The sequence below is a fragment of the Streptomyces sp. NPDC002958 genome (genome assembly GCF_055563255.1).
Genome location: NZ_JBVHDS010000001.1, coordinates 305,789 through 362,494 on the forward strand (window position 1 = coordinate 305,789; position 56,706 = coordinate 362,494).

General features: G+C 69.7%; 51 protein-coding genes, 1 tRNA gene, 4 pseudogenes and 1 riboswitch (1 of these 57 running past the window's edge). Of the genes and pseudogenes, 41 read left to right on the forward strand and 15 right to left on the reverse strand.

Translation table 11 applies throughout. The annotated features are described in order from the left end of the window. Positions 1–394 carry the 3' end of a transcription-repair coupling factor gene (mfd, locus tag ACZ3IC_RS01485; RefSeq protein WP_467411468.1) on the forward strand. Its footprint begins 3,137 nt before the window's first position, so only the last 394 of its 3,531 coding nucleotides appear in the window; the start codon falls outside the window, past its left edge; it ends in the stop codon at positions 392–394. 60 nt (positions 395–454) lie between these two features. Here the strand turns inward: mfd and ACZ3IC_RS01490 are convergent. Continuing rightward, positions 455–854: pseudogene (locus tag ACZ3IC_RS01490) on the reverse strand (ATP-binding protein). A 152-nt stretch (positions 855–1,006) separates the two neighbouring features. Between ACZ3IC_RS01490 and ACZ3IC_RS01495 the strand changes: the two are divergent. Beyond that, positions 1,007–1,549 (forward strand): GntR family transcriptional regulator, encoded by a 543-nt coding sequence (locus ACZ3IC_RS01495; RefSeq protein WP_467411471.1) that lies wholly within the window; start codon positions 1,007–1,009, stop codon positions 1,547–1,549. Then, positions 1,546–2,325, forward strand: a complete 780-nt coding sequence (locus ACZ3IC_RS01500; RefSeq protein ID WP_467411472.1) for a GntR family transcriptional regulator — start codon at positions 1,546–1,548, stop codon at positions 2,323–2,325. Before ACZ3IC_RS01495 ends, ACZ3IC_RS01500 begins: the two co-directional genes overlap by 4 nt. A gap of 30 nt (positions 2,326–2,355) precedes the next feature. Here the strand turns inward: ACZ3IC_RS01500 and ACZ3IC_RS01505 are convergent, their stop codons facing one another. Further along, positions 2,356–2,817: an NUDIX hydrolase gene (locus ACZ3IC_RS01505; RefSeq protein WP_467411475.1), complete on the reverse strand. Its 462-nt coding sequence runs from the start codon at positions 2,815–2,817 to the stop codon at positions 2,356–2,358. A 182-nt stretch (positions 2,818–2,999) separates the two neighbouring features. Then, positions 3,000–3,707 carry an HNH endonuclease family protein gene (locus ACZ3IC_RS01510; RefSeq protein ID WP_467412084.1) on the reverse strand — a complete coding sequence of 236 codons (708 nt, stop codon included), beginning with the start codon at positions 3,705–3,707 and terminating at the stop codon, positions 3,000–3,002. 551 nt (positions 3,708–4,258) lie between these two features. On the opposite strand from ACZ3IC_RS01510, the gene ACZ3IC_RS01515 reads away from it, so the two are divergent. Next, entirely contained in the window at positions 4,259–4,873 is a 615-nt protein-coding gene (locus tag ACZ3IC_RS01515; RefSeq protein WP_467411477.1) for an ArsR/SmtB family transcription factor, read from the forward strand. Next, entirely contained in the window at positions 4,870–6,186 is a 1,317-nt protein-coding gene (locus tag ACZ3IC_RS01520; protein ID WP_467411479.1) for an MFS transporter, read from the forward strand. The genes ACZ3IC_RS01515 and ACZ3IC_RS01520 overlap by 4 nt, the downstream gene beginning before the upstream one ends. Positions 6,187–6,245: 59 nt before the next feature. On the opposite strand, the gene ACZ3IC_RS01525 is transcribed toward ACZ3IC_RS01520, so the two are convergent. The 4 genes and pseudogenes from ACZ3IC_RS01525 to ACZ3IC_RS01540 all read right to left on the reverse strand — a co-directional run bounded on the left by ACZ3IC_RS01525 (position 6,246) and on the right by ACZ3IC_RS01540 (position 11,783). After that, positions 6,246–7,685 (reverse strand): ATP-binding protein, encoded by a 1,440-nt coding sequence (locus ACZ3IC_RS01525; protein WP_467411481.1) that lies wholly within the window; start codon positions 7,683–7,685, stop codon positions 6,246–6,248. Positions 7,686–7,970: 285 nt separating this feature from the next. After that, a pseudogene (locus ACZ3IC_RS01530) lies at positions 7,971–8,747 on the reverse strand (DUF4190 domain-containing protein). Next, positions 8,743–8,910 (reverse strand): annotated as a pseudogene (locus tag ACZ3IC_RS01535) (transposase); the annotation flags it as partial. The pseudogenes ACZ3IC_RS01530 and ACZ3IC_RS01535, both read right to left, overlap by 5 nt. 386 nt (positions 8,911–9,296) lie before the next feature. Beyond that, positions 9,297–11,783, reverse strand: coding sequence for a YfhO family protein (locus ACZ3IC_RS01540; protein WP_467411482.1), 2,487 nt, complete (start codon positions 11,781–11,783; stop codon positions 9,297–9,299). A gap of 123 nt (positions 11,784–11,906) precedes the next feature. On the opposite strand from ACZ3IC_RS01540, the gene ACZ3IC_RS01545 reads away from it, so the two are divergent. From ACZ3IC_RS01545 to ACZ3IC_RS01605, 13 genes are all read left to right on the forward strand, one after another. After that, positions 11,907–12,872 carry a glycosyltransferase family 2 protein gene (locus tag ACZ3IC_RS01545; protein ID WP_467411484.1) on the forward strand — a complete coding sequence of 322 codons (966 nt, stop codon included), beginning with the start codon at positions 11,907–11,909 and terminating at the stop codon, positions 12,870–12,872. After that, entirely contained in the window at positions 12,869–13,270 is a 402-nt protein-coding gene (locus tag ACZ3IC_RS01550) for a GtrA family protein (RefSeq protein ID WP_467411487.1), read from the forward strand. Before ACZ3IC_RS01545 ends, ACZ3IC_RS01550 begins: the two co-directional genes overlap by 4 nt. Positions 13,271–13,418: 148 nt before the next feature. Beyond that, complete coding sequence (locus ACZ3IC_RS01555) at positions 13,419–14,075, forward strand: SurA N-terminal domain-containing protein (RefSeq protein ID WP_467411488.1); 657 nt, start codon at positions 13,419–13,421, stop codon at positions 14,073–14,075. A gap of 40 nt (positions 14,076–14,115) precedes the next feature. Continuing rightward, positions 14,116–15,090 carry a nucleoside triphosphate pyrophosphohydrolase gene (locus tag ACZ3IC_RS01560; RefSeq protein WP_467411490.1) on the forward strand — a complete coding sequence of 325 codons (975 nt, stop codon included), beginning with the start codon at positions 14,116–14,118 and terminating at the stop codon, positions 15,088–15,090. Between the two features lie 138 nt (positions 15,091–15,228). Then, positions 15,229–16,545, forward strand: a complete 1,317-nt coding sequence (locus ACZ3IC_RS01565; protein ID WP_467412087.1) for a cytochrome P450 family protein — start codon at positions 15,229–15,231, stop codon at positions 16,543–16,545. Positions 16,546–16,650: 105 nt separating this feature from the next. After that, positions 16,651–17,601 carry a LysM peptidoglycan-binding domain-containing protein gene (locus ACZ3IC_RS01570; RefSeq protein ID WP_467411492.1) on the forward strand — a complete coding sequence of 317 codons (951 nt, stop codon included), beginning with the start codon at positions 16,651–16,653 and terminating at the stop codon, positions 17,599–17,601. Positions 17,602–17,899: 298 nt separating this feature from the next. After that, positions 17,900–18,071, forward strand: a riboswitch (cyclic di-AMP (ydaO/yuaA leader). A 3-nt stretch (positions 18,072–18,074) separates the two neighbouring features. Further along, positions 18,075–18,845: a transglycosylase family protein gene (locus tag ACZ3IC_RS01575; protein WP_467411493.1), complete on the forward strand. Its 771-nt coding sequence runs from the start codon at positions 18,075–18,077 to the stop codon at positions 18,843–18,845. A gap of 380 nt (positions 18,846–19,225) precedes the next feature. After that, positions 19,226–20,515 (forward strand): phosphopyruvate hydratase, encoded by a 1,290-nt coding sequence (eno, locus tag ACZ3IC_RS01580; RefSeq protein WP_467411495.1) that lies wholly within the window; start codon positions 19,226–19,228, stop codon positions 20,513–20,515. A gap of 119 nt (positions 20,516–20,634) precedes the next feature. Beyond that, entirely contained in the window at positions 20,635–21,105 is a 471-nt protein-coding gene (locus ACZ3IC_RS01585) for an FtsB family cell division protein (protein WP_467411497.1), read from the forward strand. Between the two features lie 59 nt (positions 21,106–21,164). Beyond that, positions 21,165–21,707 (forward strand): DUF501 domain-containing protein, encoded by a 543-nt coding sequence (locus ACZ3IC_RS01590; RefSeq protein WP_402000592.1) that lies wholly within the window; start codon positions 21,165–21,167, stop codon positions 21,705–21,707. A 97-nt stretch (positions 21,708–21,804) separates the two neighbouring features. Then, positions 21,805–22,746 carry a Ppx/GppA phosphatase family protein gene (locus ACZ3IC_RS01595; RefSeq protein ID WP_467411498.1) on the forward strand — a complete coding sequence of 314 codons (942 nt, stop codon included), beginning with the start codon at positions 21,805–21,807 and terminating at the stop codon, positions 22,744–22,746. Between the two features lie 460 nt (positions 22,747–23,206). After that, positions 23,207–24,592 (forward strand): NAD(P)/FAD-dependent oxidoreductase, encoded by a 1,386-nt coding sequence (locus ACZ3IC_RS01600; protein ID WP_467411500.1) that lies wholly within the window; start codon positions 23,207–23,209, stop codon positions 24,590–24,592. A gap of 344 nt (positions 24,593–24,936) precedes the next feature. Then, a complete protein-coding gene (locus ACZ3IC_RS01605; RefSeq protein ID WP_467411501.1) occupies positions 24,937–26,241 on the forward strand; it encodes a class I SAM-dependent methyltransferase in 1,305 nt (434 codons plus the stop codon). A gap of 171 nt (positions 26,242–26,412) precedes the next feature. Here ACZ3IC_RS01605 and ACZ3IC_RS01610 read toward each other — a convergent pair whose 3' ends face one another. Together ACZ3IC_RS01610 and ACZ3IC_RS01615 are read right to left on the reverse strand one after the other, a co-directional pair. Then, complete coding sequence (locus tag ACZ3IC_RS01610) at positions 26,413–28,944, reverse strand: ABC transporter permease (protein WP_467411503.1); 2,532 nt, start codon at positions 28,942–28,944, stop codon at positions 26,413–26,415. 58 nt (positions 28,945–29,002) lie between these two features. After that, entirely contained in the window at positions 29,003–29,773 is a 771-nt protein-coding gene (locus tag ACZ3IC_RS01615; protein ID WP_467411504.1) for an ABC transporter ATP-binding protein, read from the reverse strand. A 640-nt stretch (positions 29,774–30,413) separates the two neighbouring features. Here ACZ3IC_RS01615 and ACZ3IC_RS01620 point away from each other — a divergent pair. The 9 genes from ACZ3IC_RS01620 to ACZ3IC_RS01660 all read left to right on the forward strand — a co-directional run bounded on the left by ACZ3IC_RS01620 (position 30,414) and on the right by ACZ3IC_RS01660 (position 38,629). Continuing rightward, positions 30,414–30,499: transfer RNA gene (locus ACZ3IC_RS01620), tRNA-Leu, on the forward strand. Positions 30,500–30,858: 359 nt separating this feature from the next. Beyond that, positions 30,859–32,706 (forward strand): glutamine--fructose-6-phosphate transaminase (isomerizing), encoded by a 1,848-nt coding sequence (glmS, locus tag ACZ3IC_RS01625; protein ID WP_467411506.1) that lies wholly within the window; start codon positions 30,859–30,861, stop codon positions 32,704–32,706. 20 nt (positions 32,707–32,726) lie between these two features. Further along, positions 32,727–33,095, forward strand: coding sequence for a holo-ACP synthase (locus ACZ3IC_RS01630; protein WP_467411507.1), 369 nt, complete (start codon positions 32,727–32,729; stop codon positions 33,093–33,095). Between the two features lie 4 nt (positions 33,096–33,099). After that, positions 33,100–34,560, forward strand: coding sequence for an NAD(P)H-hydrate dehydratase (locus ACZ3IC_RS01635; RefSeq protein ID WP_467411510.1), 1,461 nt, complete (start codon positions 33,100–33,102; stop codon positions 34,558–34,560). Positions 34,561–34,658: 98 nt separating this feature from the next. Beyond that, positions 34,659–35,045 carry a DUF488 domain-containing protein gene (locus ACZ3IC_RS01640; protein WP_467412088.1) on the forward strand — a complete coding sequence of 129 codons (387 nt, stop codon included), beginning with the start codon at positions 34,659–34,661 and terminating at the stop codon, positions 35,043–35,045. Between the two features lie 99 nt (positions 35,046–35,144). Continuing rightward, positions 35,145–36,299, forward strand: coding sequence for an alanine racemase (alr, locus tag ACZ3IC_RS01645; protein ID WP_467411511.1), 1,155 nt, complete (start codon positions 35,145–35,147; stop codon positions 36,297–36,299). A gap of 93 nt (positions 36,300–36,392) precedes the next feature. Continuing rightward, positions 36,393–37,667: an alpha/beta fold hydrolase gene (locus tag ACZ3IC_RS01650; protein WP_467411513.1), complete on the forward strand. Its 1,275-nt coding sequence runs from the start codon at positions 36,393–36,395 to the stop codon at positions 37,665–37,667. Beyond that, positions 37,636–38,199 (forward strand): tRNA (adenosine(37)-N6)-threonylcarbamoyltransferase complex ATPase subunit type 1 TsaE, encoded by a 564-nt coding sequence (gene tsaE, locus ACZ3IC_RS01655; RefSeq protein WP_467411514.1) that lies wholly within the window; start codon positions 37,636–37,638, stop codon positions 38,197–38,199. The genes ACZ3IC_RS01650 and tsaE overlap by 32 nt, the downstream gene beginning before the upstream one ends. Before the next feature lie 232 nt (positions 38,200–38,431). Beyond that, positions 38,432–38,629 carry a hypothetical protein gene (locus ACZ3IC_RS01660; RefSeq protein WP_467411515.1) on the forward strand — a complete coding sequence of 66 codons (198 nt, stop codon included), beginning with the start codon at positions 38,432–38,434 and terminating at the stop codon, positions 38,627–38,629. 58 nt (positions 38,630–38,687) lie between these two features. Here ACZ3IC_RS01660 and ACZ3IC_RS01665 read toward each other — a convergent pair whose 3' ends face one another. Further along, a complete protein-coding gene (locus tag ACZ3IC_RS01665; protein WP_467411517.1) occupies positions 38,688–39,251 on the reverse strand; it encodes a hypothetical protein in 564 nt (187 codons plus the stop codon). A gap of 145 nt (positions 39,252–39,396) precedes the next feature. Between ACZ3IC_RS01665 and tsaB the strand changes: the two genes are divergently transcribed. The 5 genes from tsaB to ACZ3IC_RS01690 all read left to right on the forward strand — a co-directional run bounded on the left by tsaB (position 39,397) and on the right by ACZ3IC_RS01690 (position 42,744). Then, positions 39,397–40,059: a tRNA (adenosine(37)-N6)-threonylcarbamoyltransferase complex dimerization subunit type 1 TsaB gene (gene tsaB / locus ACZ3IC_RS01670; RefSeq protein ID WP_467411518.1), complete on the forward strand. Its 663-nt coding sequence runs from the start codon at positions 39,397–39,399 to the stop codon at positions 40,057–40,059. Then, entirely contained in the window at positions 40,056–40,607 is a 552-nt protein-coding gene (gene rimI / locus ACZ3IC_RS01675; protein ID WP_467411520.1) for a ribosomal protein S18-alanine N-acetyltransferase, read from the forward strand. Before tsaB ends, rimI begins: the two co-directional genes overlap by 4 nt. Continuing rightward, positions 40,607–41,707 carry a tRNA (adenosine(37)-N6)-threonylcarbamoyltransferase complex transferase subunit TsaD gene (gene tsaD, locus ACZ3IC_RS01680; protein WP_467411521.1) on the forward strand — a complete coding sequence of 367 codons (1,101 nt, stop codon included), beginning with the start codon at positions 40,607–40,609 and terminating at the stop codon, positions 41,705–41,707. Before rimI ends, tsaD begins: the two co-directional genes overlap by 1 nt. Beyond that, a complete protein-coding gene (locus ACZ3IC_RS01685) occupies positions 41,704–41,979 on the forward strand; it encodes a hypothetical protein (RefSeq protein WP_467411522.1) in 276 nt (91 codons plus the stop codon). Before tsaD ends, ACZ3IC_RS01685 begins: the two co-directional genes overlap by 4 nt. A gap of 99 nt (positions 41,980–42,078) precedes the next feature. After that, entirely contained in the window at positions 42,079–42,744 is a 666-nt protein-coding gene (locus tag ACZ3IC_RS01690) for a hypothetical protein (RefSeq protein WP_467411524.1), read from the forward strand. A 34-nt stretch (positions 42,745–42,778) separates the two neighbouring features. Here ACZ3IC_RS01690 and ACZ3IC_RS01695 read toward each other — a convergent pair whose 3' ends face one another. Further along, positions 42,779–44,053, reverse strand: coding sequence for a THUMP-like domain-containing protein (locus ACZ3IC_RS01695; RefSeq protein WP_467411525.1), 1,275 nt, complete (start codon positions 44,051–44,053; stop codon positions 42,779–42,781). Positions 44,054–44,168: 115 nt separating this feature from the next. Between ACZ3IC_RS01695 and ACZ3IC_RS01700 the strand changes: the two genes are divergently transcribed. From ACZ3IC_RS01700 to groL, 3 genes are all read left to right on the forward strand, one after another. Then, complete coding sequence (locus tag ACZ3IC_RS01700) at positions 44,169–45,149, forward strand: polysaccharide deacetylase family protein (RefSeq protein ID WP_467411526.1); 981 nt, start codon at positions 44,169–44,171, stop codon at positions 45,147–45,149. Between the two features lie 769 nt (positions 45,150–45,918). Next, a complete protein-coding gene (groES, locus tag ACZ3IC_RS01705; RefSeq protein ID WP_124716902.1) occupies positions 45,919–46,227 on the forward strand; it encodes a co-chaperone GroES in 309 nt (102 codons plus the stop codon). Positions 46,228–46,325: 98 nt separating this feature from the next. After that, entirely contained in the window at positions 46,326–47,948 is a 1,623-nt protein-coding gene (gene groL / locus ACZ3IC_RS01710; RefSeq protein ID WP_467411528.1) for a chaperonin GroEL, read from the forward strand. Positions 47,949–48,305: 357 nt separating this feature from the next. Here the strand turns inward: groL and ACZ3IC_RS01715 are convergent, their stop codons facing one another. Then, positions 48,306–49,079, reverse strand: coding sequence for an SDR family NAD(P)-dependent oxidoreductase (locus ACZ3IC_RS01715; RefSeq protein WP_467411530.1), 774 nt, complete (start codon positions 49,077–49,079; stop codon positions 48,306–48,308). A 70-nt stretch (positions 49,080–49,149) separates the two neighbouring features. After that, positions 49,150–49,824 carry an MOSC domain-containing protein gene (locus ACZ3IC_RS01720; RefSeq protein ID WP_467412090.1) on the reverse strand — a complete coding sequence of 225 codons (675 nt, stop codon included), beginning with the start codon at positions 49,822–49,824 and terminating at the stop codon, positions 49,150–49,152. Positions 49,825–49,950: 126 nt separating this feature from the next. Here ACZ3IC_RS01720 and ACZ3IC_RS01725 point away from each other — a divergent pair, with 126 nt between their 5' ends. Then, positions 49,951–50,841, forward strand: coding sequence for a LysR family transcriptional regulator (locus ACZ3IC_RS01725; RefSeq protein ID WP_467411531.1), 891 nt, complete (start codon positions 49,951–49,953; stop codon positions 50,839–50,841). 85 nt (positions 50,842–50,926) lie between these two features. Here the strand turns inward: ACZ3IC_RS01725 and ACZ3IC_RS01730 are convergent, their stop codons facing one another. Beyond that, on the reverse strand, positions 50,927–51,262 hold the full coding sequence (locus ACZ3IC_RS01730; protein WP_467411533.1) for a WhiB family transcriptional regulator: 336 nt from the start codon (positions 51,260–51,262) through the stop codon (positions 50,927–50,929). 412 nt (positions 51,263–51,674) lie between these two features. Between ACZ3IC_RS01730 and ACZ3IC_RS01735 the strand changes: the two genes are divergently transcribed. From ACZ3IC_RS01735 to ACZ3IC_RS01750, 4 genes are all read left to right on the forward strand, one after another. Continuing rightward, positions 51,675–52,286, forward strand: a complete 612-nt coding sequence (locus tag ACZ3IC_RS01735; RefSeq protein ID WP_003948568.1) for a response regulator transcription factor — start codon at positions 51,675–51,677, stop codon at positions 52,284–52,286. 297 nt (positions 52,287–52,583) lie between these two features. After that, positions 52,584–53,159, forward strand: a complete 576-nt coding sequence (locus ACZ3IC_RS01740) for a sigma-70 family RNA polymerase sigma factor (RefSeq protein WP_093893485.1) — start codon at positions 52,584–52,586, stop codon at positions 53,157–53,159. A gap of 139 nt (positions 53,160–53,298) precedes the next feature. Continuing rightward, positions 53,299–54,801: an IMP dehydrogenase gene (gene guaB, locus ACZ3IC_RS01745; RefSeq protein WP_467411534.1), complete on the forward strand. Its 1,503-nt coding sequence runs from the start codon at positions 53,299–53,301 to the stop codon at positions 54,799–54,801. A 105-nt stretch (positions 54,802–54,906) separates the two neighbouring features. After that, positions 54,907–56,031, forward strand: coding sequence for a GuaB3 family IMP dehydrogenase-related protein (locus ACZ3IC_RS01750; RefSeq protein WP_072486665.1), 1,125 nt, complete (start codon positions 54,907–54,909; stop codon positions 56,029–56,031). Positions 56,032–56,097: 66 nt separating this feature from the next. Here the strand turns inward: ACZ3IC_RS01750 and ACZ3IC_RS01755 are convergent, their stop codons facing one another. Continuing rightward, complete coding sequence (locus ACZ3IC_RS01755) at positions 56,098–56,388, reverse strand: hypothetical protein (protein WP_467411536.1); 291 nt, start codon at positions 56,386–56,388, stop codon at positions 56,098–56,100. 38 nt (positions 56,389–56,426) lie between these two features. Here ACZ3IC_RS01755 and ACZ3IC_RS01760 point away from each other — a divergent pair. Further along, a pseudogene (locus tag ACZ3IC_RS01760) lies at positions 56,427–56,675 on the forward strand (hypothetical protein); the annotation flags it as partial. Positions 56,676–56,706 lie beyond the last annotated feature (31 nt).

The following is a 56,706-nucleotide window of genomic DNA, read 5'->3' on the forward strand; positions in this document are numbered from 1 at the left end:
GCGGCTGCGCCTCCAGGCGTACCGCGCCATCGCCTCCGCCAACACGGAAGACGACATCAGGGCGGTCCGCGAGGAGCTCACCGACCGCTACGGCAAGCTCCCCGAGCCGGTGGAGAACCTGCTCCTGGTCGCGGGCCTGCGCATGCTGGCCCGTGCCTGCGGCGTGGGCGAGATCGTGCTCCAGGGCTCGAACATCCGGTTCGCCCCGGTCGAGCTGCGCGAATCGCAGGAGCTCCGCCTGAAGCGCCTCTACCCGAAGACGGTCATCAAACCGGCCGTCCACCAGATCCTGGTCCCACGCCCCACCACCGGCAGGATCGGCGGCAAGCCGGTCGTCGGCCGCGAACTGCTGGCGTGGACGGGGGAGTTCCTGACGACGATTCTGGGGTCGTGACCCCGGAACGCCTCGTGTCCCCTCCCCGGCCCCGTCGCGCGTGCGGCGGGGTCGGGTTCTTCACGGCGTGAGGGTGGCGACGGGCGTCTTGAAAACGAGCCACACGGTCTTGCCGACGACGTGATCATCGACTCCGAAGTCGTCGGCGAGCTCGTTCACGAGGTGTAACCCGCGCCCCGAGCACGCGTCGTGGTCGGGACGCCGGACCACCGGCTGTCCGGGCCCGCTGTCACGGACTTCCAGCCGCACGAGTTCCTCACCCCGGTGAAGGCCGACGCAGAACTCGCGCCCTGGTGGTACGCCGTGCAGCAACGCGTTGGTGGCGAGCTCCGAGACGCACAGCTTTATGTCTTCGATCAGAGAGTGAAGCTCCCACTCGACGAGGACGGGTGACGAAGTCGCGTGAGGCCCCAACTGACGTGCGTCTGCGGGGGAAACGTCGCTGTTCCAACAGGTACACGGTGATTCACCGCCTTGCTCACGGGCTGTAACGTGACGGTGACTGTACTGCTATTCGCGAAAAGCGGCAAGGCTTAGTCTGTGAAGGTGAGCGTGACTCGCCTACGGTGTGTTGCGACAGACCGGTGCAGGGGCGGCGAAGGGAGAGGCGGTATGGGCGGCGGTGAATGGGTCGGCACCTCGGTGCCGTACCTCGCGGGGTCTGCCGGTGCCGGCGGCGACGCGTGGGCCGCGGAGGCCGCGGCGGAAGGCCGCCGGGGGAGCCAGCGGATCGTCCGGGCGGGCGAGGTGGAGCCGCCGGAAACGGTCGCGGAGCTGCTGGGGACTCCAGTCGGGCAGTGCGTCATCGCCCGGCGCAGGATCATGTACCTCGATGACGAACCCTGCGAGTTGACGGACACGTACTACCCGCTGGACATCGCGGCCGGTACCGGCCTCGCAGGGACCGCCAAGATCCGTGGCGGGGCGATCCGGCTGCTGGCGGACCTGGGGTATGTAGGTGTTCGCGTGCGCGAGGACGTGACCGCGCGGTCGGCGACCGATCGCGAGTGCGAGCAACTGGGGCTGACGGCCGGTGAACCCGTGCTGCAACTCACCCGCCTCACCCTCGACGGGGCGGACCGGCCCATTCAGGTCGATGTGATGGCGATGCCGCCACGACGTCAGAAACTGCGATACGAGATCAGGATCGGATGACCGTGCCCAGACCCGAAGCGGATGCCGCCGACCGTCGTTCACTGCACGAACGGATCGCCGCCGATCTCAGAGACCAGATCATGGGCGGGGATCTCGCGCCCGGTGCGGCTCTGCCGTCCACGGCGCACCTCAAGGAACGCTTCAACGCCTCGAACGCGACCGTGCAGAAGGCGCTGCAACTGCTCAAAGAGGAACAGTTGGTGATCGGCAGGGCGGGCGCCGCCGTGACGGTCCGCGAACACAGGCAGCGGACCATCCGCCCAGCCTCGTACATGGCCCCGGCAGGACCGGGCGAGCCGTATCGCTGGATGACCGAGATCGCGAAAGACGGCTCCCGAGCGCACAGCACACTCCTTGAGGTCACGGAGGGCCGACCGCCCGCGGACGTCGCCGAGGTTCTCGGGCTCCCTGAGTCCGGCACCGCGCTGCTGCGGCGGCAACTCCTCACGATCGACGGCGAACCGGCCGAACTCGTCGCGTCGTACTACCCGTTGGAGATCACCCGGGGCACGGCGATGGAGGCACGTCGGAAGATCCCCGGCGGCACGCCGACGCTCCTCGCCGAACTGGGCTACCCGCCACGGCTCAGCGTGGACCGGGTCTCCGCCCGGATCCCGACGCAGGAGCAGTACCAGGCCCTGCGGTTGCCCGGTGACCTTCCGGTGCTTCGGACGCTGCGCGTCGTCTATAGCGACGACGAGCGGCCCATCGAGGCGACCGTCATGGTCAAGGCGGGGCATTTGTACGAGCTGCAATACGAGTTCACGGCCGAGTGAGCGGCGCCCCGGGACCCGGGCGGTGTGGCCTCAGTGCTGGATCAGGCCGCCGACCGGGACGGGGGCGACGTGGCCGGTTGCCGGAACGGTCCGGGCCAGGGCGAGGCCGATGTCGACCAGTGACGACCGGCGCAGGCCGGTGACGTCGGGGATCGGGGTCCAGACCGACTCGACGGTGTCGCCGTTCGGTTCGGGACGGAGCCGGCCGCCGGTGATGCGGACCCGGTAGAAGACGCCGACGTTCTGGTGCTCGGGGCCGCCGGGGACTGCGCGTTCGGCGGCGGGGATCACCCTGGAGTCCACACCCAGCAGCCGCTCGACCACCGCGTCGCAACCGGTCTCCTCGGCAACCTCCCGGATCACCGCGTCGAACGGGTCCTCCCCGTGCTCGACCCTGCCGCCCGGAAGGGTCCAGTTCTGCGAGACGTGATGGGCGAGCAGTACCCGCCCGTCCTCGACGCACACGGCGTACGCCGCCAGCCGGAAACTCATCCCGTACCTCCCGTTGGGCATTGGCCCGGTGCGGGCCGCCGGGCGTCACGCGTCCGAGGGTACGTCCAGGCGCTGCGTGCCGACGACCGACAGCAGCCGCAGCGCCTCAGATCAGAGCGGCACCGAGGAGTGCGACAGGCCGCTTGTGCCACGGTGGAGGCTGCGCTCCGGGAACGGCAGAGTCAAGCACCGCACTGCCGCAGCATCATGCTCTTGTCCGGGCCTGTGACCGGCAGTTCGTACTTCAGAGCCACCTGCGCGAACCGCACCGCGTACGAACAGCGGATCGTCTTGTTCGGCGGGAGCCAGGACGCCGGACCGGAGTCGCGCTTGGCGGAGTTCGTGGAACCCGAGACCGGTAGAAGATTCAGTACGTCGTTGGCCAGGCGCTGCCGCTTCTCCTTGCTCCAGCGGGCGGCGCCCATCTGCCAGGCGTACGACAACGGCACCACATGGTCTATCTGCACCTCGGTGGCCTTTGCCTTCTTCCAGGCGATGTCCTTGCCGGTGTACGGGTCGTACAGATCCATCGACACGACCACGCAGTCGGAACCGTCTCGGAACCGCACGTTCTGCCCGTGCAGCTTCAGCAAGTCGTTCCGTGTGTCGCAGCCGTTGCGCGCCAGCGGTACACCGTCCGCCGTGTCCATCCACGCGTAGCCGAACTCGTCGCGGTCGTACCCCGTCTTCGGCCCCCGCCCCTTGGGCGGCAGCTTGGAGATCAGCTCACGCGCTGACGTCTCGTCCTTCTCCGCCGAGATGGGGGCCAACCCCGGCTTGGTTCCGGCAGAGTCGGCCAGGGGACTCGTCCCGTACTTCCCCGACGAGCCGCCGCTTGCTGAGCCGTCCTCGTCAGAGAGTCCGCCCTTCGTACAGCCCGCCAGGATCATCCCGACAACCAGCACAGCCCCGACAGAAGGGATGCCGCGCGTGAGACACCGCCCGGACACGCGGCCACCCCGCCCGGACACGCGACCATCCCGCCCCCGAGACACATCACCGTGAGACATCTACGCCGCCAACACAAGGTCGGGGACTGTCCCCGGCATCGCACCCGGTCAGCGTGAGCAAGCCCGACAGCAGCAAGGGGGTGAGCGGAAGCAGGCGGCGGGAGGCACGCGGGGCGTGGTGAGGTATCACAACCGACCACAATATTGAGCGGGCCTAGCTCGTGGCTCGGAGGGGGCAGAACTCTCCAGTCCAGCGTCACCGCGGCCGATACTGCCTGCGTCTGCCCACCGTGCGAGGCCAGTTCTCCGGTCTCTACGATGCTCGCCCCGCGATCGGATGACTTGCCGCCGCCAGTTGAGTGCGACGACCGCAGCTGTCGCCGGTCCGAGCGCTGGATCCAGGCGCCAACGAGATGCCACTGACCAAGAGCGCCGCCCGCTACATACGTGAGAGTTGACTCTCATAAAGTGTGAGAGGAGACTCTCACGTCATGGACTCCACTAATCGCCTGGGTGATATCGAGATCACCGACCCGCAAGCCATGCGGGCGTTGGCACATCCGGTTCGGCTGGCGATCCTTGACCGCCTCCAGCGGTACGGACCGGCGACAGCGACGCAACTCGCGCCCGACGTGGGAGCCACGCCGTCGGTTACCAGCTGGCATATGCGCCACTTGGCGAGCTTTGGGCTGGTCCGCGACAGTGAGCCCGGCCCGGACCGACGCCAGCGACGGTGGGAGGCAGCGGCACGCGGCTTCCGATTCGAGGCACCGCAGAACCCGGCCGACGAAGAAGGCCGGTCAGCCGCGCGGGTGCTGTCGCAGCAGATGTTCCGGCGCTACGCAGACCTCCCGAGCCGATGGGCGGCCGAGGTCGAGCCCGAACTCGATCCGGCATGGCGCAGGTTGGCCGGGCTGGCCAACACCCGCGTCGTCGTTTCCGCTGAGGAACTCGCCGCCATCGAGGACGGGATCGAGCGCATTCTCGCGCCGTACGTGACTCGTGACCCGGCCGAGCGGCCTGTCGGCGGCCGTGGCGTCACGCTGATGCGTTACGCCCTGCCGGAAGGTGCCGAGGCCGAGCAGCAGACCGGGCAGACGCCGTGAACAGCCCGGACCGGACCGCTGCGATATCACTGTGGCGGGATCGACGGTTCCGCCGCTTCTGGGCTGGTCAGTCGGTCTCACAGTTCGGCGACCGGATCACCGAACTGGCCCTGCCCCTGATCGCCATCAGCGCCCTGAACGCTTCGGCCAACCAGGTGGCGTGGCTGACCGCACTGATCTGGACCCCGAACCTGCTCGCAATCTTCCTGGGGGCATGGGTCGACCACCGCGCCCACAAACGCCGTCTGATGATCCTTGCCGACCTGGTGCGCGCCGCAGTGCTGCTCAGTGTCCCGGTGACCTACCTGTTAGGGGCGGTGACGCTCGGACAGTTGTATGCAGTGGCGTTACTGATGGGCGCAGCCGGGGTGCTGTTCAACACCGCCTATCCGCCCTTCTTCGTGCGCCTCGTACCGCGCGCGTCCTACGTCGACGCGAACAGCAAGCTCAGCGCCAGTCGGTCGGCCTCGTATGTCGCCGGCCCGGCCATCGGTGGCTTTCTGGTCCAGGCACTGACCGCACCCGTCACCGTGGTCCTGGATGCCCTGACCTTCCTGGTGTCAGCGGTCCTGGTCGGTCGGGTTTCGGTCGACGAACCACCTGCCGCTTCCGGCAACGCAGCGACGCCCTCGCTGTTGCAACGTGCCCAAGAAGGACTCTCGTTCGTCATCCGTCACCCAGTGCTGCGGGCGACTCTCGGATGCGCGGCGACCGTCAACTTCTTCACCTTTGTCGCGGGCAGCGGACTGATCGTGCTGTTCGCCAACCGGAGCCTCGGATTGTCGGCGGCCGCGATTGGCCTCGCGTTCGGGATCGGCGCGACCGGTTCCCTTCTCGGCGCAGTATTCGCCCCGAAAATCTCGCGACGGTTCGGCGTGGGGCGCAGCATCGTCGTGGGCGCGGTTCTGTTCCCGGCGCCGATCGCCATTGCTGCTGCCGCAGACGGCCCGCTCTGGCTCCGTGCCGGAGCCTTGTCCGCGGCCGAGTTCCTTTCCGGCTTCGGCGTCATGCTGTTCGACGTCAACCTCAACTCCCTCCAGGCCTCGGTGATCCCCGACGGCATGCGCAGCCGTGTGGCCGGCGCGTACAGCACGATCAATTACGGCATACGCCCCGTCGGCGCCATCGTCGGAGGGCTGCTCGCTACCCTCATCGGCCTGAGGGCGACCCTCCTCATCGCCGCTGTCGGCGGAGCCCTGTCGCTGCTCTGGCTGCTGCCCTCACCGATACCCCGTATCCGTTCCCTGGCACCGAACAGCGCTGGGGGTGCAACTGCTGACGCGGACGACGACAATCGGCCAGTGCCGCGTTGACCCGACGCTGGCTGTCGGGTGTGCGGAACGTGACTGTGCCACCTCGGAGGAGAAACTCCTCATGCGCGCCAGGCAGCCAGCAGATCCTCAGGAGTGAGCGTCAGATCCGGGTGTACGCCGTCCTCGACCCCTGCCGGGCACACCGCCAGCAGAGGGGCCGCCGACGCGCCCGGTACGGCGGATCGGGCCTCGGCGAGGCGGGAGAGTTCGCGGTCGCTGAAACGCTTGGTCTCACGCCACTTGACCGAGCCGAGGAGGAGCATGCGCTTCCCCGAGGCGGCGGGGACGACGATGTCGTACTCCTGACTGTTGTCACGGTTCCACCAACTCCCCACCTGCCCGGCGTCCTCCAGCCCCGGTAGTTCCGGGCTGAGCCGGTACACCGCCTCCTGGACGAGTGGCTCGACAGCGCGGCCCCGCCAGCTCGGCCAGCCCCGGTCGAAGGCTGTGCGGGCGATGTCCGCTCGGCCGCGGGCGATGTGGGCCTGTTGTTCCTCGACGAAACGGAACCAGAAGCGCAGGTACGGGTCGTCGATGCGGTAGCGCCGCAGCCTGCTGTTGGCGGGCGCGCCCACCGGTACGTCGACGCTGACCACGCCCTTGTCGGCGAGCACCTTTATGGCCCTGGTGACCGCTGTGTGCGCGGTGCTCCCTTCCTCGGGAAGCTTTCCGACGACCTGGGTGAAGGTGCTGACTCCGATCTCGGCGCCCCCCATCGCCGACAGGACGCGCCGAGCCTGCTGTGCGTCGGGGAACTCGGCGTCGAGGGACCGCTGCCCCATCACGGCCAGATCGCTGTTCTCGTCACCGAGTTGTTCGTGCACGAAAGCCCGGGTGCTGCGCGCGCGTGCCCGGTCCAGCACGAGGCGCGGGTAACCCCCGGTGATGAGCGCGGTGTCGAAAGCGGCCAGCGGGTCCCCTCCACTGCCCAGGGCCTCGGCGCATTCGGCCGGGTCGAAGGGGGCGACGGTGGTGCTCCTGGCCCGGCCGTAGAGCGGTCTGTCGTGCTCGGTCAGCCGCTCCATCATTCCGACGTCGGAGCCGATCAGCACAAAGAGAACGGGGGTGCTCTCCAGCTGGCGGTCCCAGGCGTTCTGGAGCTGCCCCTCCAGGGTCGGATCCGCCGCGGCGGCCCACGGGAACTCATCGATGACGACGACGGAGGGGGTGCTGCGGCATGCGACGGCGATCCTGCCCAGTGCGTCCCGCCAGTCGATGGGGGGAGCGGAGAAGAGGGAATCGGCATCGGCGAGCGGGGTCGTCGAGGTGTGCAGCTCGGCTGTGAGCGTCTGGAGCTGGGTGGCGGGCGGTGCGTTCTTCACCGCGGAGAAGTAGAGGTACGGCAGTCCCGACTGCTCGACGAAGCGTGTGAAGAGCCGGGATTTCCCCACCTGCCGGCGGCCGCGTACGGCGAGCAGCTGTCCCGTTCCCGACTCCCGGATGCGCAGTGTGCGGCGTTCCAGATCGGCGAGCGTGCGTTGACGGCCGTAGAAGCCCATGCGTCTGCCTTCCCGGCCTGGAGGGAGCGTGTATGGGAGAATCATACATCGAAGTAACGTACATGGATGTATGTTGTTGCCTTCCAGGGGTGTGGCGGCGGTGCGGGCCCTGGCGGGCCACGACCCAGAGCGCGTCCTGCGGGACCGGACGGCAGGGCAGGGGCGGCGGGATTCCGTGCCGACCCTGCACCTGCTCACTCGCCTCGCCATCCGCCGGGCGGTTTCGGGAAACGACCGGCGCCCATGCCGGGGCGCATGATGGTCGGCTCCGGTCGGGAGGGAAGGTCAGAGCTTCAGGTCCCACTGAGAGGCGTCGTACGTAAAGCCGGGGGTTGACCTCGACCGTCAGGTTCTTGGCGTCCGCCGGGGCGTCGAAGGCGAACTGCCCGTGACCTTCTTACCCGGCAGGACCGTGCCGCTGAAGCCCTCGCCGACCTTCCCGTCGGGGATCTGCTCGGCATCCACACCGTCCTGGCCGGCCCGCGCCGCGACGCTGACGAGCGACGAATCGAACTTCTCCTTGCCCGCGTTCTCGACGACGACGGCGACCCGGTAGGCCTTGTTGCCCTTGGTGTGCCCGGCGGCGTAGGCGTCCGGGGTGTACGAGGTGGCGTCGCCGACCGTGACCGTCAGATCGTCGTCGTACACGGCCGAGTCACCGGCCTCCAGCGCCTCGCCGGTGTCCTTCTTCTCGTCCGCGCCCCCGTCCTTCGCGGGGTCGCCGCCGGGCTTCGGCTTCGCGGAGGCCGTGGTGTCCGACACCGCCTTGTTGAGGTCGTGCACGGCGTCGTCCACGGCCTTGAACGTGATCACCGCACCCACCACCGCGAGGATCAGCGAGATCAGGCCGAGCGCGGCGCCGAAGGTGGTCACCCCCTTGTTGGTGGCCTCGCCGCGCTTCGCGCGGCCCCGGCCGGCCAGGCCCAGGATCAGGGCGATGACGCCGAGGATGCCCGCCAGCCAGAACAGGAACGGGATCAGGCCCGACACGGCCCCGATGACGCCCAGGACGAGAGCGGCGATGCCCAGTCCGTTGCGGGCAGGGCGCGCACCCGGGCCCATACCGTTCCGGCAGGTCACGCCAGGGGGCACCCGTCCGCAACCGCCACAACACCCCGTTGATCACCTGCCGGTGATCCCGCCACGGACGGCCCCGCCCGTCAACGCCCGGCAACAGCGGCGCTATCCGCTCCCATGCCGCATCCGACAGATCACCACGACCCATCACAAGATCAATGATCAGGCTGGCCGCGGCTGGGATCGCACGCCGGGTCGGGCACGAACAGACTCAACCTGTAAGTGGTCGCCTGCGCCAGACGTCCACAGAGGATGTCAATCCGAGTCATCGCCCAGTCGATCCGCACCGGCTTGGCACGCAGATGACGCAGGTGAGCATGCCACTCCGACTCGTCCTGGGTCTCCAACATCACCTGCCAGCGACCCGCGCCCGGACTGGTGCGAGTTGCAGCCCGTTGCTTCGCGTCCTGCTGCTGACGTTTCCTCTTCCGTTGTCCTGGCACCGGCCCAGCATCGCTGGCGCGGCGCCACCGCAGCAAGGCCATTGACCAGGGTCACGGGACTACCCAATGGTGATCATTTGTCAGACAGAACCTAGCTACCGCGGGCCGGGTCGCGTCGCCGCCGTGCTCCCCACACTCCCGTCGCCAGCAGGGCGATCACCGCGCCCGCCCCCACAGTCGCGCCTGCCCGCAGGCCGGGTGGCCGGAACGTGCAGTCGACGGCGGTGCCGTGAGCAGGCACCGGGGTGGAGACCAGACCCAGATAGCTGTCGGCGGGCCGGCCCTGGCAGGTCCAGCCCGCGATCCGGGGCGCGGCGATCACGACCGTTCCGGTGCTGCCGGGCGGCAGGTCGGCCCGTATGCCGTCGGCGGTGACCTGGACGGCGGTCGCGCCGGTGCGCTTCAGCCCGGCGACCGCCGACGCGAGCCGGGCCCGGTCCAGGCAGCCGATCGCCTCATGCGGCACGGTTCCTTCGCGTACGGAGGTGAGCGTGACCACGACCGGCGTGCTTCCGCCCGGCGTTCCCAGGCGCTCCATCGGGGCGCGGCGGGCCGGGAGCTGTCCCTTGAGCTCGACCTCCGGGCCCGTGCCGAGCCGCGCCGAGCCGAACAGGTCGGGCGTCCACAGATACGCCTCCGAGGCCGCCGGACACCGGGCGGTCAGCGTGTACGTCCCGCGCCCCACCCGGTAGTCGTCCGCGCCCCGGTCCGTCACCGTGCCACCGTCCGCCCCGCGCAGCACCGTCGGAGGAACCGTGTAGACGGCCGTACCGAGCAGCGCCTCCTGGTTCCGGAACGGCGACCGGCCATACGCCACCGGCCCGCCCGGCGGCCGTACCGTCACCAGCGGCGGCGCCTCCGCACGGCTCACCGTCACCGGCCGGTCGTCCGGGGCGTTCCACTCCTGATGCGGATCGCGCGGCCCGCGCACCCGCGCACCGACCGAGAAGATCGCGTCCGTGACGGGGTTGTCGAGGCTCTGCACGGCCCGGCCGTTCGATGTCCATCCGCCGCCCAGCGCCCGCAGCGTGCGGGTCAGCACGGCCGGCGTATGGCTGCTGTAGTACGCGGCGCCCTGCCCGCCCACCAGCAGCGGATCGTTCGCGGTGGTCTGCTCCCGGCCGGGGTCGGTGCGATAGCGCGGCCAGCCGTCGGCGCCCGCGACCGCGGCCGCCTGGGTCCGCTGCCGTTCGCCCCACGGCGCGTAGTGGTCGAGCCGGTCCAGCTTCCGCCGGTCGGCGTACGCGGTGGTCGCGGCGGCCTGCCCGGCCTGTGCGCCGATCAGCAGAACGGCGGCCAGCACCGCGTACCTCCGGCCGCGCCCGACCAGCAGCAGCGCGACCGCCGCCGCCACCAGACCTGCCGCGAACAGCGGATACGTCCACCGTGTGACCAGGTCGCTGAAGCCGGCCCCGGCCGCGATCAGCACCAGCAGCGCACCCCCGCCGAGTAGTGCCCGCCACCCCGGCCAGTCGTACGAGACCGAGATCCAGGCGGCGATCACCACCAGCCCGGCCAGCACGAACGTCTGCCGGTACGGACTGCCGTTGGGTGTGGCGAACGCATGCCAGAGCAGATGCGTCGGCCCCCACTGCAACGACAGCGCGGCCCCCGCCACCAGCCCCGTCCACGCCCACCGCTCGCGCTGCGGCACGGACCGCTGGAAGGCCAGCGCGCAGGCCAGGAGCAGGGTGCCCGTGCCGAGGAAGAGGGCCGGGGTGAAGAAGCTGTACGTGGCGGGCAGCAGCCGGGCGAGAACGTCGGGCCAGGCGGCGGGCGCGAACGTCCGGTCCCAGCCCGGATAGGCGTGCTTCGTCCCCAGGTAGACGGGGATCAGGACGGGCGCCGAGAGACCGACACCCACCCCGACCGTGCAGACCGCCCGCACCAGCCCCCGGACCGCGGTCCGCCGGTCGTCCCGCTCCGTGAAGAGTCGGACCCCGAGCACCAGAGCGGCCCCGAGCGTCGCCATGTAGGCGGTGTAGAAGTTGGCCGCCCACGCCACCGCGACGAGCAACGGCGCGGCAATGCGATGCCGTCCCGTCCGGGCCCACTCACCGGCCAGGCAGAGCAGCGGCAGCGCGACCAGACCGTCCAGCCACATCGGGTTGTACGACGCCTCGACGACCGACCAGCCGCACAGCGCGTACGAACCGCCGAGCACCCCCGCCGCCCACCAGCGACCGCCGCGCAGCGTCAGTAGCAACAGGGCCATGAGCGCTGCCGCCGACGCCATCTTCAGGACCGTCAGCACATAGACGGCGAGGTCCGTTCGGTCGCGTGGGAAGACCCCGACGAGCAGGGCGAACGGGCTGGTCAGATAGGTACCGAGATCCGGCAGAAAGCTTGTCCCGTACCCGGACGACCAGTTGAGGAGCAGACCGCCGTCGGCGTTCCCGTGCAGCAGGTCCCACAGCCGGGTGTGGAACGGCACGAACTGATTGCCCAGGTCGTTGACGCTCCGGGTGCGCGGCCCGAACGGAAAGCTGCGTGCCCAGGCGTCACCCGCACAGACGGCGGCGACGGTGAACAGCGCAGCGAGCGCGGCCGCACACAGGCGGGGACGGGAAGTCGGCATACGCAGGAATATGCCAGCCTCGAACGCATAAACCCCCGCAGAAATAGGCCAGTTCACTTGATGGACGCCCATCGGTCATATGGAGCGCCGCATTCCGACATGTGGACAGGCTGATGTACATCCGTGCTGATCTCGCTGGTGGTGCCTTGTTTCAACGAGGAAGAGATCCTCGAACGCTTCCATGAACGCGTCACGGACGAAATGACCCGGCTGGGACATGAATTCCAACTGGTGTACGTCGACGACGGCAGCGCGGACCGTACCCTGACCATCCTTCAGGAGCTGGCCGCCGCCGACCCGCGGGCCCGCTATGTCTCCTTCAGCCGCAACTTCGGCAAGGAGGCAGCCATGCTGGCCGGCCTCCAGCACGCCGAGGGTGACGCGGTCGTCATCATGGACGCCGACCTCCAGCACCCGCCGGAGCTCGTGGGCCGGATGCTCGAGGAGCACGCCCAGGGCTACGACCAGGTGATCGCCCGCCGCACCCGCAAGGGCGACCGCGTCACCCGTACCGTCAGCGCCCGCGCCTACTATTGGCTGATCAACCGCCTGGTGGATGTGGAACTGGTCGACGGTGTGGGCGACTTCAGGATGCTGTCCCGCCGCACCGTCGACGCGGTACTGGAACTCACCGAATACAACCGGTTCTCCAAGGGCCTTTTCGCTTGGGTGGGATTCCGCACCACGACGTTCAGTTACGAGAATGCCGTCCGTGAACAGGGCCGTTCCGCCTGGACTTTCGGAAAGCTCCTCAATTACGGTCTCGACGGGCTCCTGTCCTTCAACAACAAACCGCTGCGTGCCGCGCTCTACCTGGGCATGCTGCTGCTGTCCGTCGCCTTCGCCTATGCCGCGTGGATCGTCGGCTTCGCGCTGGTGAGAGGGGTCGACACCCCCGGCTATGTCACCCTTCTCGTCGTGGTCACCGCTCTCGCCGGGGTCCAGATGGTGATGGTCGGGGTGGTCGGTGAGTACGTCGGCCGTATCTACTACGAGGTGAAGCGGCGCCCCCACTTCCTGGTGAAGGCCACGAACACCACAGCCGCGCCGCAGTCGATACGGGAAACCCAGGAGTTCGTACGCCGATGACGGTCACCGCACAGATGGCCCGGTTCGCCCTCGTGGGAGTCGTGAACACCGGTACGTACTACGGCTGTTACCTCGTCCTGCTGACCTGGCTGCCGTACATCGCCGCCCATGTGGTCGCCTTCGTGCTGAGCATGACCGGCTCCTTCTTCCTGAACTCCTTCTTCACGTACCGGACTCGGCCCACCTGGCGGAAGTTCCTGCTCTTCCCGCTCACCAACGCCGCCAACTTCGTCATCACGACCGGCGGTGTCTATCTGCTGGTCGACCTCGCCGGGTTCAGCAGCCGGTACGCGCCGCTGGTCGCGGCCGCGGCGGCCATCCCGATCACTTTCGTCGTCTCGCGCACGATCATGCTGCGCCCGGACAGCAAGGTCCCGGTGGCCGAACGTGTGTCCTGAGCGCCGTCGGGCACCCCTGAGCGGGCCCACATCCCCAACTCCTTCCGAATCGTTGGTCGAATCAGTGGCCCCAACCACATCCACTGCCTAACATCGATCACCGCAAGGTCTTGTGCACTGATGCACAAACTCTCCCCGGGAGGTTCCTTTGCACCGCCGCCGTCGCACCGCGCTCACCGTTTCCGCCGCCCTGCTCGCCGGCGCCCCACTTCTGGCCGCCTGCGGCAACGAGGCCCACCCGGGCGCCGCGGCCGTCGTCGGCGGGGACCGGATCGAGGTGTCCACACTGCAGGGCCAGGTGGCGGCGGTACGCGAGGCCCAGCGCGATTCGAGGGACGCCTCCCAGCTCATCGACAAGTCCGGGCAGCTCAGCCGGGCCAAGCTGCACGGCCTGATCTTCGACCGGGTCCTGGACCGGGCCGCGCGGGACGCGGGCGTGACCGTCAGCCGCAACGAGATTCAGCAGCTGCGGAAGGCGGCGGCCGCCCAGTCCGGGGGAGAGGCACAGCTGCGTACGGCGATGCTCCAGCAGAGCTGGGTCGCCCCCGAGCAGATCGATGCCGTCCTGCGCGAGCAGGTCCAGCTGACGAAGCTGGCCGAGGCGCTCGGCGCCGACCTGCAGCAGCCCGACGGGCAGAAGGCCGTCGGTGATGCGCTCAGCAAGGCGTCGAAGGCACTGAAGATCGACGTCAATCCGCGCTACGGCGCCTGGGACAACAAGCAGACCCAGCTCGCCAACTACAAGGCCCCCTGGATCACCCAGGTGACGAAGCCCGCCGAGGCGGGTGCCGAGGCCGGAGTCTAGGGCAGGACGGCGACCCGGCCCACCGAGGTAGATTCGAACGGTGAACGCTGAAGACCCCGGCCGTATCGTCCTGCTCACCGCCAGCCACCGCGTCGCGCCCGGACTCCTGTCCTGGCCCGCCTGGCAGGCGCTGCATGCCGCCGACCGGGTTCTCTGCGCCGAGCAGGACCACCCGCAGCTGCCATATCTGCGCGAGGCGGGCGTCGGCGTCGAGCACTCCGCGCCCACCGCGCAGGAACTCGTCGACATCTGCGCGGGTGGACGGAGTGTCGTCGTCGTCACGGGCGGCGAGGGCAACCAGCCGCTGACCGACGGGCTTGCGCGGCTCGCCGGTTCGGGGCGGGTGCGGATGCCGAATCTGGAGCTGCTGCCCGGCTCGTACGATCTGCCGGGCGCTCGGCTCCTCGATCTGGTCCAGGTCATGGACCGGATCCGGATCGAATGCCCCTGGACCGCGCAGAAGACCCACAAGGGCCTCGCCAAGTACGCCATCGAGGAGGCGTACGAACTCGTCGAGGCGATCGAGGACGGCGACCGCGACGAGCTGCGCGAGGAACTCGGGGACGTACTCCTCCAGGTCGTCTTCCACGCCCGGATCGCCGAGGAGGGCCGCCCCGAGGACGGGGAGGAGCCGTTCTCCGTCGACGACGTGGCCGCGACCCTCGTCGAGAAGCTGATCCACCGCCACCCGCACGTCTTCGGGGACGAGACCGCCGAGACCCCGGAGGACGTGCACGCGCACTGGCTGCGGACCAAGGCCGTCGAGAAGCAGCGTGACTCGGTCACCGATGGAGTACCACTCGGCCAGCCCGGGCTGGCGCTCGCGGCGAAACTGGCCGGCCGGGTCCGTACCGCGGGGCTCGATGTGGCACTCCCCACGGGCGACGGCATCGGTTACGAGCTCCTCGCCCTCGCCGTACGCGCCGAGCAGGACGGCGTCGACCCGGAGGCCGCACTGAGGGCCGCGGGCCGTGCCTACCGGGACGCCATCCGGGCGGCGGAGGGCAACGGATAACGTCGGGGGGTGAACCACAGCCCCGCCGACCCGCCCGCCGACAGCCCCGAGGACCAGCCCGCCGGCCGACCCGCCGACCTGCCCGTCGACAGCCCCGAGGACCAGCCCGCCGGCCCGCCCGTCGACAGCCTCGCCGACCTGCCCGCCAGCCCGTCCGCCGACAGCCCCGCGGACCAGCCCGCCGCCTGCCCCGCCGGCGCACCCGAGCTCTTCACCTGGGAGTTCGCCACCGACCCGTACCCGGCCTACGCCTGGCTGCGCGAGCACAGCCCCGTGCACCGGACCGCGCTGCCCAGCGGCGTCGAGGCCTGGCTCGTGACCCGGTACGCGGACGCCCGGCAGGCGCTCGCCGACGCCCGGCTCTCCAAGAACCCGGCACATCACGCCGAGCCGGCGCACGCCAAGGGGAAGACGGGTATCCCGGGTGAACGCAAGGCGGAGCTGATGACGCATCTGCTGAACATCGACCCGCCCGACCACACCCGCCTTCGCCGCCTCGTATCCAAGGCGTTCACCCCGCGCCGGGTCGCCGAGTTCGCGCCGCGCGTGCAGGAGCTGACGGACCGCCTCATCGACCGCTTCGTCGCGGAGGGGAAGGCGGACCTCATCCATGACTTCGCGTTCCCGCTCCCCATCTATGCGATCTGCGATCTCCTCGGCGTCCCGCCGGAGGACCAGGACGACTTCCGGGACTGGGCGGGCATGATGATCCGCCACGGCGGCGGCCCGCGCGGCGGGGTGGCCAGGTCGGTGAAGAAAATGCGCGGCTATCTCGCCGAACTGATCCACCGCAAGCGGGAGAACCCGGGGGACGACCTGATCTCGGGGCTGATCCGGGCCAGCGACCACGGCGAGCACCTCACCGAGAACGAGGCCGCGGCCATGGCCTTCATCCTGCTCTTCGCAGGGTTCGAGACGACGGTCAACCTCATCGGCAACGGGGTGTATGCCCTGCTGCGCAACCCCGGACAGCGTGAGCGGCTGCAGCGCTCCCTCGACGCGGGGGAGAGCGAGCTGCTGGAGACCGGGATCGAGGAACTGCTGCGGTACGACGGTCCGGTGGAGCTGGCGACCTGGCGCTTCGCCACCGAGCCGATGACGCTCGGCGGACAGGACATCGCGGCCGGCGATCCCGTGCTCGTCGTGCTGGCCGCCGCCGACCGTGACCCGGAACGCTTCGAGGACCCCGACACGCTCGACCTCGCACGGCGTGACAATCAGCACCTCGGATACGGGCACGGCATCCACTACTGCCTGGGAGCACCGCTCGCCCGGCTGGAGGGACAGACCGCGCTCACCACGCTTCTGAGGCGCCTTCCGGACCTGCGACTTGCGGTGAAACCTACCGATTTGCGGTGGCGTGGCGGGCTCATCATGCGTGGACTGCGCACGCTCCCTGTGGAGTTCACGCCGGGGCTCGCCCCGACGTCACCTGACGCATCGTCAACTCTGTGACTTTCACGTGATCTGTGCTGCATCGACTTGTGACACGCGTTCGAGTCCCGCTAGGTTCACCGTTCGACTCACCAGTCACTCGTCAGTCACACGGAAGGCAACCCCATGGGCTCCGCGAACGGCAGACACCGTCGCCCTCGTCAGGCACCCGCCATCGTCGTCGCCGCGGGCGTGACCGGATCGGCCATCGCCATCCCGCTGCTCGGCGCGACAGGTGCGTACGCGGCCGACGCCACGACCTGGGACCAGGTGGCCGAGTGCGAGAGCGGTGGCATGTGGAGCGCCGACCTCGGTAACGGCTTCTACGGCGGCCTGCAGTTCTCGCAGGAGACCTGGAAGGCGTACGGCGGCGAGTCCTACGCCCCGCGTGCCGACCTCGCCAGCCGCTCGCAGCAAATCGCCGTGGCCGAGAAGGTTCTGGACGACCAGGGACCGCGGGCGTGGCCCAGTTGTGCGGTCATCTCCGGCCTCGCGAAGGACGGGGCGTTGCCCGGTGTCGACCCGGGGTCCGTGCCCTCCAACGAGCCGACGCGGAGCGCGGAGTCGTCCGATGGTGCCACGTCGTCGGACGGCGCATCGGACACCGTGGACGGCTCCAAGGGCTCCAAGGGCTCGGACGTGACCGACGAGCCGGCCGGCAAGGCCAAGCCCTCCGCGAAGCCGTCGACCACCACGTCGACCGCCCCGTCCTCCGAAGCGCCCGATTCGTCCAACTCGTCAAGTACATCTGATTCATCCGATTCGTCCAGCGGTGTGGGTGGCAAGCACCGTGGCGCGCCGGCCCCCGAGGGGAGTCGGAACGCGAACGGCGGTGATGGGCGCGAGTCGGGTCGTCATGCCTCCCGCGGTGCCGGTGACGCGCGCGACGCGGGTGCGGCGGCCGCCGACGGCGCGTACACCGTCCGTCCCGGCGACAACCTCTGGGCGATTGCTGATGCACAGAAGGTTCCTGGTGGGTGGTCGGCGCTCTACGAGGCCAACAGGGGGGCCGTCGGCTCCGACCCGGACCTCATCCTCCCTGGCCAGAGCCTCGATCTCGCCTTGAAGGCCGAGTGAGGGCAGTCTGAAAATCGGTTAAAAGGGCCGCAAAAGCCGGGTAGTTAAGAGACCTATGTCCGTTTATGTGCATGTGAGACATGGGTCTCTTTGCGTCAACTGGCGTGTCGCGCCTGGGGAACCCTTCCATGCCGCCCTCACCTGCGAAAACGGTGATTCCTTGGGCGCGAGTAAGGGCTGATTGTCCGATGTGTGCGTCTTTGAATGTGAGAGTTGCGTATGTTTACGTTCGAAATCGCTCGCACCGCGGGCCCCGTCGACCGTCACGCCGAATCCTGCCGTCGGTCGAAGGGAACAGACGCGTAAAGCGCCGTAGGCAGGAGCGGGGGACCCAGGTAAGCGCCGGGCCCGATCGTCGAAAGACGCGTCAGGACCGGCTTGGGGTGAAGTCGCGCGCTAGGACGTGCGACCGGGCAACTCACTTGGCCCGAACCCGACAGCTCACCTCGTAGGCGTCGGTGAGGGGAAGTTCCATGCTGTTTTCCAGCAAGGGCAAGCATCGCCGCCCGTCCAAGGCCGTCCGTATCGCCACGCTCGCCGGCGTCGCCGGTACCGCTGTGGCCGTTCCGCTGATGGGTGCGACCAGCGCCTCGGCCGCCTCTGTCGCCACCTGGGACGCCGTCGCCCAGTGCGAGTCCGGCGGCAACTGGTCCATCAACACCGGCAACGGCTACTACGGCGGTCTGCAGTTCTCGCAGTCCAGCTGGGCCGCCGCCGGCGGTACGCAGTACGCCCCCCGTGCCGACCTGGCCACCAAGGCCCAGCAGATCGCCACCGCCGAAAAGCTCCTCGACATCCAGGGCCCGGGTGCCTGGAGCTGTGCCGCTGCCGGCAACCTGACCAACGACGGCGTCGACCCGGGCGTCGACACCGGCTCCTCCTCGGAGTCCTCCTCCGCGCCCACCGAGCAGCAGAGCACCCCGGCCGCGCCGGAGCAGCAGTCGCAGCCGGCCCAGCAGGCGCAGCCGCAGGAAGCCGAGCGTGCCGAGGCCCCCGCCGCCTCCCGCTCGGACCGCTCCGCCGCCCCGCAGGCCGAGTCGGAGGAGACCGTCACCACCCCGACTGGCGAGCAGGTCGAGAAGGGCGACGGCGAGTACGTGGTCGCCTCCGGTGACTCCCTGAGCGAGATCGCCGCCGACCACAACGTCGAGGGCGGCTGGCAGCAGCTGTTCGAGCTGAACCAGGACATCGTCAAGGACGCCGACCTGATCTACCCGGGTCAGCAGCTGCACCTGACGAAGTAGTCCAGGCCCTCTCCCCCTGAGCACCCCGGCCCGGCGCGCATTCCCCCCGTATGCGCCGGGCCGGGGTTTCTGTGCGCGCGACACCTCCGCGCGGTGCTTGCGTGCGGTGCCTGTACAGGGAGTGCCTGCATAGAGGGAGTGCTTGTGCAGGGAGTGTCGGCTGTCACACGGGGAACGCAGGCCGTGTGTGATCGTTCAACTGTTGTAGTCGTTAGCCAGTAAAATTCCTGCTGTTTGCCCGGTAATGTGCGCTCCTGGGTCTTTTTCCGTCCCAGGGGACGGGCGGTCGTCCGACTGAGCGGGCCGGGCCGGTTAGGCTCTTGTCGCAAGGCCGAAGTGACCCTGCACAACCAGTGTCATATCCCAGAAGGAGATGCCTCGTGCCGTCCATCGACGTCGTCGTAGCCCGGGAAATCCTCGACTCCCGGGGGAACCCCACGGTCGAGGTCGAGGTTGGTCTCGACGACGGCAGCACGGGTCGTGCTGCCGTGCCGTCCGGCGCCTCCACCGGTGCGTTCGAGGCCATTGAGCTTCGCGACGGTGACCCCAACCGTTACCAGGGCAAGGGCGTGGAGAAGGCCGTCCTCGCTGTCATCGAGCAGATCGGCCCGGAGCTCGTCGGCTACGACGCGACCGAGCAGCGGCTGATCGACCAGGCGATGTTCGACCTTGACGCCACCGAGAACAAGGGCTCGCTCGGCGCCAACGCCATCCTCGGCGTCTCGCTGGCCGTCGCCCACGCCGCCTCCGAGGCCTCGGACCTGCCGCTGTTCCGCTACCTCGGTGGCCCGAACGCGCACCTGCTGCCCGTTCCGATGATGAACATCCTCAACGGTGGGTCGCACGCCGACTCCAACGTGGACATCCAGGAGTTCATGATCGCCCCGATCGGCGCGGAGTCCTTCTCCGAGGCCCTGCGCTGGGGCGCCGAGGTCTACCACACGCTGAAGAAGGTCCTGAAGACCAAGGGCCTTTCGACCGGTCTCGGTGACGAGGGTGGCTTCGCGCCGAACCTGGAGTCGAACCGCGCCGCCCTCGACCTCATCATCGAGGCCATCAAGGAAGCCGGCTACGCCCCGGGCAAGGACATCGCGCTCGCGCTCGACGTCGCCGCGTCCGAGTTCTACAAGGACGGCACGTACGAGTTCGAGGGCAAGTCCCGCTCGGCCGCCGAGATGACCGAGTACTACGAGGAGCTCGTCTCCGCTTACCCGCTGGTCTCCATCGAGGACCCGCTGTACGAGGACGACTGGGCCGGCTGGAAGGTCATCACCGACAAGCTGGGCGCCAAGGTGCAGATCGTCGGCGACGACCTGTTCGTCACCAACCCGGAGCGTCTGGCCCGCGGCATCGAGGAGGGCTCCGCCAACGCCCTGCTCGTCAAGGTCAACCAGATCGGTTCGCTGACCGAGACGCTGGACGCCGTCGAGCTGGCCCAGCGCAACGGCTTCAAGTGCATGATGTCCCACCGCTCCGGCGAGACCGAGGACGTCACCATCGCCGACCTCGCCGTCGCGGTGAACTGCGGTCAGATCAAGACCGGCGCCCCGGCCCGTTCGGACCGCGTCGCCAAGTACAACCAGCTGCTGCGCATCGAGGAGATCCTCGACGACGCCGCGGTGTACGCGGGCCGCTCGGCGTTCCCGCGGTTTCGCTCTGCGAACCAGTAGGCACAGCAAGGGCTGAGTGTGCCGGTCCTTCGAGGCCAACGGCTCCGGCCTCCGTCCGTCCCCGTACTCGGTCCCGTACCGTGTGCGGGGACGGACGTGCGTAATGGGGAGGCGGAGACATGGCCGCGAAGGACCGGGACCTGTTCTCCACCGCGACCCGGCTGCGGCTGCTCGGCGAGCAGACCGCCGCCCGCGTCTACCGGTCACAGAACCGCCGTCAGGCCCGCCGCTCCCGGCTCACCGGCCGAGCGGCCTTCCTCGCCCTCGTCGTCTGCTCCCTGGTGGTCGCGCTCGCGTACCCGATGCGGCAGTACGTGTCGCAGCGGGACGAGATCGCCGACCAGGAGCGTCTGGCGCGGGAGGCCCGGGTCCGCACCGAGGAGCTGCGCGACGAGAAGGCGCGCCTCCAGGACGATGCGTACATCAGGCAGCTGGCCCGCAAGCACCTTCACTACCTTCTTCCCGGGGAGACCGGTTACACGGTGATCGACCCCGACATGGTCAAGGAGCGCAACGGCGAGACGGACGAGTCCGGCCGGCCGTGGCACTCCAACCTCTGGGACGGCGTCGACAGCGCCGACCGCGACTGACTCTCTTCATCCATCTGCAGAACCGCAGTTCGAGCAGCCCGATCAGAACCTAGGCAGGCATGGAAACCCCTCCTCCGCAGACCGAGTCCACCGCGCCCACCGAGGCGGACATCGCCGCGTTCCAGCAGCAGCTGGGCCGCCCGCCGCGCGGGCTGCGCGCGATCGCGCACCGCTGCCCGTGCGGCAACCCGGACGTGGTCGAGACGCAGCCCCGGCTGGAGGACGGTACGCCGTTCCCGACGACGTACTACCTGACGTGCCCCCGTGCCGCGTCCGCGATCGGCACGCTGGAGGCGAACGGCGTCATGAAGGAGATGACCGAGCGTCTGGGTACGGACCCCGAGCTGGCCGCCGCGTACCGGGCCGCGCACGAGGACTACATCGCCCGGCGCGACGCCATCGAGGTCCTTGAGGGCTTCCCGAGTGCGGGCGGCATGCCGGACCGGGTGAAGTGCCTGCACGTGCTGGTCGGGCACTCGCTGGCCGCGGGGCCCGGGGTGAACCCGCTGGGCGACGAGGCGATCGCGATGCTGCCGGAGTGGTGGCGCAAGGGGCCGTGCGTGACGCCCTGCCGGTCCGCGGACGCGGGCGACGAGGCCTGACCGTTGCCGGGGGCTTTTGTCCCCCGGCCCCCCGCTCCTCGGTCGCCGGAGGAGCTCGATCCGGGGCTCCTCCCCGGTATTCACGACAGGAGCACTCATGACCCGCGTGGCCGCCATCGACTGCGGTACCAACTCCATCCGACTGCTCGTCGCCGACGCGGACCCGTCCACCGGTGAGCTCGTCGAGCTCGATCGCCGGATGGAGATCGTCCGCCTCGGCCAGGGCGTCGACCGCACCGGCCGGCTCGCGGCCGAGGCCCTGGAGCGGACGTTCGCCGCCTGCCGTCAGTACGCGGAAGTGATCAAGGAGCACGGGGCGCAGAAGATACGCTTCGTCGCCACCTCCGCCTCCCGCGACGCGGAGAACAGGGACGAGTTCGTCCGCGGCGTGCTGGACATCCTGGGCGTCGAACCCGAGGTGATCAGCGGCGACCAGGAGGCGGAGTTCTCCTTCACCGGCGCCACCAAGGAACTCGCGGGCCGCGATCATCTCGTGAAGCCGTATCTCGTCGTGGACATCGGCGGCGGCTCCACCGAGTTCGTCGTCGGCGACGACCATGTGCGCGCCGCGCGTTCGGTGGACATCGGCTGTGTACGGATGACCGAGCGGCACCTCGTGCACGACGGTGTCGTGAGCGATCCGCCGACCGCCGATCAGATCACCGCGATCCGTGCCGACATCGACGCGGCCCTCGATCTCGCCGAGGAGACCGTCCCGCTCACCGGGGCGGCCACCCTTGTCGGTCTCGCCGGGACGGTCACCACGGTCGCCGCGATCGCCCTGGGGCTCGACGTCTACGACTCCGAGGCGATCCACCACTCCCGGATCTCCCTCGACCAGGTCCAGGAGATCACCGGACGGCTCGTCACCTCCACCCACGCCGAGCGTGCCGCGATCGGTGCGATGCATCCGGGACGGGTCGATGTGATCACCGCCGGGGCGCTGATCCTGCTCGCCGTGATGAAGCGGACCGGGGCCCGGGAGGTCGTCGTCAGCGAGCACGACATCCTCGACGGAATCGGCTGGTCGATCGCGTAGTCCCGCTTCCGCGGGAGCAGTGTGCGGCGGCCTGGCGCAGGGTGCGGGAATGGCGCTCATGCGCACTCCGGCCTGCACTTTCGAGCCTTCGCGGGCCACCCGAGGGGCGCCCCGCGAGAGGCATCGCAACGAACTTCGTGAACTTCTTCACAAGGAATTCGGCTCTACGGGGGGCAGTTCTGCTCCGTATGGGCGTCCAGGGCCGCTCGCGGGGCCGTTCCGTGTCGGTGCGGGACTGCTCCGGACGCGTTGCCGGAGGGTGAATCGGAGCGGTGGTCCACCCGGTCCGGAGACTCAATGCCCAGCTCACAAGCGGTGGCGAACGTCCGCCCCCGCGTCGCGGTTCCCCTTCGGCGTCATGACCTCGGTCACGTGGGCGGGGCAGTGTAGCAGAGGGTGGGGTAAATCTTGTGAAGGGGCTCACGAGCTTGCCCTCGGAGGGGGGTGGATACTCGATGGCATGAGCACCACGGAGCGTCCCAGGATCCTCGTAGTAGGCGGTGGGTACGTAGGCCTGTACGCAGCTCGACGCATTCTGAAGAAGATGCGCTACGGAGAGGCGACCGTCACGGTTGTCGACCCGCGCTCGTACATGACGTACCAGCCCTTCCTCCCCGAAGCTGCTGCCGGCAGCATCTCGCCTCGGCATGTCGTCGTCCCGCTGCGACGCGTACTGCCGAAGGCCGAGGTCCTCACCGGCCGCGTCACGACCATCGATCAGGACCGCAAGGTCGCCACGGTCGCGCCGCTCGTCGGCGAGGCCTACGAGCTGCCCTTCGACTACCTGGTCATCGCGATGGGCGCGGTCTCCCGCACCTTCCCGATCCCCGGCCTCGCCGAACAGGGCATCGGCATGAAGGGCATCGAGGAGGCCATCGGCCTGCGCAACCACGTCCTGGAGCAGCTGGACAAGGCCGACTCGACGACCGATGAGGACGTCCGCCGCAGGGCGTTGACGTTCGTCTTCGTGGGTGGCGGGTTCGCCGGTGCGGAGACCATCGGCGAGGTCGAGGACATGGCCCGCGACGCGGCGAAGTACTACATGAACGTGAAGCGTGAGGACATGCGCTTCATCCTCGTCGACGCCGCCGACAAGATCCTTCCCGAGGTCGGCCCGAAGCTGGGCACCTGGGGCCGCGAGCACCTGGAGTCCCGTGGTGTCGAGGTCTTCCTCTCGACCTCCATGGACTCCTGCGTCGACGGTCATGTCGTGCTGAAGAACGGCCTCGAGGTCGACTCCAACACGATCGTGTGGACGGCCGGTGTGAAGCCGAACCCGGCGCTGGCCCGTTTCGGTCTGCCGCTCGGCCCGCGCGGTCACGTGGACACCTCCGAGAAACTCCAGGTGCAGGGCACCGACTACATCTGGGCCGCGGGCGACAACGCCCAGGTTCCGGACATGATCGGCCGCAGGGCCGGCAACCCGAACGCCTGGTGCCCGCCCAACGCCCAGCACGCGCTGCGTCAGGCCAAGGTCCTCGGCGACAACGTCATCTCCGGGATGCGCGGCTTCCCGCAGAAGGAATACAGCCACGCCAACAAGGGTGCCGTCGCCGGTCTGGGGGTGCACAAGGGCGTTGCGATGATCGTCATGGGCAAGATGAAGATCAAGCTCAAGGGTCGTCTCGCCTGGTACATGCACCGTGGCTACCACGGTCTGGCAATGCCGACCTGGAACCGCAAGATCCGGATCTTCGCCGACTGGACCCTTGGGATGTTCCTCAAGCGCGAGGTCGTCTCGCTCGGTGCCATGGAGACTCCGCGCGAGGAGTTCTACGAGGCCGCCAAGCCGGCCCCGGCACCGGCCGCCGCCAAGGCCGAGGGTGAGAAGGCCAAGGCCTCCTAGCCCGTCCGCGGGCCCACTCGCCCGCGCAGTACGTGCACAACGCCCGAAGGGGCCGTCCGCCATCCGTGGTGCGGGCGGCCCCTTCGGCGTATCCGGCCGCCGCGCGGCGGGGTGCGGTGCGGGGGCTCGATGGCTCGGCCCGGGGACGGCGAGGCGGCCCGCCGGGGGATATGTGTGTCGTGCAGGTATTTTGCCGTTCCGTTGCGCCGTAGCGGGATGGCGCGCGCTCCGCAGACAGTTGATGGGGATGCACTTCGTCGTGGCGCCGCGGGTGTCCGGCGTGGTTGCAGGCATGTTTGAGCATGTTTGGGCACATTGGGAACACCATCACGGAGGTGTGCGCCATGGCAGACGCCGCATTGCGGCTGACCGCTCTCGCCGAGGAGTTGCTGGGAGAAAGACTGCCGGTCCGTATCCGGGCCTGGGACGGCAGCGAATCCGGACCGCCCGGTGCCCCCGTCCTCGTCATCCGGAACCGCCGCGCGCTGCGCCGGCTGCTCTGGAAGCCGGGTGAACTGGGCCTGGCCCGCGCCTGGGTGGCGGGCGAGCTCGATATCGAAGGTGATCTGTACGAGGCCCTGGACCTGATGGCCTCGCTGATCTGGGAGCGCGGCGTGGAGGCCAAGGACGGCGTCCACCCGGTCCGCGACCCGAAGGTGCGGGCCTTCGCCAAAGGGCTGTTGCAGCTCGCCGGCCCCTGGCTCCCGCCGCCCCCGCCGCCCGAGGAGGTACGCCGCCGCACCGGCACCCTCCACACCAAGCGCCGCGACAAGGAGGCCATCAGCCACCACTACGACGTGGGCAATGACTTCTACGAACTGGTCCTCGGCCCGTCCATGGTCTACTCCTGCGCCTACTGGGAGGACGACGGCAACCTTGAGGACGCCCAGCGCGACAAGCTCGACCTGGTCTGCCGCAAGCTCGCGCTGAAGGAGGGCGACCGCCTCCTCGACGTCGGCTGCGGCTGGGGCTCCATGGCCATCCACGCGGCCCGTGAGTACGGTGCCCGGGTCACCGGAGTGACCCTCTCCGTCGAACAGGCCGCCTATGCGAGGAAACGCATCGCGGAGGAGGGCCTGGCCGATCGGATCGAGGTCCGGGTCCAGGACTACCGGGACGTCAGGGACGGCCCGTACGACGCCATCTCGTCCATCGGCATGGCGGAACACGTCGGATCCGTCCGCTTCCGCGAATACGCCGACGACCTCTACGCACTCCTCAAGCCCGGCGGCCGGCTGCTGAACCACCAGATCGCCCGCCGCCCCGAGAGGGACGAGTCCGCTTACCACGTGGACGAGTTCATCGACGCCTATGTCTTCCCGGACGGCGAACTGGCCCCGGTGGGACGGACCCTGACCACCCTCGAAGAAGCGGGCTTCGAAGCGCGTGACGTCGAGTCGATCCGCGAACACTACGCACTGACTCTGCGCAGCTGGGTCGCCAATCTGGAGAAGCACTGGGACCGCGCGGTCCGGATGTCCTCGCCGGGACGGGCCAGGGTCTGGCGCCTCTACATGGCCGCCTCCGCGCTCTCCTTCGAGCACAACAAGATCGGTGTCAACCAGATCCTCGTGGTGCGCCCGGAACAGGGCGGGGCCTCCCGCATGCCGCTGCGGGCCCGCGACTGGACGGCGTCCGCGACCGGCTGACACCGGCACCGGCTGACACCGGCACCGGCTGACACCGGCACCGGCTGACACCGGCACCGGGAGACACCGGCACCGGGAGACACCGGAACCGCGACGCGATACACCGAGGGCCGGTACGCGCAGCTCCGTGCTGCGCGTACCGGCCCGTACCGTCCCGATCCCGGCCGGCTGCTATTCGGTCTTGATCGCGGTCAGCATGTTCAGCTTCGCGGCGCTGCGGGCCGGCCAGAGCGCGGCCAGCACACCCACCAGTCCTGCCAGCGCCAGGAAGAGCGCGATCCGGTCCCACGGGATGACCAGCGCGTAGCCCGGGATCGACGACGCGATGGTCTGGCCGACCGCCCAGCCGAGGAACACGCCGAGCCCGACACCGATCAGCGCACCGAAGAGCGAGATGACCACGGCCTCCAGTCGGATCATGCGCTTCACCCTGCGTCGGTCCAGGCCGATCGCCCGCAGCATGCCGATCTCCTGCTGACGCTCGAAGACCGACATGGCCAGGGTGTTGACGACCCCGAGCACCGCGATGATCAGGGCCATTGCCAGCAGTCCGTACATGATGTTCAGGGCCTGGCTGATGAAGCCGCCGAACGTGTTCCTCATGTCCTGCTGGTCCATGACGGACATCGCCGGGTTGTCTCCCAGGGCGTCGACCACGGCCTGCTCATTGGCCTTCGACGCGCCGCCGTCCATCTTCACCCAGATCTCGCGGATCTCCGGGTAACTCTGGTGCGCGTCCACGATGTCCTTGGGCATCAGGATCGACGCGAGGAACTCGCTCTTCTCGTAGATTGCGCCGACCTTCAGGGTGCCCTTCTTGTCGTCCTCGTACGTCACGGGCAGAGTGTCGCCGGTCTTCCAGCCGTTCGACTTCGCGGTCTTGTCGTCGACGGCGATCTCGCCGTTGTTCAGCGAGTCCAGCGAACCGGAGACCGTCTTCACGGAGAGGACCTGCTGGACATCGCCCGGCGTGACTCCGGAGGCCGAGTGGTACGTTTCGTCCTCGTCCATGAGGTAGGCAGCCTGCTGGGGCGAGACCGCGACGACGCCGTCGGCCTTTTCCAGGGCGGTGAGTGCCGACTCGTCGAGCGGCCTGCCGCTCGCCATCGAGACCATGTAGTCGGCCTTGATGTTGTCCGTCGTGGCCCGGTCGATCGCCTGACCGACGGTGACGCCCAGCACCGAGATACCGGTGACCAGGGTGAGGCCGATCGCCAGCGCCGAGGCGGTGGCTCCGGTACGCCGCGGGTTACGGACCGCGTTCTGCGCAGCCAGCTTTCCGGAGACTCCGAACAGGCGCTGCAGCAGCGGGCGGATCAGTGCGATCACCGGCCGCGACAGCAGAGGGATGAGCACGATGACACCGACCAGCGCGAGGAACGCGCCGAAGCCGACGACGTACCGGCCGGTCGTTCCGGCCTTGGCCGCACCTGCGACGATCGCCGCGCCGCCGAGCAGGGTGAGCACCGCACCGATCGAGTTGCGCAGCACCAGGGACTTGACGGTGGCCGTCGCATGGACGCTGCTCATCGCGGCTACCGGCGGGATCTTCGCGGCCCGACGGGCGGGCAGCCAGGCGGCCAGCACGGTGATCAGGACGCCGACGCCGAACGCGGCAGCGACCGCGGTGGGCGAGATGATCAGCGGTCCGGCCGGGACGTTCCCGCCGAACAGGCTCATCGCGGAGCGCAGTCCGGTGGCGAGACCGAGGCCGAGCACGAAACCGACGACCGACGCGATCACGCCGACCACCGCCGCCTCCAGGAGCACGGAGCGCTTGACCTGGCGGCGGGAGGCGCCGACGGCGCGCATCAGTGCCAGCTCCTTGGTGCGCTGGGCGACCAGCATGGTGAAGGTGTTGGCGATCAGGAAGACGCCGACGAAGAGGGCTATCGCCGCGAAGGCGAGCAGCATTGCGTTGAGGCCGTTCAGACCGCTCTCGATCTGCTTGGCCTGCTCATCGGCGAGGGCCTTGCCGGTCTTGGCCTCGGCGCCCTCGGGCAGCAGCGGCTTCACTTCGTCGAGCAGCTTCTGGTCCGAGGCGCCGGCCGCGGCGGCGACGGTGACCTCCTGGAACTCACCGGGCCTGAGGTAGAGCTTCTGGGCGACCGGGGTGTCGAAGAGGACCAGGCTGCCGCCCGCGTTGACCGCGCCGTCCTCGGTGGTGAAGACACCGGAGAGGGTGTACTCCTTCACCGGCCCGTTCGTGGCGACCCTGACCTGGTCACCGACGTGGTACTCGCCCTTCTTCGCGGTCTCCTTGTCGAGCGCGATGCGGTCGGCCGCGACCGGGCCCGAACCTTCGACGAAGGTGTACGCGGAGTCCTTGCCGTTCTTGCCGGGGGAGTAGTTCCCCCCGGTGTTCGACCAGCCGTTGCCGATCAGTTTGCCGTCGGGGTCGGCGACCCCGGCGAAGCCGGAGACCCGGCCGGTGGCGGTGTCCACACCGTCCAGGCCCCGGATCTTCTCCAGGGTGGCGGCGGTGATGGCGGGCGTCTTCTCGTCGCGCTGGTCGGCGTAGGTGGTGACGGCGACGGCGACGTTGTCGTAGCTCTTCGCCGACTGGTTGCGGAAGGCATTGCCGAGGGTGTCGGTGAAGACAAGGGTGCCGGAGACGAAGGCCACGCCGAGCATCACGGCGAGGACGGTCATCAGCAACCTGGCCTTGTGCGCGAGCACACTGCGCAGGGCGGTACGGAACATGTCTGTCAGTCCTGGGATGGGGAAGTGGTCCGGAAGAGGGCGCGAGGAAGGGCAGGCTTCAGCTGGTACGGCCCTTGGCGTCGAACGCCTTCATCCGGTCGAGGACCCCGTCCGCGGTGGGGTGCATCATCTGGTCGACGATCCGGCCGTCCGCGAGGAAGACGACCCGGTCCGCATAGGAGGCGGCCGCCGGGTCGTGGGTCACCATCACCACGGTCTGCCCCAGCTCGCGCACCGAGTTGCGCAGGAAGCCGAGGACCTCGGCGCCGGAGCGGGAGTCCAGGTTTCCGGTCGGCTCGTCACCGAAGATGATCTCCGGCTGCGAGGCCAGGGCACGGGCCACCGCGACGCGCTGCTGCTGGCCGCCGGAGAGTTCGGTCGGCCGGTGGGTCAGCCGGTCGGAGAGGCCCACCATGTCGATGACTTGGCGCACCCATTCGGCGTCGGGCTTGCGGCCCGCGATGTCCATGGGGAGCGTGATGTTCTCGTGCGCCGTCAGCGTCGGCAGCAGGTTGAACGCCTGGAAGATGAAGCCGATCTTGTCCCGGCGGAGCTGGGTGAGCTGCTTGTCCTTGAGGGAGCCCAGCTCCGTCTCACCGATCCGTACCGAACCGCTGCTGAAACTGTCGAGGCCGGCCACACAGTGCATCAGCGTGGACTTGCCGGAGCCGGACGGGCCCATGATCGCGGTGAACTCGCCCCGCGGGAAGTCCACGGAGACCCGGTCCAGGGCCGTGACTTTGGTCTCGCCCTCTCCGTAGACCTTCGACAGATCCGTGGCGCGGGCGGCCACCGCGGTGACGCGGTGTGCGGTGGAAGTGGTGGTCACGGGAATCTCCTGATTCGGGGCTCCGGCCGAGGGCCTCGTCCGGGGTTGCGTTCGGTTGCGTTCGGAACCCCTCCATCGTCACCGCCGTATCGCCGCAGGTCGTCAGCCCCCGTGCCCGTTCCAGAGGCCCTCTTGAGTCGCACCAAGGGGGTCCCCGCGTCCTCCTGCGGTATGACACCGGCCCTGAGGACATCCGTCCGGCTGCGGATCTTGCCGCCTCTTCGGTCACCTCACCGGGACGGCATGCTCGTCGCTCTGTTGCTGGGAGAGCGCCGTATTCCGCGTCGCAGAGGGGGAGTTCCCGGCCTCTGAGGCGGCCCGGTGCCGGCCCTGAGCCGGGGCCCGGCGCCGGCCCCGTTGCGCGGCGCTCCGACGGCGTCGTTGCCCGGCCCGGTGGCGCGCCCATGGCGATCTATGGCGCGCGCCTGGCAAATGCTCCGTCCGGGTGCGGCGACTTTACGTCAATCCGGATTAACGGTCGCCGTACCCGTGTCCCCGCCCAGGCATGTGACGATGTGCTCCTGCGAGTGCTGACGAACCCTCAAACGGTCAATAAAATAAGACAACATCGCGCCACTGATCCACTGATCGGAGGAAGCTCCCGGATAGGCTCATGTGCCAACGCGGAGCCGCGCGCCAGGCCCGGATGGTGGAATGCAGACACGGCGAGCTTAAACCTCGCTGCCCCTCGGGGGCGTGCCGGTTCGAGTCCGGTTCCGGGCACCACCTTGCGCATGACGGCTGATCAGCCGGAGTGGCGCGAAATGCGCGTGATTGTCAGCCGCGTCATCGTGCCCCGGATCTCGACCAGCCGGGTACGGATTCGCCGTCACCGACAGGGACTGCACCCCACTGGCCGTCGTGTCGTCGAGCGAGGCCGTCCGGCGCCGCTCACTGGCCCCTGCGCGGGTGGCGGAACTCCTGGGGGCCGCCCGGACCATTCTGGGGTGGCGGTGTGCGACCGCCGGTAGCAACTTGTCCTCAATCGCCGGACAGGCTTGATTTGTCGGCCGCTCTCCCTGCCGCCCCGTTCACCTTCTGCGACGATGCGAAGAAGAGGGGCGGGTGACCAGGAAGGGAACGGTATGTGCGGAATCATCGGTTACGTCGGTGGGCAGTCGGCGCAGGATGTCGTCGTCGCGGGTCTCAAGCGCCTCGAATACCGGGGCTACGACTCGGCGGGCATCGCCGTCCTCGCGGACGGCGGGCTGGCCGCCGCGAAGAGGGCCGGGAAACTCGTCAATCTGGAGAAGGCGCTGGTCGAGGCGCCGCTCCCGGCCGGGACCAGCGGGATCGGGCACACCCGCTGGGCCACCCATGGCGCCCCCACCGATGCCAATGCCCACCCGCACCTCGACAACGCGGGCCGCGTCGCCGTCGTGCACAACGGGATCATCGAGAACTTCGCCGTCCTGCGCGCCGAACTCGCCGAGCGCGGCCACGATCTGGCCTCCGAGACCGACACCGAGGTCGTCGCCCACCTCCTCGCCGAGGCATTCTCGTCCTGCGCGGACCTGGCGGAGGCGATGCGGCAGGTCTGCCGGCAGTTGGAGGGCGCGTTCACTCTCGTCGCCGTGCACGCGGACGTGCCCGACGCGGTGGTCGGGGCCCGGCGCAATTCGCCGCTCGTGGTGGGTGTGGGGGAGGGCGAGTCGTTCCTGGCCTCCGATGTGGCCGCGTTCATCGCGCACACCCGTTTCGCGATCGAGCTGGGCCAGGACCAGGTGGTGGAGCTGCGCCGGGAGGGCGTCACCGTCACCGATTTCGACGGGCGGCCCGCCGAAATCCGTAAGTACCACGTGGACTGGGACGTCTCCGCCGCCGAGAAGGGCGGCCACGACTACTTCATGCTCAAGGAGATCGCCGAACAGCCCAAGGCCGTTGCCGACACGCTCCTCGGGCGGATCGACGGCGCGGGCCGGCTCCATCTCGACGAGGTGCGGATCACGCCGCAAGAGCTCCGGGAGATCGACAAGGTCGTCATCGTCGCCTGCGGTACCGCGTTCCACGCCGGGATGATCGCCAAGTACGCCATTGAGCACTGGACCCGCATTCCCTGTGAGACCGAGCTGGCCAGCGAGTTCCGCTACCGCGACCCGATCCTCGACCACCGCACCCTCGTCGTCGCGATCTCGCAGTCCGGCGAGACGATGGACACTCTGATGGCCCTGCGGCACGCCCGCGAACAGGGCGCGAAGGTCCTCGCCATCTGCAACACGAACGGCTCCACCATCCCGCGGGAGTCCGACGCCGTGCTCTACACGCACGCCGGGCCCGAAGTCGCCGTCGCCTCCACCAAGGCCTTCCTCACCCAGCTCGTCGCCTGCTATCTCGTCGCCCTGTATCTCGGACAGATCTGCGGCACGAAGTGGGGTGACGAGATCCGGACCGTCATCCGCCAGCTCTCCGAGATCTCCGGGGCGGTCGGACGGGTCCTGAAGACCATGGAGCCCGTACGCGCACTCGCCCGTTCCCTCGCCGACCACGACACCGTGCTCTTCCTGGGCCGCCATGTCGGCTACCCGGTCGCCCTGGAAGGCGCGTTGAAGCTCAAGGAGCTCGCGTACATGCACGCCGAGGGCTTCGCGGCAGGTGAGCTCAAGCACGGGCCGATCGCGATCATCGAGGACGGTCTTCCGGTCGTCGTGGTCGTGCCCTCGCCGCGCGGCCGGTCGCTGCTGCACGACAAGATCGTGTCGAACATCCAGGAGATCCGGGCCCGCGGCGCCCGCACCATCGTCATCGCCGAGGAGGGCGACGAGGCGGTCGTTCCGTACGCCGACCATCTGATCAGCATTCCCGTTACGCCTACGCTGCTTCAGCCGCTGGTGTCGACCGTGCCGTTGCAGGTGTTCGCCTGCGAACTGGCGACGGCCCGCGGCAATGACGTGGACCAGCCGCGCAATCTGGCGAAGTCCGTGACCGTGGAGTAGCGAGCAGTGAAGGAACATGCGTGATCATCGGGGTCGGGATCGATGTGGCCGAGATCGAACGGTTCGACGCGGCGCTGGTGCGTACGCCGCAGATGGCCGACCGGCTCTTCCTGGAGAGGGAGTTGCTGCTGCCCAGCGGCGAGCGGCGCGGTATCGCCTCGCTCGCCGCGCGGTTCGCCGCCAAGGAGGCCCTCGCGAAGGCGCTGGGCGCGCCGAGCGGCCTGCTCTGGACGGATGCCGAGGTGTACGTCGAGGACAGCGGTCAGCCCCGGCTGAGGGTCCGCGGCACGGTCGCCGCGCGCGCGGCCGAGCTGGGCGTACGGCACTGGCATGTGTCGCTCAGCCATGACGCGGGGGTGGCGTCGGCCGTGGTGATCGCGGAGGGTTGAGCACATGCGTACCGCGTACAGCGTTCAGACGGTTCGGGCCGCCGAGCGGGCCCTGATGGCCAGGCTGCCCGAAGGCGCCCTGATGCAGCGCGCCGCGGCGGGACTCGCGGCAGCCTGCACCGATGTGCTGCGGCGGCGCGGACGGGTGTACGGCTCCCGGGTCGTCCTGCTCGTCGGCAGCGGCGACAACGGGGGCGACGCGCTGTACGCGGGCGCCCGGCTGGCCCGCCGCGGCGCGGGCGTGCGCGCCATGCTCACCGCGCCGGGGCGCGCCCACGAAGGCGGGCTCGCGGCGCTGCTCGCAGCGGGCGGGAGCGTGGCGGAGGGCGACACGGCGACGAGCGCCTGGGGCGGGCACATCGATCTCGTCGTGGACGGGATCACCGGCATCGGCGGGCGCGGTGGGCTGCGCCCGGAGGCCGCCGCGCTGGTGCGGTCCTTCGAGGCAAGCGGTGCGGCCCTCATCGCCGTCGATCTGCCCAGCGGGGTCGAGGCGGACAGCGGCGAGGTGCTCGGCGACGCGGTGCACGCCGACGCGACCGTCACCTTCGGCACGTACAAGCCCGGGCTGCTCGTCGATCCGGCCGCCGACCGGGCGGGCGCGCTGTACCTCGTCGACATCGGGCTCGGGCCCGAGCTGCCCGACGTACCCGACCTGGAGGCGTTGCAGTACGCGGACGTCGCCGCGCTCCTGCCGGTTCCGGGCAGCGAGAGCGACAAGTACCGGCGTGGTGTCGTCGGCATCGTTGCCGGGTCGGCGCGGTATCCGGGTGCCGCGGTGCTGGCCGTCTCCGGGGCGCTGCGGGGCGGTGCCGGAGCCGTGCGGTACGTCGGTCCGGGGGCCGACGCGGTGATCGCCCGCCATCCGGAGACGCTGGTCCACGCGGGGCCGCCGTCGAAGGCGGGGCAGGTGCAGGCCTGGGTCGTAGGGCCCGGACTCGGTGACGGTGCGGAGGCCGTCGAGGCGGTCCGTGACGTGCTGGCCGCGGACGTCCCGGTGCTCGTCGACGCGGACGGGCTGCGGCTGCTCGACGCCGGCGCCGTGCGCTCGCGCACCGCACCGACCGTCCTCACCCCGCACGCCGGTGAGGCCGCAGCCCTGCTCGGCGTCCCGCGCGAGGAGGTCGAGGCGGGGCGGCTCGCCGCCGTACGGGAACTGGCCACCCGCTACCGCGCCACGGTCCTGCTCAAGGGGTCGACGACCCTGGTCGCCACCGACACCGGACACACTCCCGTGCGGGTCAACCCGACCGGAACCTCCTGGCTGGCCACGGCAGGCAGCGGCGATGTCCTCTCCGGTCTGACGGGCTCCCTGCTGGCCGCGGGCCTCGCCCCGCGCGACGCCGCATCGGTCGGCGCCTATCTGCACGGCCTAGCCGCCCGCCACGCCTCCAACGGCTCTCCCGTCGCCGCGCAGGACGTCGCGGAGGCGGTCCCGGCGGCGTGGCGGGACGTACGGGCCTGAGTGATCCTGGGCGCAGGCAGGCGCAGGCAGGCGCGGGCAGGCGCGGGCAGGCGCAGGCAGGCGCCGACAGGGGGCCGCAGGAGTCGACAGGAGGGCCGATCGTGGGCAGCAGCGATGTACGCGTACGCCGGGTGTACGACCCGCAGGAGGACGGTGACGGCACCCGCGTTCTCGTCGACCGGCTCTGGCCGCGCGGCGTGGCCAAGGACCGGGCCCGGATCGACAAGTGGCTCAAGGACGTCACCCCGTCGAACGAGCTCCGCGCCTGGTACCACGAGGACCGCACCGGCACCCGCTACGACGACTTCGTCGACCGCTACCGCACCGAACTGACCGACCCCGCCCACACGGCGGCCGTCGGAGAGCTGGTGGAGCTGGTCCGCGGGGGCGGACCGGTGACGCTGGTCACGGCGGTCAAGGACGTACCGCACAGCCACGTCCCGGTCCTCGTCGACCATCTGGAACGCGAGCTGCGCCGTCACTGAGGCGCGCACACGCAGCAGCACAACGGACGTCCCGGCGACGCACCCTGCCCGCCCCGTCGCCCGAGGGCCCTGTCGTACGCCTCTGAGAGACTGAGCGCGATGAACGAGACAGCGTCCTTGAGAGCCCGTGCCGAGATCGACCTTGCCGCGTTGCGCGCCAACGTGCGTGTACTGCGCGCACGGGCGGCCGGCGCGCAACTCATGGCCGTCGTCAAATCCGATGCGTACGGGCACGGCGCGGTGCCCTGCGCCCGGGCCGCGCTGGAGGCCGGGGCGACCTGGCTGGGCACCGCGACGCCGCAGGAGGCGCTCGCCCTGCGGGCGGCCGGGCTCGGCGGCCGGGTGATGTGCTGGCTGTGGACGCCGGGCGGGCCCTGGCGCGAGGCGATCGAGGCCGACATCGATGTGTCGGTGAGCGGGATGTGGGCCCTGCGCGAGGTCGTCGCCGCAGCCTCGGAGGCCGGCATTCCGGCCCGTATCCAGCTCAAGGCCGACACGGGCCTCGGACGCAACGGCTGCCAGCCCGCCGACTGGCCCGAGCTGGTCGCCGCCGCCCGCACCGCCGAGGACGCGGGCACCGTCAGGATCACCGGCCTCTGGTCCCACTTCGCCTGCGCCGACGAACCCGGCCACCCCTCCATCGCCGCCCAGCTGAACGCGTTCCGCGACATGGTCGCGTACGCGGAGAAGGAGGGCGTCGATCCCGAGGTGCGCCACATGGCCAACTCCCCGGCGACGCTGACGATCCCCGAGGCGCACTTCGATCTCGTACGGACCGGGATCGCGATGTACGGCATCTCGCCCAGCCCCGAGCTGGGCACCCCGGCCGACTTCGGGCTGCGCCCCGTCATGACGCTCAGCGCGTCGATCGCCCTGGTCAAGCACGTGCCGGCCGGTCACGGGATCAGTTACGGACACCACTACACGACCTCCGCCGAGACCACCCTGGGCCTGGTGCCGGTCGGTTACGCGGACGGCATCCCGCGCCATGCGTCCGGCCGTGCACCCGTCCTGGTCGGCGGTGTGCGGCGGCGGATCGCGGGCCGGGTGGCCATGGACCAGTTCGTCGTCGACCTCGACGGGGACGAGATCGAGGTGGGCAGCGAGGCGGTGCTTTTCGGCCCGGGGGATCTGGGCGAGCCGAGCGCCGAGGACTGGGCGCAGGCCGCCGACACGATCGCGTACGAGATCGTCACCCGCATCGGCGCCCGTGTACCGCGCGTCCATCTGCATGGCACCCCGGCCGAGTCCTGACCGATCAAGCTCCCCTGACCAGGCACGATCTGAGCACGACCGGAACAGACCAGCCCTGACCTGACGGATACGACCGACGAGGAGCGCGGCACGGTGAGCGAGATCAGCGCGGGGGACGCGGTGACGACGGCCGCTACGGCGGTCGGCTGGCGCCGGGCAGGGATCGCCGGAGCCGCCATAGGCGTGATCGCGGCAGGTGCGGCCGCCGGTGTCGCGGTCGAGCGGCTGACCGTGGGCCGTGGCATGCGCAGGAAGGCCAGGATGGCGCTGGACGCCTCGGGCCCGTACGGCTCGCTGCGCGGGCTGCCGGGCCGGGCCACGGCCGACGACGGCACCGAGCTGTACTACGAGGTCGACGAGGTCGAACCGGACGGCGGTACGGGGGCCACCGGGGGCGGCGAGAGCGGCACCATCGCCTCCGGTACCGCCACGGGGGCCGGTACGCGCCGCCGTCGGCTCTTCGGCCGCAAGGCGCCCGCGCCCGTCACCGTCGTCTTCAGCCACGGCTACTGCCTCAGCCAGGACTCCTGGCACTTCCAGCGGGCGGCGCTGCGCGGTCTGGTCCGCACCGTCCACTGGGACCAGCGCAGCCACGGCCGCTCCGAGCGGGGCCGGGCCCAGGCGGACGGGGTGACGGTCGGCATCGACCAGCTCGGCCGCGATCTGAAGGCGGTCATCGACACGGCCGCCCCGGAGGGCCGACTGGTACTGGTCGGGCACTCGATGGGCGGCATGACGATGATGGCGCTCGCCGAGCAGTACCCCCAGCTCATCCGGGACCGGGTTGCAGCCGTCGCCTTCGTCGGCACATCGAGCGGGAAGCTCGGCGAGGTCAATTTCGGGCTGCCGATCGCGGGCGTGAACGCGGTGCGGCGGGTGCTGCCGGGGGTGCTCAGGGCACTCGGCTCCCAGGCCGAGCTGGTGGAACGGGGCCGGCGGGCGACCGCCGATCTCTTCGCCGGGCTGATCAAACGGTACTCGTTCGGTTCGCGGGACGTGGACCCGGCGGTCGAGCGGTTCGCCGAGCGGCTCATCGAATCCACGCCGATCGATGTGGTCGCCGAGTTCTACCCGGCCTTCACCGAACACGACAAGAGCCACGTTCTGCCCGCCTTCCGTGACCTCCCGGTGCTGATTCTGGCGGGCGACAAGGACCTGGTGACGCCCAGCTCGCACAGCGAGGCCATCGCGGACCATCTCCCGGACGCGGAGCTGGTCATCGTCCCGGACGCCGGTCATCTGGTGATGCTGGAACACCCGGAAACGGTGACGGACCGGCTGGCGGACCTGCTGGTACGCGTCGGGGCGGTACCGGCAGCGGCTAACGTTGGCGGGCATGGAAGCACCGCACAACAGCCTGGCGGCTGAGGTGGCCGAGGGCGCCGCGCCGGGCACCGTCACCGTGAGCCTCGCCGTCGAGTCCCCCGAACAGATGCAGGCCCTCGGCCGCCGGATCGCGGGTGTACTGCGCCCCGGCGACCTCGTGATGCTCACCGGTGAGCTCGGCGCCGGGAAGACGACGCTGACCCGGGGGCTCGGCGAGGGCCTCGGGGTGCGCGGCGCCGTCACGTCGCCCACCTTCGTGATCGCCCGTGTCCACCCGTCGCTGACCGGCGGTCCCGCACTGGTCCACGTCGACGCGTACCGCCTGGGCGGCGGGCTCGACGAGATGGAGGACCTGGACCTCGATGTGTCGCTGCCGGAGTCGGTGGTGGTCGTGGAGTGGGGCGACGGCAAGGTCGAGGAGCTGTCGGAGGACCGGCTGCAGGTGGTGATCCACCGCACGGTCGGTGACACGGACGACGAACGGCGCTCGGTGACGCTGGTGGGGATCGGGGCGCGCTGGGCGGGACTGCGCGAGGACATGGCCACCGAACTGCCGGGACAGGCGGCCCGGTAGGGGCGTTGTGCGCGCTCAGTAGGGGTCGGTGTTCGCTCCTGTCGGCCATGACGATCCGCAGGCCTCGGCGGCCACCGTCTGGTCGCCCGGCTCGGCAGCGGCGGCATGGGCATTCTTTCCGACAAGCCGTCGGTAAATTCTTGCACGGGGAGCGGTGGTCGTGGTCACATGGGCGTGAGACCTGGTTAGGCCTACCTCACCACGACCTCCACCGGAGCTCCAGGAGGCATCCATGCCGACGCCCGAGCGTGACCCGCAGCCACAGCCACAGCCGCAGCCGCAGCCGCAGTCGCAGCCGCCGTTCGCCTTGTCGATGAAGGATCTGCTGGCCTCGTGCGCCGCCGCGACGGCGGTGTCCAGGCCACCGGCACCGGCCGAGCCGGCCGAGGAAGAGACGGACGGGCTGCCGTCCCGGCGCGACGCGGCATAGCCCGTGCGCGTTGTCCCGTTGGGGACGGGAGCGGGGACAGAACGGCGGCAGCTGACAGTTACGGGACGACGACGACCTTCGTGCCCACCGTCGCGAACTCCCACATCGCATCCCCGTCGGCCCGGGACATCCGCACGCCCCCCGTCTTCAGCGACGGATCCGGGCTCTCCATCGAGCCGTCCAGCGCCGCGCTGAATCCCACGGACAAGCCGTCTGTCATCGCGAACCGCACCACGTGCTCGATCGTCACGCCGTCCGAGCCCTTGGTGGCGGGCCCCGAGCGCGAGTCCACCTGGTGCGTCCCGGGCAGCGGACTCAGCGCGCTCGGCATGACCTCGATGGTCCTGGTCACCTTCCCGGCCGCGTCGACGAGCCACACCTGACGGTCCTCCAGGGCGTACACCACACGCTTCCCGGTACCGGAGTCGGCAGGGAGCGCGGCCGGAGGCTTCTTGTCCTTCGGCTTGTCATGGCCGTCGGCGGGAGCGCTGCTGGAAGTCTTCGGCTTGGGGACGGCGACGGAGTCGGGGGCGTTCGCCGATGCCTGGTAGGCCAGGAAACCGACCGCGGCGAGAGCCGCCGCAGTGAGCCCGGCCACGATTCCCGAGCTGCCCCTAGCCACCGTGCGCACCCCTTTCGCTTCCGTATGTAGTACAAGCGTTTACGTCGTACCCGCGTGTACATGGTGACGGTAGCAGCCGGGGCCGGTCGTACCAGGACGCCGTACGGGACGCCGGGGCCGGTCGAAGGAGCCGTAGGCTGTTTGCGTGCTCTTGCTCGCCGTGGATACCGCCACCCCCGCCGTCACCGTCGCCCTTCACGACGGGACCTCCGTCGTCGCCGAGTCCGGCCAGGTCGACGCCAGAAGGCACGGGGAGCTGCTGCTGCCCGCCGTCGACCGGGTCCTCGCCGAGGCCGGAGCGAAACTCGACGCCGTGACGGGCGTGGTCGTGGGCGTCGGCCCCGGACCGTACACCGGGCTGCGTGTCGGCCTGGTCACGGCCGCGACCTTCGGCTCTGCGCTCTCCGTACCCGTGCACGGGCTGTGCACCCTGGACGGTCTCGCGTACGCCGCCGGTCAGCACGGCTTGGAAGGCCCGTTCGCCGTCGCGACGGACGCCCGCCGCAAGGAGGTCTACTGGGCGCGGTACGAGGACCCCCGTACCCGTGTCACGGAGCCCGCCGTCGACCGGCCCGCCGACATCGCCGAGCAGCTCGCCGGACTTCCCGTCGTCGGCGCGGGCGCGGTGCTCTACCCCGAGTCGTTCCCGGACGCCCGGGGCCCCGAGCACGTGTCCGCGGGTGCGCTCGCCGCCCTCGCCGCGGAGCGTCTCGCCGCAGGCGCGGAACTGCTGCCGCCGCAGCCCCTCTACCTCCGCAGGCCCGACGCCCAGGTCCCGAAGAACTACAAGGTGGTCACCCCGAAGTGATGACCACGACTGCCGTTCTGCGCGAGATGCGCTGGTGGGACATCGATCCGGTGCTGGAACTCGAACGCGAGCTGTTCCCGGACGACGCCTGGTCTGCCGGCATGTTCTGGTCCGAGCTGGCGCACTCCCGCGGCCCGCGGGCCACCCGCCGCTATGTCGTGGCCGAGGACCCCGCCACCGGCCGGATCGTCGGTTACGCGGGTCTCGCCGCGGCCGGTGACCTGGCCGACGTACAGACGATCGGTGTCACCCGCGACCACTGGGGCGGCGGCCTCGGCTCCGAACTCCTCACCGATCTGCTGAAGCACGCCACGGCCTTCGAGTGCGCCGAGGTGCTCCTCGAAGTCCGCGTCGACAACACCCGGGCGCAGAGGCTCTACGAACGCTTCGGTTTCGAACCGATCGGCTTCCGCCGCGGCTACTACCAGCCGGGCAACGTCGACGCACTCGTCATGCGCCTCCACGTGCAAGAGCACGTGCAAGAGCACGTACAAGAGCACGTACAAGAGCACGGACAAGAGCACGTACAGGGAACAGAGACTGACTGATGGCTGACGAACCGCTCGTACTCGGCATCGAGACCTCCTGCGACGAGACCGGCGTCGGCATCGTCCGCGGTACGACGCTGCTCGCCGACGCCGTGGCTTCCAGCGTCGACACGCACGCCCGCTTCGGCGGCGTCGTCCCGGAGATCGCCTCCCGCGCGCACCTGGAGGCGATGGTCCCCACCATCGAGCGCGCCCTGAAGGAGGCCGGGATCAGCGCCCGCGACCTCGACGGCATCTCCGTCACCGCAGGTCCCGGGCTCGCGGGCGCGCTGCTCGTCGGTGTCTCGGCGGCGAAGGCGTACGCGTACGCGCTGAACAAGCCGCTCTACGGGGTGAACCACCTCGCCTCGCACATCTGCGTCGACCAGCTGGAGCACGGTCCGCTGCCCGAGCCGACGATGGCGCTGCTGGTCAGCGGCGGCCACTCCTCGCTGCTCCTCGCACCCGACATCACCCATGACGTACGGCCGCTGGGCGCGACCATCGACGACGCGGCGGGCGAGGCCTTCGACAAGATCGCCCGGGTGCTGAACCTCGGCTTCCCCGGTGGCCCGGTCATCGACCGGCTGGCGAAGGAGGGCGACCCGAGGGCGATCGCGTTCCCGCGCGGTCTGAGCGGTTCGCGCGATCCCGCGTACGACTTCTCCTTCTCCGGTCTGAAGACCTCGGTGGCCCGCTGGATCGAGGCCAAGCGGGCGGCGGGTGAGGAGGTGCCGGTACGGGATGTGGCGGCGTCCTTCCAGGAGGCCGTGGTGGATGTGCTCACCCGCAAGGCCGTCCGGGCCTGCAAGGATGAGGGCGTCGACCACCTGATGATCGGCGGCGGCGTCGCGGCCAACTCGCGGCTTCGGGCGCTGGCCGAGGAGCGGTGCGAGCGGGCCGGCATCCGGCTGCGGGTGCCGCGGCCGGGGCTGTGCACGGACAACGGGGCGATGGTCGCGGCGCTCGGCGCGGAGATGGTCGCCCGGAACAGGCCGGCCTCGGACCTGGAGCTGTCCGCGGACTCGTCGCTGCCGGTGACCGACCCCCACGTACCGGGCGCCTTTGCGCACGACCACGACCACGTCCACGAGATCAGCAAGGACAACCTCTACTCATGACCGTCGCACTCATGTGGGAGGCCCGTGCCGTGGCCGGCCGGGGCGCCGAACTCCTGGAGTGGGCGCGGGCCCGGTCGGCCGAGCTGGCCCGCGAGCCGCTCCGCCGCGAGCTGCTGCGCGCCCCGCAGGACCGGGTTCTGGTCATCACCTGGTGGGCGGGGGAGTACGGCGACGAGCTGCCCGAACTTCCCGAACCCGCAGCGGAGTTGATCACCCGCCCGGTGCACCGCTGGCGTTTCGAGTCGCTGGAAGCCGTCGAATCCCTCGGCTGATCAGCCCCTCGACGATCGCGTCGAGTCATGGCACCGCAACAACCCCGACGCGCCGTGCCGCCCGTAGGGGGGAGGGCTCACGGTCGGTAAGGTCGACCCATGTCCCGCCGCGCACAACTGCCGCCGCCCCCACCGCCCGTGGAGATACGTTCCTGGCCCGACCGTGAGGCGCTGCTCGCCGACCGGGCCGTGGTGCTCGGGGAGTTGGTGAAGATGCATGTCTCGCCCGGGCGGCTGGCCATGCTGTGGTTGTGGGGGGCGCTCTGCGCGCTCGGCTGGTTGCTGGTGGGCTCGGCGATCGTCACGTTCGAGGAGTCGTACGACATCTTCGGCGCCATGCTCGGTGTGCTTCTCGTCGGCATGGGCGCCTGCTGCATGGTGCCCGCGATCATCCTCGTTGTCATCGGTCTGCGCCGCGACCTGGACATCCGCCGACTGCTCACTGCCTGGGGCGAGTTGGACCGTGATCCGGTGCGGGACGCGGTGTTGCGGGTGCCGGGTGTCAGCCTCGTCTGGCTGCTGATGTCCTTCGCGCTGTGCGCACTCGGGCTGTACGCGTGCTTCGCCGTCCCGGCGACTGCGGAGGCGGACGGATACACCTATGGCCTGGTCGCCCTGGTCATGGGACTCGGGATGATCGGCTGGATCGTCGGACTGATCGGTGTCACCAAGGCGTTCGCCCACCGCCGTTGGGTGCTGCGGGTGCTGATCGGGTCACCCGCTCCGGAGCCGTTGCTCTCCATCCGGGGCGGCACGCACCGCTGACCCCGGACCCTGTCCGGGGCCAACCGCCCCCCGGTCAGGCGGGGCCGGTCACCGGATGGCCGATCAGCATCGTCGGGGCTCCGGCCACCCGGGTCAGGAAGACCGTCGCGGAGTTCGGCCCCTGGAGCTTCATCCTGCGGCGCACTTCCTCCGGTTCGACCGCCGAGCCGCGCTTCTTCACCGTCAGGACGCCGACCTTGCGCTCCCGCAGCAGGGCCTTCAGCTTTTTCATGTTGAACGGCAGCCGGTCGGTGATCTCGTACGCGGAGGTGTACGGGGACTCGTACGGCTCGTCGCTCGTGATGTACGCGATGGTCTCGTCGATCAGCCGGCCGTCGCACCGCGCCACGATGTCGGCGACCAGATGGGCACGGATGACGGCGCCGTCCGGCTCGTACAGATAGCGGCCGACCGGTCCGACGGGCGGGGCGGGCAGCGGGGCCGCGGACCACAGGGCGGCGCGGGCCGGGAGCACGGTGGCGCGGTACGAACCGGGTGCGAAGCCCTCGCCGAACCAGAGCACCGCCTCCTTCACATCGCCGCCGTCCGAGATCCACTCCGCCTCCGCCTGCGCCGGGATCGCCTCGTGCGGGATGCCCGGAGCGATCTTCAGCGCGGCTCGGGGGGCCGCGAGCGCGGCGCCGGTCGCCCAGGAGAGCGGCGGCGAGTACGCCTCCGGGTCGAAGATTCTGCCCCTTCCGCCGCGCCGGGCCGGGTCGACGAAGACCGCGTCGTACGGCGAGGTGTCGATCTCGGTGACATCGGCGCACCGCACCTCGATCAACCCGTCCAGGCCGAGCGCGGCGGCGTTGGCGCGGGCCACCTCGGCGGTCAGCGGGTCGCGGTCGACCGCGAGGACGGAGATGCCCGCCCGCGCGAACGCGATCGCGTCGCCGCCGATCCCGCAGCAGAGGTCGGCGACGCTCCGTACCCCGCCCGCCTCCACGAACCGCTGCGCGCGATGGGTGGCCACCGATGTACGGGTCGCCTGCTCGACGCCGTTGGGCGTGAAGAACATCCGGTACGCGTCCTCGGCACCGAACTTCGCCACCGCCCGCTGTCGCAGCCGCGCCTGCCCCAGTGCCGCCGAGACCAGGGAGGCGGGGTGGGTGCGGCGCAGCCGGGTGGCGGTGGCGAGCTCCTGGGCGGGGTCGTAGGACCGCAGCCCGTCCAGGAGCGCCGCGCCCTCGGGGGTGCGCAGGGCCAGGAAGGCGGCGAGGGGGTCGTCGGCGTCGGACGGGTCGGGAGCGTCGGACCGGTCGTCGGCGTCGGACGGGTCGTTCGGGTCGAGAGCGTTCACCCGTCCCATTGTGAGCCAGCCGGGTTGACCGGCGGACCCGGTGGCGGTGTCGGGCGGGGACGCCCCTCACGTCCTGGCAGGATGCGGCGCCATACAACTTTGTACGACAAAAGGAAGATCGGCCATGAAAAGGAGTGAATCGGGCGCACTCGAACCCGGGCGCGGGCGGGGCCTTGGCAGGTACCGGCCGGTCTGCGCGGTCCTGGCCGTGCTCCTGGCCATCGGCTCCGGCTGTGCCTCCGAAACCGGCGGCCGGGGGTTCGGCGACGGGCTCCTGCCCCGGCCCGCCGCCGGCCCCCCGGGCGGTCCCGGGCAGAATGCGGGCCCCGGACAGCGGGCCGGCTATGGCGCACCCGCCGGGTCCCGCGAGAACGCGAGGTTCAGTCCGGCCGTACGGGCGGCACTCGCCAAGAAATGGGGGCTGGACAGGCCGCCGCTGATCGCACCCCCGCCGCCCGCCGTGAAGCCGCACATCACCACCCGCGAGGGGTTCGAGGTCAGTGATGGCGACGACTCGCTGCCGCCGGTCTTCACCACCGTCCCGACCAAGGACCGGATCGTCTTCCTGACGGTGGACGACGGTGCCGAGAAGGACCCCGAACTGCTCCAGATGATGGACGAGCTGGACATCCCGTACAGCGCGTTCCTCAGCGACTACCTGGTGCGCGACAGCTACGGGTACTTCCTGGAGATGCAGCGACTGGGCGTCGGCCTCAACAACCACACGCTCAACCACCCCTATCTGCCAGGGCTCTCGTACCCCGAGCAGAGAAGCGAGATCTGCGACCAGCAGGCCGTCATCGAGCAGCAGTACGGCAAGCGCCCCACCCTCTTCCGCCCGCCGTACGGCAACTACAACGGGGACACGCTCCGCATCGCGAAGTCCTGCGGCATCAAGGCCGTGCCGCTCTGGAACGCGGAGGCGTTCCCGGACCACATGGAGTGGCGCGAGGAGGACCAGGACCTGCACCCCGGCGACATCATCCTCACGCACTTCCGGGGCCGGGAGGAATGGGGCGTCAGCATGGCCGACCTGATCCGGGCGGTCATGAAGACCATCACGGACAAGGGGTACGCCGTGGCCCGGCTGGAGGACTACGTATGAGGAGGGCGCACCGGCTCCTCGCCGGACTCCTGACAACCGGTGCGCTCCTGGCCGCCACTGCCGGGTGCGCACAGTCGGTGGACCCGATCGAACGGCTGGGCCGCAAGGCCGCACGGAGGGTGACCCACCCGCAGCCGGCACCCGCTGCGGGCCCGCAGGCACATCCGCCCCGTGGTCACCGTGACCGCGGTGACCACGGTGACCACGGGGCGTCCGGGTCGCTGGTCGTCATCGCCTGCCGTCAGCTGCCGGAGTCCCGGCACTCTCGGCTGTCGCCCCCGCTGAGGCGCTGGTGGCCGGACCGGCCGGGATCGTACGAAGGAGCGGGCGCGGGCGCCGGGTGTGACCGGCGGTAGTCTGCGAGCCCGACCAGCGTCGTCATCAGGCACAGCAGGAGCGCGGCCAGGACCTGGACCGCGCCCGCCCAGGGCCGGTTCGAGCATGAACCCGCGGTCGTACGGAACGGCGCGGTCCGTCCCTGCGTTGTCCCTATGTGTCCGGACCGTTGCGTTGCCCGGACCGTCGCATGCGGCCGGTTCCCCTCGCGCCGTGCGCGAGCGGGACTTTTTCGCGACGCCACGACGGACTGAATTGGCACTCCGCTTGACCGAGTGCTAATCGCGGTCATAGTCTCGGTGCTGGCACTCACCACTGGAGAGTGCCAGCAGTATTGTGCGACTGGCAGGTCCGGCACCCGCGACGACGGATCCACCTGGTCGCCACCCAAAGACTGTTACCCCGTGAGATCTCCGAAGGGGGAGACCGGATCGTGTCGACCGCCAGCACCAAGGTTGCGATCAAGCCGCTCGAGGACCGCATTGTGGTCCAGCCGCTCGACGCCGAGCAGACCACGGCCTCCGGCCTGGTCATTCCGGACACCGCCAAGGAGAAGCCCCAGGAGGGCGTCGTCCTGGCCGTGGGCCCGGGTCGCTTCGAGAACGGCGAGCGCCTTCCGCTCGACGTCAAGACCGGCGACGTCGTGCTGTACAGCAAGTACGGCGGCACCGAGGTGAAGTACAACGGCGAGGAGTACCTCGTCCTCTCGGCTCGCGACGTGCTCGCGATCGTCGAGAAGTAATTCACCCACGTTTGCTTCTGTTCTGCGCCCCTGGCCCCCGCGAATAACCAGCCGGGTGGTCGGGGGCGCAGTTCGTTCGAGAGGAAAGCTCAGCTCCCATGGCGAAGATTCTGAAGTTCGACGAGGACGCCCGTCGCGCCCTTGAGCGCGGCGTCAACAAGCTTGCCGACACGGTCAAGGTGACGATCGGCCCCAAGGGCCGCAACGTCGTCATCGACAAGAAGTTCGGCGCTCCCACCATCACCAACGACGGTGTCACCATCGCGCGTGAGGTCGAGCTCGACGACCCGTACGAGAACCTCGGTGCCCAGCTGGTGAAGGAGGTGGCGACCAAGACCAACGACGTGGCTGGTGACGGTACGACCACCGCCACGGTGCTGGCCCAGGCGCTCGTCCGCGAGGGTCTGCGCAACGTTGCCGCGGGTGCTTCCCCGGCTGCCCTGAAGAAGGGCATCGACGCCGCGGTCAAGGCCGTGTCCGAGGAGCTCCTCGCGACCGCCCGCCCGATCGACGACAAGACCGACATTGCCGCCGTGGCCGCGCTCTCCGCGCAGGACCCGCAGGTCGGCGAGCTCATCGCGGACGCGATGGACAAGGTCGGCAAGGACGGTGTCATCACCGTCGAGGAGTCCAACACCTTCGGTCTGGACCTCGACTTCACCGAGGGCATGGCCTTCGACAAGGGCTACCTGTCCCCGTACATGGTGACCGACCAGGAGCGTATGGAGGCCGTCCTCGACGACCCGTACATCCTGATCCACCAGGGCAAGATCGGCTCGATCCAGGAGCTGCTCCCGCTGCTGGAGAAGGTCATCCAGGCCGGTGGCTCGAAGCCGCTGCTGATCATCGCCGAGGACGTCGAGGGCGAGGCGCTGTCGACCCTCGTCGTCAACAAGATCCGTGGCACCTTCAACGCCGTCGCGGTGAAGGCCCCGGGCTTCGGTGACCGCCGCAAGGCCATGCTCGGCGACATCGCCACCCTCACCGGTGCGACCGTCATCGCCGAAGAGGTCGGCCTCAAGCTCGACCAGGCCGGTCTGGACGTGCTGGGCACCGCCCGCCGCGTCACCGTCTCCAAGGACGACACGACGATCGTGGACGGCGGCGGCGAGCCCGGCGACGTCAAGGGCCGGGTCAACCAGATCAAGGCCGAGATCGACGCCACGGACTCCGACTGGGACCGCGAGAAGCTCCAGGAGCGCCTCGCGAAGCTGGCCGGCGGCGTGTGCGTGATCCGTGTCGGTGCCGCCACCGAGGTGGAGCTCAAGGAGAAGAAGCACCGTCTGGAGGACGCCATCTCCGCGACCCGCGCCGCGGTCGAGGAGGGCATCGTCTCCGGTGGTGGCTCCGCTCTGGTCCACGCCGTCAAGGTCCTCGACGGCAACCTCGACAAGACCGGCGACGAGGCCACCGGTGTCGCGGTCGTGCGCCGTGCCGCCGTCGAGCCGCTGCGCTGGATCGCCGAGAACGCGGGCCTCGAGGGTTACGTCATCACCTCGAAGGTCTCCGACCTCGACAAGGGTCAGGGCTTCAACGCCGCGACCGGCGAGTACGGCGACCTGGTGAAGGCCGGCGTCATCGACCCGGTCAAGGTCACCCGCTCCGCGCTGGAGAACGCCGCGTCCATCGCGTCGCTGCTGCTCACGACCGAGACGCTGGTCGTCGAGAAGCCGGCCGAGGAAGAGCCGGAGGCCGGTCACGGTCACGGCCACTCGCACTAGTGCCCCTCCCGGCAGGTTTTGCCCCGTCCCGGGCAAACAATGCCGGTCACGGCACGGGCGTGTAGCTCGGATCAGCCACTGAGGCCCGGTACCCCGTCGTGGGGTACCGGGCCTCGGCATGTGCTGCCCCCTTCCGGCGGGCAGGGACACAGGCCCCCGTCATGCCCCGTCACGCCGAGCGCGGAAGCACTCCCGCCCGCACCGGATCCGCGAACGGCCGCCCCTGTGTGTATCGCTCCAGCTCGTCAACAACGCCGGCAAGGACTACTTCGGCAATGAACTGAAGCCCGGCGCCCCCGACATCGGCGCCTGTGCGGGCCGCGGAGTGTGCTGACGGCCCACCCGGTAACGGCTCACTCACTGAGGCCCGTACTTGCGGCCTGTCTTGGAGGTGACCCCTCCGAGCAGGCCACGCGGCGTCACCTTCACGAGCCCCATCAACGCCTTGTACCGCGGGTCCGGGATCGAGACCGACCTGCCGCGTGCCAGATCCGCCAGGGCCACAGCCACCAGCTTGTCCGCGTCGAGCCACATCCAGCCCGGAATGTTGCCGGTCCCCATCCCGGCCCGCTGGTGGAACTCCGTCCGTACGAAGCCCGGGCACAGCGCCATCAGCCGCACCCCCGTACCGGCCAGATCCTTCGCCGCGCCCTGGGTGAACTGCACGACCCATGCCTTGGACGCGCCATACGTCCCGCGCGGCACGAACGCCGCCACCGAGGCCACATTGACGATCCCGCCCCGGCCGCGCTCCCGCATCCCGGCCGCGGCCGCCGAGGTCAGCCGCAGCACCGCCTCGCAGTGCACCTTCAGCATGTTCAGCTCATCGGCCATGGGTACATCCAGATAGCGGCCCTTGTTGCCGAACCCGGCGTTGTTGACCAGCAGGTCGACCGACTGATGACGGTCCGTCAACCGGGCCTCGACCGCGGCGATCCCCTTGTCCTCGGACAGGTCGGCCGTCAGCACCTCGGCCTCGATGCCGTGCCGGTCGTGCAACTCGGTCGCCTGCTCGCGCAGCCGCTCGGTGTCGCGCGCCACCAGCACCAGGTTGTGTCCATCGGCCGCGAGCCGCCGCGCGAAGGCGGCTCCGATCCCCGCGGTCGCGCCTGTAATCAGAGCAGTCGTCATACGCGGCACGTTAGTGCCTGCCCGGCGGATCGGGGACGGTCGGGCACCGGTGCCTCGCGGACCACTGCGATCACTCGCCCGCCGCCTCCTTCTCCACGTACTTCAGGGCGGCACTCAGCGACTTCGGATGCAGTGCCTCCCGGGCCACGAGCAGCTTCGGGAGCAGCTCCCGCCGAGTGGTCGCGGCCTGGAATTCCAGCTCCACGGTGACGTCGTGGTCCGGTCGGTGGATGATCTCCACCGGGTCCCCGGCGCGGATCTCGCCCGGCTCGATCACCCGCAGATAGGCCCCCGGGGCGGCTGCCTGCGTGAACCGCTTGACCCAGCGCTTCTCGTCGAGATGACCGGCGAACGTACGGCACGGAATCCGGCCCGACGTGACCTCCAGGACCAGGTCGGGGCCGATCCTCCAGCGTTCGCCGATCTTCGCACCGTTCACGTCCAGCCCACTGGTCGTCAGATTCTCACCGAACGCGCCATTGGCCAGCGGGCGGCCGAGTTCCCGCTCCCAGGCGTCGAGTTCCTCGCGGGCGAAGGCGTACACGGCTTGGTCGGAGCCGCCGTGATGGCGCAGATCGCACACCGTGTCCCCGGCCAGGCCACTGCCGCCGGTGCCCTTGGGGCCGGGGTCGGTGACGCGTACGGGGCCGTCGGTCGGCCGCTTGTCGATCCCGGTCGCGCCGCCGGGGGCGTCGGAGTAGTCGACGACCTCAGGCCGTCCCACATTCACGGTCAGCAACTTCATCGGCTTCAGCAACTTCAGCAACTTCATCGGCTTCGTAGGCTTCATGCGGAGAACGCTAGCCACTCCGCCCTGAAAGGTATACATCAATAACTCGCACCTGACCCAAGATGCGCTTATGGTTGAAGGGTGATCGAAGCCCGTCATCTCCGTGTCCTGCGTGCCGTGGCCGCCACCGGCTCGTTCTCCGCCGCGGCCCGCGAACTCGGCTGCACCCAACCCGCGGTCAGCCAGCAGATGAAGGCCCTGGAAGCCTCCGCGGGCACCACGCTGCTGATCCGTACGGGACGCGAGATGCGCCTCACCCAGGCGGGTGAGGCGCTCGTCCGGCACGCCTCCGGCATCCTCGCCGGGCTCACCGCTGCCGAGGAGGAGGTCGCCGCGATTGCCGGGCTGCGGGCCGGCCGGGTCCGGCTCGTCTCGTTCCCCAGCGGCAGCTCCACGCTGGTCCCCGGCGCCCTCGCGGCACTGCGCGCGGCCCACCCCGGCACCCGTGTCTCCCTGGTCGAGGCCGAGCCGCCGCGCTCGGTGGAGATGCTGCGCGAGGGTGACTGCGACGTCGCGCTGGCGTTCCGCTACGGCCCCTCCGGGGCGGAGTGGGACGACATGGTTGTACGCCCGCTGCTCACCGACCGGCTGATCGGCCTGGTTCCCGAGGGGCACCGGTTGGCCGGTTCGGCCGCGGTGGGCATTGCCGAGCTGGCCGACGAGTCGTGGATCGCGGGCTGCCCGCGCTGCCGCCGCCAGCTGGTGGAGGTCTGTGAGGAGTCCGGCTTCACCCCCCGGATCGACTTCGCCACCGACGACTACCCGGCGGTGATCGGCCTGGTCGGCGCCGGACTGGGGGTGGCCGTACTGCCGGAGCTGGCGATCGAGTCGGTACGCCCCAAGGGGGCCCGCACCGTGACGGTGGAACCGGCCATCGAGCGCGAGATCGTCGCACTGACTTTGCCCGACCTGGCCCAGGTCCCTGCGGTGGCGGCCACCCTGGAACGGCTGTCCCTGGCGGCCGCCCGCTGAGCGGCCTGCCTGAGACCCGGCCCTCCTCGACGGCCGGGTGAAGTGCAGAAACGTTTTTCTATTTCCTGCGCGGGGTGCGGCGAAATCAGCCGTGCACCGACGGGGACGGAACGCCCGACGGCGCCACCGCCGAGATCAGGCGATTGCGGGCCCGTCCCATGAGCTCCTCGCGCTCGTCCTCGGTCAGTCCGCCCCACACTCCGTAGGGCTCTCGCACCGCCAGTGCGTGTGCGGCGCACTCGGCGCGTACCGGGCATCGCATACAGACCTCTTTTGCCGAGTTCTCGCGGGCGCTCCGTGCAGCCCCGCGTTCACCCTCCGGGTGGAAGAACAGCGAGCTGTCGACCCCACGGCAGGCCGCCAACAGCTGCCAGTCCCACAGATCGGCGTTGGGTCCGGGAAGGCGGGAGAAATCTGCCATTGCTTGTCCCCTCGAAACCATGCTGAGTCGGAAACATCGTTGTCGTCAGTTTTTGGCCGTGCTCATGACATTACATCTACGGTGTAAGTAGATGTAAATATGACTGATTGCGAATCTAGCCACAGACACCAGTAAAAGGGAAGAAAACCCGCTAAATGGGGCATACCTTCGTGCGAAGTTTCGGTTGACGGTTGGATGATCCGTGCCGCTCTCCTCTGTGCTCGCACCCTCACGTAGAGTGCCGAACCCGATCGTCTGACCCGTAACTCTTTCGAGTGACCGTCGTTGAGAGGGCGGAGGCGGTTGACAGAAAAAGCGATCGGGCAGATGTCCGAGAGCGTCAACCGCTCAGGTGACGACTTGTAACAGCCTGGAGGCTCAAGGTGACGCGCATCAGCTGCGGAGGACGGTCATGACATCCGTCCTCGTCTGCGACGACTCCCCGCTTGCCCGAGAAGCGCTCCGTCGCGCGGTCGCGACCGTGCCCGGCGTCGAGCGTGTGACGACGGCGGCCAACGGCGAGGAAGTCCTCCGCCGCTGGGGCGCCGACCGTTCGGATCTGATTCTGATGGACGTACGCATGCCCGGCCTGGGGGGTGTGGAGACGGTCCGGCGACTGCTCTCCGCCGACCCCGGCGCCAGGATCATCATGCTGACCGTCGCCGAGGACCTGGACGGTGTCGCGCTCGCGGTCGCCGCCGGTGCCCGCGGCTATCTGCACAAGGACGCCTCCCGCGCGGAACTGCGGGCCACCGTCACCCAGGCGCTGGCCGATCCGACGTGGCGGCTCGCCCCGCGCCGACTGCGGTCGGCCGAGATGGGCGCGGCGCCGACGCTTACGGCACGTGAGATCCAGGTGCTCGAAGGAATGAGCCACGGCCGCTCGAATGCCGAGATCGGCCGTGAGTTGTTCCTCTCCGAGGACACGGTCAAGACGCACGCCAGGCGTCTGTTCAAGAAACTCGGCGCCTCGGACCGGGCGCACGCCGTGGCGCTCGGCTTCCGCTGGGGCCTGGTCCGCTGAGGACCGGCCATGGCCGGCAGTCGATCGATTCCCCGTCCGCATACCGGCGGACGGGGCGAGGGGGGCGATGTGGGCGGGACGGAGTCCGACCCGTCGGTGGTGCCCTTCGCGCTGACGGAATGTGAAGCTTCCCGGCCGATGCCGCATCCTTGAGATGTGGAGTTCCTCGGGAACGATTCGGTCGAGCGGAAGGGGAGGGCGCAGGTCATGACTTCCGGCGCACCCGCTCATAACGCTTCGGTGCACAACTACGGAGGCGGCGGAGCAGAAGATGCGGCTCCGAGGCACCATGGTCCGATGCGCGACGACGAGACGACGGTGATCGGTGCACTGGTGCACCGTGCTGTCGAGGGCGACGCGCAGGCCACTCATGATCTGCTGGCCCATGTCCATCCTCTCGCGCTGCGCTACTGCAGGTCACGGCTGAACCGGCTGCCCGGTGATGCCCGCCACTTCGTGGAGGACCTGGCGCAGGAGGTCTGTGTCGCGGTACTGATGGCGCTGCCGCGCTACAAGGACACCGGCAGACCCTTCGAAGCCTTTGTCTTCGCCATCGCGGGCCACAAGGTCGCCGATCTCCAGCGGGCCGCCATGCGGCACCCGGGATCGACGGCCGTGCCCTCCGACGAGATGCCCGAGCGGCCGGACGATTCGCTCGGGCCGGAGGAGCGCGCGCTGCTCAGCAGCGATGCCGCCTGGGCCAAGAAGCTTCTTGCCAACCTCCCGGACAACCAGCGTGAGCTGCTCGTTCTGCGGGTCGCGGTCGGTCTGACCGCCGAGGAGACCGGACAGATGCTCGGCATGTCACCGGGTGCGGTCCGGGTCGCCCAGCACCGGGCGCTGAGCAGGCTGCGGGCCCTCGCGGAGCAGTGAGCGGATCAGGTCGGACCCGTACGGAAAGTTCTGTACGAAGCTACAGAACCTCTAGGTGATCTTGCTCGTGGAATGAGACACCCCCGAAGGCCGTTAGCATGGACATCCGCACCGATCAAGGCCATTTGGGGAAGGTGTCATGACTGCAAACGTCGACGGAGTGCCCGAGAAATTCGCGACGCTCGGGCTGACATACGACGACGTGCTGCTGCTGCCCGGCGCATCCGAAGTGCTGCCCAACGCAGTCGACATCTCGTCCCGTATCTCCCGCAACGTACGCGTGAACATTCCGCTGCTCTCCGCGGCGATGGACAAGGTCACCGAGTCCCGCATGGCCATCGCCATGGCGCGGCAGGGCGGCGTCGGTGTGCTGCACCGCAACCTGTCCATAGAGGACCAGGTCAACCAGGTCGACCTGGTGAAGCGCTCCGAGTCCGGCATGGTGACCGACCCGATCACCGTGCACCCGGACGCGACGCTGGCCGAGGCCGACGCGCTGTGCGCCAAGTTCCGCATCAGCGGCGTCCCGGTGACCGACCCGGCGGGCAAGCTGCTCGGCATCGTCACCAACCGCGACATGGCGTTCGAGTCCGACCGCAGCCGCCAGGTGCGCGAGGTCATGACGCCGATGCCGCTCGTGACGGGCAAGGTCGGCATCTCCGGCGTCGACGCCATGGAGCTGCTGCGTCGCCACAAGATCGAGAAGCTTCCGCTGGTCGACGACGCGGGCGTGCTCAAGGGCCTCATCACGGTCAAGGACTTCGTGAAGGCCGAGCAGTACCCGAACGCGGCCAAGGACGCCGAGGGCCGCCTGCTCGTCGGCGCGGCGGTCGGCGCCAGCCCCGAGGCCCTGGAGCGCGCGCAGGCCCTGGCCGCGGCGGGCGCGGACTTCCTCATCGTCGACACCTCGCACGGACACAACAGCAATGCGCTGAACTGGATGGCGAAGATCAAGTCCAGCGTCGGCGTCGACGTCATCGGCGGCAACGTCGCGACGCGTGACGGCGCGCAGGCCCTGATCGACGCCGGTGTCGACGGCGTCAAGGTCGGCGTGGGCCCCGGCTCCATCTGCACCACCCGCGTGGTTGCCGGGATCGGCGTCCCGCAGGTCACCGCGATCTACGAGGCCGCACTCGCCGCCCGCGCGGCCGGCGTCCCGGTCATCGGCGACGGCGGCCTGCAGTATTCCGGCGACATCGGCAAGGCACTCGCCGCCGGTGCCGACACGGTCATGCTGGGCAGCCTCCTCGCGGGCTGCGAGGAGTCTCCCGGCGAGCTCCTCTTCATCAACGGCAAGCAGTTCAAGTCGTACCGCGGCATGGGTTCCCTCGGGGCGATGCAGTCCCGCGGGCAGGGCCGCTCGTACTCCAAGGACCGCTACTTCCAGGCCGACGTGGCCTCGGACGACAAGCTGGTGCCCGAGGGCATCGAGGGCCAGGTGCCCTACCGCGGTCCGCTGGCCAACGTGCTGCACCAGCTCGTCGGCGGCCTTCGCCAGACCATGGGTTATGTGGGCGCCGCCTCCATCGACGAGATGGAGACCAAGGGCCGTTTCGTCCGCATCACGTCCGCGGGCCTCAAGGAGAGCCACCCGCACGACATCCAGATGACGGTCGAGGCGCCGAACTACAGCAGGAAGTAACGCAACAGTGCAGCTGAGGGGCGGCCCGGGGTTCCCGGGACCGCCCCTCAGTCGTGTGTCGGGGATACTGGACAACGCAGACGTAGAGGGAAAGGCCACACCATCGTGACTGAGATCGAGATCGGGCGCGGCAAGCGCGGCCGCCGGGCGTACGCATTCGACGACATCGCCGTCGTTCCGAGCCGTCGTACCCGCGACCCGAAGGAGGTCTCGATCGCCTGGCAGATCGACGCCTACCGTTTCGAGCTGCCATTCCTGGCGGCTCCCATGGACTCCGTGGTCTCCCCGCAGACCGCGATCCGCATCGGTGAGCTGGGCGGCCTCGGTGTCCTCAATCTTGAGGGCCTGTGGACCCGGCACGCCGACCCGCAGCCGCTGCTCGACGAGATCGCCGAGATGCCCGTCGAGTCCGCGACCCGCCGCCTTCAGGAGATCTACTCCGCTCCGATCCAGGAGGAGCTGATCGGGCAGCGCATCAAGGAGGTGCGCGACTCCGGTGTCGTCACCGCCGCCGCGCTCTCCCCGCAGCGCACCGCGCAGTTCTCCAAGGCCGTCGTCGACGCGGGTGTGGACATCTTCGTCATCCGCGGTACGACGGTCTCCGCCGAGCACGTCTCGGGTGCGGCCGAGCCGCTCAACCTCAAGCAGTTCATCTACGAGCTGGACGTCCCGGTGATCGTCGGCGGCTGTGCCACGTACACCGCGGCCCTGCACCTGATGCGGACCGGTGCAGCGGGTGTCCTCGTCGGCTTCGGGGGTGGCGCCGCGCACACCACGCGCAACGTCTTCGGCATCCAGGTCCCGATGGCGACCGCGGTCGCCGACGTGGCCGGGGCCCGCCGCGACTACATGGACGAGTCCGGCGGCCGGTATGTGCACGTGATCGCGGACGGCGGCGTCGGCTGGTCCGGCGACCTGCCGAAGGCTATCGCCTGCGGTGCGGACGCCGTGATGATGGGCTCCCCGCTGGCCCGTGCGACGGACGCGCCGGGCCGCGGCCGCCACTGGGGCATGGAGGCGGTCCACGAGGACGTGCCGCGCGGCAAGCTGGTGGACCTGGGCTCCGTCGGCACGACCGAGGAGGTCCTGACCGGTCCTTCGCACACCCCCGACGGTTCGATGAACATCTTCGGTGCGCTGCGCCGGGCGATGGCGACGACGGGGTACAGCGACCTCAAGGAGTTCCAGCGCGTCGAGGTGACGGTGGCGGACTCGCAGCACCGTCGCTGATGGTTGACGGACATACGGAAGGGCCCGGATCGCTCAAGTGGTCCGGGCCCTTCCGTATGAGCCGGATCAGTCCGCGGCCTTCTTGGCGCCGGAGAACGCGGCGAACGCGGCGATCACGATGAAGACGAAGGTGAGCGGGCTGGCGTCGGCCTTCCACCCCTCGTTCAGGAGGCCGAAGTGGTCGAAGAACAGCTCGGAGACGGTGACCGGGAGCTCCTTCGCGGCGATCATCGCCTCACCGAGCAGCTGCCCGAAGTAGACGGAGACCAGCGCGAGCACCGCGCTGAGGACCGGGAGCGCGGGGTTGCGGCCGCCGACCTTGCCCGCTGCGAAGCCGATGAGGAAGCCGACGCCCACGGCCGCGTAGCCGATCTGGTGCTTGGTGGCGCCGATGCCAGCCGCACGATGCCCAGCCCGCCGGCGGCAACCCGTACGCGGGCCAGCAGCCCGGCGCCCCGACCGGCAACCCGTTCGCGGGCCAGCAGCCGGGCCCGTACGGCCAGCCCGGCCAGCCCGGCGCTCCGTTCGACGGCGCACCGTTCACCCCGCCGGCCCCGGCCCGCAACAACCTGGGCCTCGGCCTGATCGCCGCCGTCGTCGCGGCCCTCGTCGCCGCAGGCATCTACGGCGGGGACGGCGGCACGGGCTGACTCATGGTGGGATCCCCCCTGGGAC

Bases quoted from the DNA above. Each gene is read 5' to 3' on its own strand.
- ACZ3IC_RS01495 (WP_467411471.1), top strand. From the start codon at position 1,007: ATGGGCGGCGGTGAATGGGTCGGCACCTCGGTGCCGTACCTCGCGGGG.
- ACZ3IC_RS01500 (WP_467411472.1), top strand. From the start codon at position 1,546: ATGACCGTGCCCAGACCCGAAGCGGATGCCGCCGACCGTCGTTCACTG.
- ACZ3IC_RS01505 (WP_467411475.1), bottom strand. From the start codon at position 2,817: ATGAGTTTCCGGCTGGCGGCGTACGCCGTGTGCGTCGAGGACGGGCGG.
- ACZ3IC_RS01510 (WP_467412084.1), bottom strand. From the start codon at position 3,707: ATGATCCTGGCGGGCTGTACGAAGGGCGGACTCTCTGACGAGGACGGC.
- ACZ3IC_RS01515 (WP_467411477.1), top strand. From the start codon at position 4,259: ATGGACTCCACTAATCGCCTGGGTGATATCGAGATCACCGACCCGCAA.
- ACZ3IC_RS01525 (WP_467411481.1), bottom strand. From the start codon at position 7,685: ATGGGCTTCTACGGCCGTCAACGCACGCTCGCCGATCTGGAACGCCGC.
- ACZ3IC_RS01540 (WP_467411482.1), bottom strand. From the start codon at position 11,783: ATGCCGACTTCCCGTCCCCGCCTGTGTGCGGCCGCGCTCGCTGCGCTG.
- ACZ3IC_RS01550 (WP_467411487.1), top strand. From the start codon at position 12,869: ATGACGGTCACCGCACAGATGGCCCGGTTCGCCCTCGTGGGAGTCGTG.
- ACZ3IC_RS01570 (WP_467411492.1), top strand. From the start codon at position 16,651: ATGGGCTCCGCGAACGGCAGACACCGTCGCCCTCGTCAGGCACCCGCC.
- ACZ3IC_RS01575 (WP_467411493.1), top strand. From the start codon at position 18,075: ATGCTGTTTTCCAGCAAGGGCAAGCATCGCCGCCCGTCCAAGGCCGTC.
- ACZ3IC_RS01585 (WP_467411497.1), top strand. From the start codon at position 20,635: ATGGCCGCGAAGGACCGGGACCTGTTCTCCACCGCGACCCGGCTGCGG.
- ACZ3IC_RS01590 (WP_402000592.1), top strand. From the start codon at position 21,165: ATGGAAACCCCTCCTCCGCAGACCGAGTCCACCGCGCCCACCGAGGCG.
- ACZ3IC_RS01595 (WP_467411498.1), top strand. From the start codon at position 21,805: ATGACCCGCGTGGCCGCCATCGACTGCGGTACCAACTCCATCCGACTG.
- ACZ3IC_RS01600 (WP_467411500.1), top strand. From the start codon at position 23,207: ATGAGCACCACGGAGCGTCCCAGGATCCTCGTAGTAGGCGGTGGGTAC.
- ACZ3IC_RS01605 (WP_467411501.1), top strand. From the start codon at position 24,937: ATGGCAGACGCCGCATTGCGGCTGACCGCTCTCGCCGAGGAGTTGCTG.
- ACZ3IC_RS01610 (WP_467411503.1), bottom strand. From the start codon at position 28,944: ATGTTCCGTACCGCCCTGCGCAGTGTGCTCGCGCACAAGGCCAGGTTG.
- glmS (WP_467411506.1), top strand. From the start codon at position 30,859: ATGTGCGGAATCATCGGTTACGTCGGTGGGCAGTCGGCGCAGGATGTC.
- ACZ3IC_RS01635 (WP_467411510.1), top strand. From the start codon at position 33,100: ATGCGTACCGCGTACAGCGTTCAGACGGTTCGGGCCGCCGAGCGGGCC.
- alr (WP_467411511.1), top strand. From the start codon at position 35,145: ATGAACGAGACAGCGTCCTTGAGAGCCCGTGCCGAGATCGACCTTGCC.
- tsaE (WP_467411514.1), top strand. From the start codon at position 37,636: ATGGAAGCACCGCACAACAGCCTGGCGGCTGAGGTGGCCGAGGGCGCC.
- ACZ3IC_RS01660 (WP_467411515.1), top strand. From the start codon at position 38,432: ATGCCGACGCCCGAGCGTGACCCGCAGCCACAGCCACAGCCGCAGCCG.
- tsaD (WP_467411521.1), top strand. From the start codon at position 40,607: ATGGCTGACGAACCGCTCGTACTCGGCATCGAGACCTCCTGCGACGAG.
- ACZ3IC_RS01685 (WP_467411522.1), top strand. From the start codon at position 41,704: ATGACCGTCGCACTCATGTGGGAGGCCCGTGCCGTGGCCGGCCGGGGC.
- ACZ3IC_RS01690 (WP_467411524.1), top strand. From the start codon at position 42,079: ATGTCCCGCCGCGCACAACTGCCGCCGCCCCCACCGCCCGTGGAGATA.
- ACZ3IC_RS01695 (WP_467411525.1), bottom strand. From the start codon at position 44,053: ATGGGACGGGTGAACGCTCTCGACCCGAACGACCCGTCCGACGCCGAC.
- ACZ3IC_RS01700 (WP_467411526.1), top strand. From the start codon at position 44,169: ATGAAAAGGAGTGAATCGGGCGCACTCGAACCCGGGCGCGGGCGGGGC.
- groL (WP_467411528.1), top strand. From the start codon at position 46,326: ATGGCGAAGATTCTGAAGTTCGACGAGGACGCCCGTCGCGCCCTTGAG.
- ACZ3IC_RS01715 (WP_467411530.1), bottom strand. From the start codon at position 49,079: ATGACGACTGCTCTGATTACAGGCGCGACCGCGGGGATCGGAGCCGCC.
- ACZ3IC_RS01720 (WP_467412090.1), bottom strand. From the start codon at position 49,824: ATGAAGTTGCTGACCGTGAATGTGGGACGGCCTGAGGTCGTCGACTAC.
- ACZ3IC_RS01730 (WP_467411533.1), bottom strand. From the start codon at position 51,262: ATGGCAGATTTCTCCCGCCTTCCCGGACCCAACGCCGATCTGTGGGAC.
- ACZ3IC_RS01735 (WP_003948568.1), top strand. From the start codon at position 51,675: ATGACATCCGTCCTCGTCTGCGACGACTCCCCGCTTGCCCGAGAAGCG.
- ACZ3IC_RS01740 (WP_093893485.1), top strand. From the start codon at position 52,584: ATGCGCGACGACGAGACGACGGTGATCGGTGCACTGGTGCACCGTGCT.
- guaB (WP_467411534.1), top strand. From the start codon at position 53,299: ATGACTGCAAACGTCGACGGAGTGCCCGAGAAATTCGCGACGCTCGGG.